52 protein-coding genes (2 of these 52 running past the window's edge) are annotated in these 55,971 nt (G+C 70.6%); 26 read left to right on the top strand and 26 right to left on the bottom strand.

The features are described 5' to 3' along the window. The 6 genes in view from ABZ833_RS05890 to ABZ833_RS05865 are tightly spaced (at most 56 nt apart) and all read right to left on the bottom strand, a layout consistent with a single transcriptional unit that may run on beyond the window. Positions 1-16 carry the start of a gamma-glutamyltransferase gene (locus ABZ833_RS05890; RefSeq protein ID WP_361041666.1) on the bottom strand. 1,841 nt of this gene lie to the left of the window's left edge, so the window shows 16 of its 1,857 coding nt (coding positions 1-16); it begins with the start codon at positions 14-16; its stop codon lies beyond the left edge, outside the window. Positions 17-27: 11 nt separating this feature from the next. Then, positions 28-1,086: an oligopeptide/dipeptide ABC transporter ATP-binding protein gene (locus tag ABZ833_RS05885; protein WP_361041664.1), complete on the bottom strand. Its 1,059-nt coding sequence runs from the start codon at positions 1,084-1,086 to the stop codon at positions 28-30. Further along, positions 1,083-2,108 carry an ABC transporter ATP-binding protein gene (locus tag ABZ833_RS05880; RefSeq protein WP_361041661.1) on the bottom strand — a complete coding sequence of 342 codons (1,026 nt, stop codon included), beginning with the start codon at positions 2,106-2,108 and terminating at the stop codon, positions 1,083-1,085. The genes ABZ833_RS05885 and ABZ833_RS05880 overlap by 4 nt, the downstream gene beginning before the upstream one ends. After that, on the bottom strand, positions 2,105-2,989 hold the full coding sequence (locus tag ABZ833_RS05875) for an ABC transporter permease (protein WP_361041659.1): 885 nt from the start codon (positions 2,987-2,989) through the stop codon (positions 2,105-2,107). Before ABZ833_RS05875 ends, ABZ833_RS05880 begins: the two co-directional genes overlap by 4 nt. Next, a complete protein-coding gene (locus ABZ833_RS05870) occupies positions 2,986-3,939 on the bottom strand; it encodes an ABC transporter permease (RefSeq protein WP_361043105.1) in 954 nt (317 codons plus the stop codon). The genes ABZ833_RS05875 and ABZ833_RS05870 overlap by 4 nt, the downstream gene beginning before the upstream one ends. Positions 3,940-3,995: 56 nt before the next feature. Next, positions 3,996-5,606 carry an ABC transporter substrate-binding protein gene (locus ABZ833_RS05865; RefSeq protein WP_361041656.1) on the bottom strand — a complete coding sequence of 537 codons (1,611 nt, stop codon included), beginning with the start codon at positions 5,604-5,606 and terminating at the stop codon, positions 3,996-3,998. A gap of 294 nt (positions 5,607-5,900) precedes the next feature. Here ABZ833_RS05865 and ABZ833_RS05860 point away from each other — a divergent pair, with 294 nt between their 5' ends. The 3 genes from ABZ833_RS05860 (at position 5,901) to ABZ833_RS05850 (ending at position 9,559) form a co-directional block, all read left to right on the top strand. After that, a complete protein-coding gene (locus ABZ833_RS05860; protein ID WP_361041653.1) occupies positions 5,901-6,314 on the top strand; it encodes a VOC family protein in 414 nt (137 codons plus the stop codon). Positions 6,315-6,499: 185 nt separating this feature from the next. After that, entirely contained in the window at positions 6,500-8,026 is a 1,527-nt protein-coding gene (locus tag ABZ833_RS05855; RefSeq protein ID WP_361041650.1) for an MFS transporter, read from the top strand. Positions 8,027-8,041: 15 nt separating this feature from the next. Then, positions 8,042-9,559, top strand: coding sequence for an MFS transporter (locus ABZ833_RS05850; RefSeq protein WP_361041647.1), 1,518 nt, complete (start codon positions 8,042-8,044; stop codon positions 9,557-9,559). Positions 9,560-9,601: 42 nt separating this feature from the next. On the opposite strand, the gene ABZ833_RS05845 is transcribed toward ABZ833_RS05850, so the two are convergent. Continuing rightward, a complete protein-coding gene (locus tag ABZ833_RS05845) occupies positions 9,602-10,081 on the bottom strand; it encodes a GNAT family N-acetyltransferase (protein ID WP_361041644.1) in 480 nt (159 codons plus the stop codon). 178 nt (positions 10,082-10,259) lie between these two features. Here ABZ833_RS05845 and hemC point away from each other — a divergent pair, with 178 nt between their 5' ends. After that, complete coding sequence (hemC, locus tag ABZ833_RS05840; protein ID WP_361041641.1) at positions 10,260-11,195, top strand: hydroxymethylbilane synthase; 936 nt, start codon at positions 10,260-10,262, stop codon at positions 11,193-11,195. 47 nt (positions 11,196-11,242) lie between these two features. Here hemC and ABZ833_RS05835 read toward each other — a convergent pair whose 3' ends face one another. Next, positions 11,243-12,001 (bottom strand): DeoR/GlpR family DNA-binding transcription regulator, encoded by a 759-nt coding sequence (locus tag ABZ833_RS05835; RefSeq protein ID WP_361041638.1) that lies wholly within the window; start codon positions 11,999-12,001, stop codon positions 11,243-11,245. Positions 12,002-12,271: 270 nt separating this feature from the next. On the opposite strand from ABZ833_RS05835, the gene ABZ833_RS05830 reads away from it, so the two are divergent. The 8 genes from ABZ833_RS05830 (at position 12,272) to ABZ833_RS05795 (ending at position 20,738) form a co-directional block, all read left to right on the top strand. Beyond that, positions 12,272-13,090, top strand: a complete 819-nt coding sequence (locus ABZ833_RS05830) for an endo alpha-1,4 polygalactosaminidase (protein ID WP_361041636.1) — start codon at positions 12,272-12,274, stop codon at positions 13,088-13,090. A 152-nt stretch (positions 13,091-13,242) separates the two neighbouring features. Continuing rightward, entirely contained in the window at positions 13,243-14,571 is a 1,329-nt protein-coding gene (locus ABZ833_RS05825; RefSeq protein ID WP_361041634.1) for an ABC transporter substrate-binding protein, read from the top strand. Between the two features lie 19 nt (positions 14,572-14,590). After that, complete coding sequence (locus ABZ833_RS05820; RefSeq protein WP_361041632.1) at positions 14,591-15,541, top strand: sugar ABC transporter permease; 951 nt, start codon at positions 14,591-14,593, stop codon at positions 15,539-15,541. Beyond that, positions 15,541-16,431: a carbohydrate ABC transporter permease gene (locus ABZ833_RS05815; RefSeq protein WP_361041630.1), complete on the top strand. Its 891-nt coding sequence runs from the start codon at positions 15,541-15,543 to the stop codon at positions 16,429-16,431. The genes ABZ833_RS05820 and ABZ833_RS05815 overlap by 1 nt, the downstream gene beginning before the upstream one ends. 58 nt (positions 16,432-16,489) lie before the next feature. Further along, positions 16,490-17,446, top strand: coding sequence for a carbohydrate kinase family protein (locus ABZ833_RS05810; protein WP_361041627.1), 957 nt, complete (start codon positions 16,490-16,492; stop codon positions 17,444-17,446). Beyond that, positions 17,443-18,753 carry an alpha-glucosidase/alpha-galactosidase gene (locus ABZ833_RS05805; RefSeq protein ID WP_361041624.1) on the top strand — a complete coding sequence of 437 codons (1,311 nt, stop codon included), beginning with the start codon at positions 17,443-17,445 and terminating at the stop codon, positions 18,751-18,753. The genes ABZ833_RS05810 and ABZ833_RS05805 overlap by 4 nt, the downstream gene beginning before the upstream one ends. Before the next feature lie 61 nt (positions 18,754-18,814). After that, on the top strand, positions 18,815-19,693 hold the full coding sequence (locus tag ABZ833_RS05800) for an SIS domain-containing protein (RefSeq protein ID WP_361041622.1): 879 nt from the start codon (positions 18,815-18,817) through the stop codon (positions 19,691-19,693). Positions 19,694-19,874: 181 nt separating this feature from the next. Continuing rightward, entirely contained in the window at positions 19,875-20,738 is an 864-nt protein-coding gene (locus ABZ833_RS05795; RefSeq protein WP_361041618.1) for an endo alpha-1,4 polygalactosaminidase, read from the top strand. A gap of 49 nt (positions 20,739-20,787) precedes the next feature. On the opposite strand, the gene ABZ833_RS05790 is transcribed toward ABZ833_RS05795, so the two are convergent. After that, positions 20,788-21,309 (bottom strand): ATP-binding protein, encoded by a 522-nt coding sequence (locus tag ABZ833_RS05790; RefSeq protein ID WP_361041616.1) that lies wholly within the window; start codon positions 21,307-21,309, stop codon positions 20,788-20,790. Positions 21,310-21,532: 223 nt separating this feature from the next. Between ABZ833_RS05790 and ABZ833_RS05785 the strand changes: the two genes are divergently transcribed. Together ABZ833_RS05785 and secD are read left to right on the top strand one after the other, a co-directional pair. Continuing rightward, a complete protein-coding gene (locus ABZ833_RS05785; protein ID WP_361041614.1) occupies positions 21,533-21,967 on the top strand; it encodes a hypothetical protein in 435 nt (144 codons plus the stop codon). Positions 21,968-22,033: 66 nt separating this feature from the next. Then, positions 22,034-24,391, top strand: a complete 2,358-nt coding sequence (secD, locus tag ABZ833_RS05780) for a protein translocase subunit SecD (RefSeq protein WP_361041611.1) — start codon at positions 22,034-22,036, stop codon at positions 24,389-24,391. A 7-nt stretch (positions 24,392-24,398) separates the two neighbouring features. On the opposite strand, the gene ABZ833_RS05775 is transcribed toward secD, so the two are convergent. Genes ABZ833_RS05775 through glyA form a run of 5 tightly spaced genes read right to left on the bottom strand, consistent with a single transcriptional unit; the run spans position 24,399 to position 30,853 of the window. Then, complete coding sequence (locus tag ABZ833_RS05775) at positions 24,399-25,046, bottom strand: sarcosine oxidase subunit gamma family protein (protein ID WP_361041608.1); 648 nt, start codon at positions 25,044-25,046, stop codon at positions 24,399-24,401. Beyond that, the gene (locus ABZ833_RS05770) at positions 25,039-27,936 is read right to left on the bottom strand and encodes a sarcosine oxidase subunit alpha family protein (RefSeq protein WP_361041605.1); all 2,898 of its coding nucleotides are present in this window, start codon (positions 27,934-27,936) and stop codon (positions 25,039-25,041) included. Before ABZ833_RS05770 ends, ABZ833_RS05775 begins: the two co-directional genes overlap by 8 nt. Then, on the bottom strand, positions 27,933-28,235 hold the full coding sequence (locus ABZ833_RS05765; protein ID WP_361041602.1) for a sarcosine oxidase subunit delta: 303 nt from the start codon (positions 28,233-28,235) through the stop codon (positions 27,933-27,935). Before ABZ833_RS05765 ends, ABZ833_RS05770 begins: the two co-directional genes overlap by 4 nt. 12 nt (positions 28,236-28,247) lie before the next feature. Next, positions 28,248-29,468 carry a sarcosine oxidase subunit beta family protein gene (locus ABZ833_RS05760; protein ID WP_361041599.1) on the bottom strand — a complete coding sequence of 407 codons (1,221 nt, stop codon included), beginning with the start codon at positions 29,466-29,468 and terminating at the stop codon, positions 28,248-28,250. After that, positions 29,465-30,853, bottom strand: a complete 1,389-nt coding sequence (glyA, locus tag ABZ833_RS05755) for a serine hydroxymethyltransferase (protein WP_361041596.1) — start codon at positions 30,851-30,853, stop codon at positions 29,465-29,467. The genes ABZ833_RS05760 and glyA overlap by 4 nt, the downstream gene beginning before the upstream one ends. A gap of 95 nt (positions 30,854-30,948) precedes the next feature. On the opposite strand from glyA, the gene ABZ833_RS05750 reads away from it, so the two are divergent. Further along, complete coding sequence (locus ABZ833_RS05750) at positions 30,949-31,614, top strand: GntR family transcriptional regulator (RefSeq protein WP_361041594.1); 666 nt, start codon at positions 30,949-30,951, stop codon at positions 31,612-31,614. Positions 31,615-31,630: 16 nt separating this feature from the next. Here the strand turns inward: ABZ833_RS05750 and ABZ833_RS05745 are convergent, their stop codons facing one another. Next, positions 31,631-32,341 (bottom strand): hypothetical protein, encoded by a 711-nt coding sequence (locus ABZ833_RS05745; RefSeq protein WP_361041592.1) that lies wholly within the window; start codon positions 32,339-32,341, stop codon positions 31,631-31,633. Between the two features lie 188 nt (positions 32,342-32,529). Here ABZ833_RS05745 and ABZ833_RS05740 point away from each other — a divergent pair, with 188 nt between their 5' ends. Together ABZ833_RS05740 and ABZ833_RS05735 are read left to right on the top strand one after the other, a co-directional pair. After that, on the top strand, positions 32,530-33,189 hold the full coding sequence (locus ABZ833_RS05740; protein ID WP_361041588.1) for a methyltransferase domain-containing protein: 660 nt from the start codon (positions 32,530-32,532) through the stop codon (positions 33,187-33,189). Positions 33,190-33,427: 238 nt separating this feature from the next. Beyond that, complete coding sequence (locus tag ABZ833_RS05735) at positions 33,428-33,976, top strand: DUF1062 domain-containing protein (protein ID WP_361041585.1); 549 nt, start codon at positions 33,428-33,430, stop codon at positions 33,974-33,976. Positions 33,977-34,072: 96 nt separating this feature from the next. Here the strand turns inward: ABZ833_RS05735 and ABZ833_RS05730 are convergent, their stop codons facing one another. Further along, the gene (locus tag ABZ833_RS05730; RefSeq protein WP_361041582.1) at positions 34,073-35,047 is read right to left on the bottom strand and encodes a WYL domain-containing protein; all 975 of its coding nucleotides are present in this window, start codon (positions 35,045-35,047) and stop codon (positions 34,073-34,075) included. 136 nt (positions 35,048-35,183) lie between these two features. On the opposite strand from ABZ833_RS05730, the gene ABZ833_RS05725 reads away from it, so the two are divergent. Both ABZ833_RS05725 and ABZ833_RS05720 read left to right on the top strand, forming a co-directional pair. Continuing rightward, complete coding sequence (locus ABZ833_RS05725) at positions 35,184-35,579, top strand: RidA family protein (RefSeq protein ID WP_361043103.1); 396 nt, start codon at positions 35,184-35,186, stop codon at positions 35,577-35,579. Between the two features lie 101 nt (positions 35,580-35,680). Next, complete coding sequence (locus tag ABZ833_RS05720) at positions 35,681-36,805, top strand: hypothetical protein (RefSeq protein WP_361041578.1); 1,125 nt, start codon at positions 35,681-35,683, stop codon at positions 36,803-36,805. A 60-nt stretch (positions 36,806-36,865) separates the two neighbouring features. Here ABZ833_RS05720 and ABZ833_RS05715 read toward each other — a convergent pair whose 3' ends face one another. The 3 genes from ABZ833_RS05715 to ABZ833_RS05705 all read right to left on the bottom strand — a co-directional run bounded on the left by ABZ833_RS05715 (position 36,866) and on the right by ABZ833_RS05705 (position 39,804). Then, entirely contained in the window at positions 36,866-37,699 is an 834-nt protein-coding gene (locus tag ABZ833_RS05715; RefSeq protein ID WP_361041575.1) for a PIG-L family deacetylase, read from the bottom strand. 352 nt (positions 37,700-38,051) lie between these two features. Continuing rightward, positions 38,052-38,993 (bottom strand): endo-beta-N-acetylglucosaminidase H, encoded by a 942-nt coding sequence (locus tag ABZ833_RS05710; RefSeq protein ID WP_361041572.1) that lies wholly within the window; start codon positions 38,991-38,993, stop codon positions 38,052-38,054. A gap of 136 nt (positions 38,994-39,129) precedes the next feature. Beyond that, positions 39,130-39,804 (bottom strand): TetR/AcrR family transcriptional regulator, encoded by a 675-nt coding sequence (locus ABZ833_RS05705; protein ID WP_361041569.1) that lies wholly within the window; start codon positions 39,802-39,804, stop codon positions 39,130-39,132. Positions 39,805-39,938: 134 nt separating this feature from the next. Here ABZ833_RS05705 and ABZ833_RS05700 point away from each other — a divergent pair, with 134 nt between their 5' ends. Both ABZ833_RS05700 and ABZ833_RS05695 read left to right on the top strand, forming a co-directional pair. Beyond that, positions 39,939-40,403 (top strand): Dabb family protein, encoded by a 465-nt coding sequence (locus ABZ833_RS05700; protein WP_361041566.1) that lies wholly within the window; start codon positions 39,939-39,941, stop codon positions 40,401-40,403. A gap of 57 nt (positions 40,404-40,460) precedes the next feature. Beyond that, the gene (locus ABZ833_RS05695; RefSeq protein ID WP_361041563.1) at positions 40,461-41,681 is read left to right on the top strand and encodes a metallophosphoesterase; all 1,221 of its coding nucleotides are present in this window, start codon (positions 40,461-40,463) and stop codon (positions 41,679-41,681) included. A gap of 124 nt (positions 41,682-41,805) precedes the next feature. Here ABZ833_RS05695 and ABZ833_RS05690 read toward each other — a convergent pair whose 3' ends face one another. From ABZ833_RS05690 to ABZ833_RS05680, 3 genes are all read right to left on the bottom strand, one after another. Further along, the gene (locus ABZ833_RS05690) at positions 41,806-42,177 is read right to left on the bottom strand and encodes a class I SAM-dependent methyltransferase (protein WP_361043100.1); all 372 of its coding nucleotides are present in this window, start codon (positions 42,175-42,177) and stop codon (positions 41,806-41,808) included. Between the two features lie 208 nt (positions 42,178-42,385). Then, entirely contained in the window at positions 42,386-42,811 is a 426-nt protein-coding gene (locus tag ABZ833_RS05685) for a DUF4267 domain-containing protein (protein ID WP_361043097.1), read from the bottom strand. 128 nt (positions 42,812-42,939) lie between these two features. Beyond that, positions 42,940-43,386, bottom strand: a complete 447-nt coding sequence (locus ABZ833_RS05680; RefSeq protein WP_361041554.1) for a DUF1772 domain-containing protein — start codon at positions 43,384-43,386, stop codon at positions 42,940-42,942. Positions 43,387-43,476: 90 nt separating this feature from the next. Here ABZ833_RS05680 and ABZ833_RS05675 point away from each other — a divergent pair, with 90 nt between their 5' ends. The 4 genes from ABZ833_RS05675 (at position 43,477) to ABZ833_RS05660 (ending at position 48,099) form a co-directional block, all read left to right on the top strand. Further along, the gene (locus ABZ833_RS05675) at positions 43,477-44,055 is read left to right on the top strand and encodes a TetR/AcrR family transcriptional regulator (RefSeq protein WP_361041551.1); all 579 of its coding nucleotides are present in this window, start codon (positions 43,477-43,479) and stop codon (positions 44,053-44,055) included. A gap of 182 nt (positions 44,056-44,237) precedes the next feature. After that, positions 44,238-45,848, top strand: a complete 1,611-nt coding sequence (locus ABZ833_RS05670) for a sensor domain-containing protein (RefSeq protein WP_361041548.1) — start codon at positions 44,238-44,240, stop codon at positions 45,846-45,848. 12 nt (positions 45,849-45,860) lie between these two features. Continuing rightward, complete coding sequence (locus ABZ833_RS05665) at positions 45,861-46,505, top strand: response regulator transcription factor (protein WP_361041546.1); 645 nt, start codon at positions 45,861-45,863, stop codon at positions 46,503-46,505. A 169-nt stretch (positions 46,506-46,674) separates the two neighbouring features. Continuing rightward, positions 46,675-48,099, top strand: coding sequence for a SpoIIE family protein phosphatase (locus tag ABZ833_RS05660; protein WP_361041544.1), 1,425 nt, complete (start codon positions 46,675-46,677; stop codon positions 48,097-48,099). A 91-nt stretch (positions 48,100-48,190) separates the two neighbouring features. Here ABZ833_RS05660 and ABZ833_RS05655 read toward each other — a convergent pair whose 3' ends face one another. Next, the gene (locus ABZ833_RS05655) at positions 48,191-49,690 is read right to left on the bottom strand and encodes a hypothetical protein (protein WP_361041541.1); all 1,500 of its coding nucleotides are present in this window, start codon (positions 49,688-49,690) and stop codon (positions 48,191-48,193) included. 234 nt (positions 49,691-49,924) lie between these two features. On the opposite strand from ABZ833_RS05655, the gene ABZ833_RS05650 reads away from it, so the two are divergent. Next, positions 49,925-51,064, top strand: a complete 1,140-nt coding sequence (locus ABZ833_RS05650; RefSeq protein ID WP_249591756.1) for an aminoglycoside phosphotransferase family protein — start codon at positions 49,925-49,927, stop codon at positions 51,062-51,064. Positions 51,065-51,142: 78 nt separating this feature from the next. Here the strand turns inward: ABZ833_RS05650 and ABZ833_RS05645 are convergent, their stop codons facing one another. The 3 genes in view from ABZ833_RS05645 to ABZ833_RS05635 are tightly spaced (at most 52 nt apart) and all read right to left on the bottom strand, a layout consistent with a single transcriptional unit that may run on beyond the window. Continuing rightward, positions 51,143-54,286 (bottom strand): ThuA domain-containing protein, encoded by a 3,144-nt coding sequence (locus tag ABZ833_RS05645; RefSeq protein WP_361041537.1) that lies wholly within the window; start codon positions 54,284-54,286, stop codon positions 51,143-51,145. Positions 54,287-54,338: 52 nt separating this feature from the next. Next, a complete protein-coding gene (locus ABZ833_RS05640) occupies positions 54,339-55,211 on the bottom strand; it encodes a sugar phosphate isomerase/epimerase family protein (protein ID WP_361041534.1) in 873 nt (290 codons plus the stop codon). Next, on the bottom strand, positions 55,208-55,971 hold the 3' portion of the coding sequence (locus ABZ833_RS05635) for a substrate-binding domain-containing protein (RefSeq protein WP_361041531.1). It continues 466 nt past the right edge of the window; 764 of the gene's 1,230 nt are visible here — the last part of the coding sequence; its start codon lies off the right edge, out of view; it ends in the stop codon at positions 55,208-55,210. The genes ABZ833_RS05640 and ABZ833_RS05635 overlap by 4 nt, the downstream gene beginning before the upstream one ends.

Here is a 55,971-nt window from a genome sequence, read left to right as displayed (position 1 = left end):
GCCGGGTGGTGAACAAGAGGGCTGCTCCTAGCGTGCGGTGCGGGTACTGGGGATCGTACGGAGGGTCTGGGCCGCGGCAGCGTCCGGAGCCGTTCCGTCGTCGGCGACGAGGTGGCAGGAGACCTCGCGTCCGCCGTCTCCGGGAAGCGTGCGCAGCTCGGGCACCTCGACACGGCAGCGGTCGACGGCCAGCGGGCAGCGCGTGTGGAAGCGGCAGCCCGGCGGCGGGGCGAGGGGGCTGGGCAGTTCGCCGCTGAGGACGATGCGCTCGCGGGTGCGCTGGAGCGCCGGGTCGGGCACGGGCGCGGCGGAAAGGAGCGCCTGCGTGTACGGGTGCTTCGGATCGGCGAACAGCTCCGCGGTCGGGGCCTGTTCGACGATCTGTCCGAGATACATGACCGCGATGCGGTCGGCGAGGAACTCCACGGCGGCCAGGTCGTGCGTGATGAACAGGCACCCGAAGCCGCGGTCGCGCTGCAGATCGGCCAGGAGGTTGAGGACCGACGCCTGGACGGAGACGTCGAGGGCGGACGTCGGTTCGTCGGCCACCAGGAGGTCCGGGTCGACGGAGAGCGCGCGGGCGATGGAGATGCGCTGGCGCTGCCCGCCGGAGAGCTCGTGCGGATGCCGGTCGGCGTGCTCGGGGCGCAGGCCGACCTGGGCGAGGAGTTCCGCCACGCGCGCGCGTGCGACGTCCCCCTTGGCGATGCCGTGCAGGCGCAGGGGCTCGGCGATGATCTGGCCGACGGTCATGCGCGGGTCGAGCGAGGAAGAGGGGTCCTGGAAGACGAGGTGGAAGTCCTTGCGCAGGGGACGCAGGGCGCGCCGCGAAAGGCGGGTCACGTCCGTGCCGTTGATGTGGATGGCGCCGCCGGTGGGTTCGTCGAGCCGCACGGCGCACCGCCCCACCGTCGACTTGCCGCTGCCCGACTCGCCGACGAGCCCCACGACTTCGCCCTTGCCGACGGTCAGCGTGACGCCGTCGGCGGCGCGTACGGTGCCGCCCGGCCCCGCGAAGTGCCGCTCCAGGTCCCGCAGTTCGAGCACCGGCGGCGCGTCGCTTTCGCGCGTCTGGGTGGGGGTCACTGTCCGGCCTCCTGGGTGGTGGGCGTGAGCACGGGGGTCTCCTGCGGGTGCCAGCAGGCCGCCCGGTGCGCGGCATCGGCTCCGGCGTCCAGGGAGACCGCCTTGAAGCCGGGCCTGCGCGTCGCGCACCGGTCGTCCGCGTGCGCACAGCGCGGGGCGAAGGTGCAGGCGTCCGGCTGTGCGTCGAGGCTCGGCACGAGTCCGGGGATCTCGGGCAGGCGGCGCTTGCCCGCACCGCCGGGGCGCAGGACGGCGCCCAGCAGGCCGCGGGTGTAGGGGTGGCGCGGTTCGGCGAACAGCTCGTGCACGGGGGCCTGTTCGACGGGGCGGCCCGCGTACATGACCAGGACCCGGTCGGCGGCGTCGGCCACCACGCCCAGGTCGTGGGTGATCAGGACGATCGCGGTGCCGAGCCGTTCGCGCAGGGACTGCAGGACTTCGAGGATGCCCGCCTGGACGGTGACGTCGAGCGCGGTGGTCGGCTCGTCGGCGATCAGGACGGACGGGTCGCAGGCGACGGCGATGGCGATCATGACGCGTTGCCGCATGCCGCCGCTGAGCTGGTGGGGGTACTCGTCGACGCGCTGGGCGGGGGCCGGGATGCCCACCAGGTCGAGGAGTTCGACGGCACGTGCGCGTGCCTCCTTCTTCGACAGGCCCTGGTGGCGCCTCAGCACCTCGCCTATCTGCCGGCCGATGGTCAGGACCGGGTTCAGCGAGGACATCGGCTCCTGGAAGATCATCGCGATGTCCTTGCCGCGGACCCGCCCGAGCTCCTTCTCGCTCGCTCCGGCGATCTCGGTCCCGCCGAGTCTGATCGACCCCTCGATGCGCGCGGTGGGTGGCAGGAGCCCCATCACGGCCATCGCCGTGACGGACTTGCCGCACCCCGACTCGCCGACCACCGCAAGCACTTCGCCCGGTGCGACGTCGTACGAGAGATGGTCGACGGCGTGCACGGTGCGGGTGTCGGAGCGGAAGGAGACCGACAGATCGCGCACGCTCAGTACTGGGTTCGTCATCGGGTGGCTCCTCGGGGGTCGAGGACGTCCCGCAGGCCGTCGCCGAGCAGATTGAACGCCAGGGTGGCCGCGACGACGGCGAGTCCGGGGAAGACCGCCATCCACGGCGCGGGCGCGAGGAAGGACTGGGCGCCGGAGAGCATCACGCCGAGCGACGCGTCCGGTGGCTGCACGCCGAGGCCCAGGAAGCTGAGCAGTGCCTCGCCGATGATCGCGGCGGGGATGCCGACGGTCGCCTGGACGGTCAGCGCGGAGGTGGCGTTGGGCAGGATGTGCCTCAAGAGCACAGTGGCGTCGCCGCCTCCGTTGGCGACGGCGGCGGCCACGTAGTCGACGTGCCGCAGCCGCAGTGTCTCCGCGCGGGTGATGCGGATGACGGCCGGGATCTGCGAGATCCCGATCGCGATGGTCGCGTTGGTGAGCGAGGGGCCGAGCACCGCGGCGAGCCCGACGGCGAGCACCAGGAAGGGGAAGGCGAGCATCGTGTCGGTGAGCCGCGAGACGACGCTGTCGGTGAACTTGCCGTAGTAGCCCGCGAGCAGCCCGAGCGGCACACCGACGACGAACGCGAGCGCCACCGCCAACACACCCACCTGCATGGACGCCCGCGCTCCGTACACGACGCGGGAGAGCTGGTCGCGGCCGAGGTCGTCGGTGCCGAGCCAGTGCGACCAGCCCGGCGCGGCAAGGGCGTTGGCGAAGTCGGGGCGCGCCGGATCGTAGGGCGCTACCAGGGGCGCGAAGAGCGCCACGAGGACGAACACGGCGGCGATGACGCCGCCGGTCATGGCGAGCCGGTTCTTGCGCAGGGTGCGCAGTTTGCCGCTGCGCGCGCTCGCGGAACGTATCCGTCCCAGCGTGGTGAGGACCGCTGTGGTCACCGGGCACCTCCGAGCCGGATGCGCGGGTCGATGACCGAATACGCCACGTCGACCAGCAGGTTGATGAGGATGTACGCGGCGGAGGTGCACAGCACCACGCCTTGCAGGGTCGCGTAGTCGCGGGTGAAGACGGCGTCGATGGTGAGCTTGCCGAAGCCGGGCAGGACGAAGATCTGCTCGGTGACGACGGCTCCCGAGATGAGGTGGCCGAGCTGGAGCCCGAGCACGGTCACGACCGTCACCAGGGAGTTGCGCAACGCGTGCCCGCCGATGACCTCGCGCCGGGACAGGCCCTTGGCCCGCGCGGTGCGTACGTAGTCGGCGGAGAGCGAGTCGAGCATCGCCGCCCGTGTCTGGCGCATCACCACGGCGGCGAGACCCGAGCCGAGGACGATCGCGGGCAGCACCATGCGGCGCAGGTTGTCGAGCGGGTCGACGGCGAACGGCACGTATCCGGATGCCGAGAAGACCGGCAGGGCGATGGCGAACCCGAGGACCAGGACGATGCCGAGCCAGAAGGTGGGGATGGAGAGCCCGAGGAGGGCGAGGGCGTTGGCCAGCCACTCCTCCGGCCTGCCGCGCCGCACGGCGGCGACGATGCCCGCGCCGATGCCGACCGTGACGGCCAACAGCAGGGAGAGGGCGGCCAGTTCGAGGGTGATGGGCAGGGCCGCGGTGATCGCGTCGGCGACGGGGAGGCCGGTGCGTGAGGAGGTCCCGAGGTCACCGGTGATCGCGTGTCCGATGAACCGCCCGTACTGGACGATGATGTTGTCGTCCAGGCCGTAGCTCTCTCGGACCGCGGCGAGCGCCTCGGGGCTGCGCTCCTCGCCTGCGAGGGCGAGCGCGGGGTCGCCGGGCAGGGCGCGGATGCCGGCGAAGACGACCATGCTCACGAGCACGAGGGTGATGCATGACTGCCGGAGCCGGGTGAGGATGTAGGCCGTCATGGGGCTCAGCCGCGGAGTGACCGAGCGGGCGGCGCCCAGGCGCAGAGGGTTCAGGCTCATCGCGCGTACCCCGCGTTCGTGACGCGGACCAGGCCGTCGCCGTAGACGCGGACGCCCGCGACGTCCTTGCCGGTGACGATGTAGTTCTTCTGCCGGTAGAGGTAGATGAGCCCGCGCTTCTCCTGCGCGCGGCGGGTCAACTCCTCGTAGATCTTGGCGCGTTCGTCCGGGTCGGCCTCGGTGCGGCCGCGCTCGACGAGGCGGTCGATGGCCGGGTCCGAGAGGCCGTAGGCGTTCATCGCGCCGCGTGTCTGCAGGAAGCTGGCGATGTTGCCGTCCGGGTCGAGCCGCCCGGACCAGCCGCTGGTGAAGGCGTCGTACTGCCCCGAGTCGGTCTCCTCGAGCATCGTGGCGTACTCGGTGGGGCGCAAGGTGACGGCGAACCCCGCTTCCTTGGTCATGGCCTGGACGACTTGTCCGAGGCGGCTGGACTCGGGCGTCGTGGACACCTTCAGCTCGATGCGGACCGGCGTCTTCACTCCGGCCTCGTCGAGGAGCCGCTTGGCCTTGGCGACGTCCCGCTCGGGGCAGGCGGACGCCTTGACGCCGGGCGCGATGGCGGACTCGGGCGAGACGGGGCCGCAGGCGGGCTCGAACATGCCCTGGAAGACGACCTTGTTGATCAGATCGCGGTCGATGGCGAGCTCGAACGCCTCACGGACCTTCGGCTCGCGCGCGAGGGGCGTGTCGATGCGACCGGGCTTCTGCCCGAGACCCTTCACGTTTCCCACGTTGAGGCCGATGCCCTGGTAGCCGAGCGAGGGCGAGTTGAAGAGCTGGAGACCGGGCTCGGTCAGTGCGCTGCGGACGTCGACGGGTGTCATCTGGTCGCCGACCTGGATGTCGCCGGAGCGCAGGTTGGCCAGGCGGACGTTGCCGTCGGGTATCGGCTTGTAGATCACCCTGTCGAGGTGGACCTGGTCGGCCGCGTAGTAGTTGGGGTCCTTGCCGAGCACGATGCGGTCGCCGCCGACGCGCTCCACGTACTTGAACGGGCCCACGCAGGAGGGGTGGTTGGTGAAGTTCTTGCCGTACTTCTTCAGCGCGGTCGGCGACATCACCATGCCCGAGCGGTCGGCCAGGACGGCGGTCAGCGGCACGTAGGCCTGCTTGAGCGTGAGCTTCACCGTGTACGGTCCGGTCGCCTTCGCCTCTGCCAGCGGGGCGAGTTCGGTTGCGCGCGCCGAGCCCGCGAGGTCGCGGTGGCGCAGCAGCGAGGTGACGGCGGCGTCCGCGTCCAGCTTCGTTCCGTCGCTGAACCTCAGGCCCTTGCGCAGGCCGAAGGTGACGGTGCGGCCGTCCTTCGACGTCTTGGGAAGGGCCGTGGCGAGCTGCGGGATCACGGTCCCGTGCTCGTCGATGTCGTAGAGCTTCTCGCACATCCCGGCGAAGACGGTGCGGCCCACGAGGGTCTGCGCGAGGGTCGGATCGAGCTTGTCCGGGTCGGCGTTGAGGGCGACGGTGAGGGTGCCGCCGTCGCGCACGGGACGGTCGTCGGTCATGCGCTCACCGCCGACCTCGGTGGCCGAGGACTGCAGGGAGCCGCAGCCCGCCGTCAGGGACATCACCAGGGCAACTGCCGCGAGGGCAACCGCTTTTCGGCGCACGGGTAGGTACCTCCGCCAGGGGTGGTTCCGGGCTGATCGTGGACGATCAAGGAATACGGCAGAACGTATTTCGCATACAGTCCGCACACAAGAGGCCTGTCCGGATGCCGGACCAGATTTGATGAAGATTGAATAACCGGGCGCGACATTCGGCGGCCTATCCGTCCATCAAGGGACGACGTGCCTTTCCGTGCCTCAAGGGACGACCTGCCGCATGCCGCCCGACGGGCCGTTGTCAGTGGGCCGCGCTAATCTCCGCGCAACTGACCGTTCACCCCGATCTGGGAGGTTTTCATGGCCTCGCGTCTCAACCCGTATCTGAGCTTCGGCGGCGATGCCCGCCAAGCCCTGGAGTTCTACAAGGAGGTCTTCGGCGGCGACCTGGCCCTGAACACCTTCGGCGAAGCGGGCCACCAGGGCACTCCGGAGGCCGACCAGATCATGCACGGCATGCTGGAGGCGCCGAACGGCTTCACCCTGATGGGCGCCGACACCCCGCCCGGCATGCAGCACAACCCCGGCAACAACTTCTCGGTGAGCCTCAGCGGAGACGACGACGCCGAGCTGCGCGGCTACTGGGAGAAGCTCTCCGCCGGCGCTTCGGTGGCCGTGCCGCTGGAGAAGCAGATGTGGGGCGATGTGTTCGGCATGTGCACGGACCGCTTCGGCGTCCCCTGGATGGTCAACATCAGCGAGCCGCAGAGCTGACCGCCCACCTGCGGTCCGCAGAGCTGACCGCCCACCCGCGGTCCGCACTGCTGACCGCCCGCCCGCGGAACCGAGCGGTTGTCCGTCCGGGGCCCGGCCCTGCCGTGCCCCGGTCGCGGCCCCTGACCAGCGCGCCTACGGTGTGACGGGGATGTCTTGTGTGGTGGGGGCGTCTGGAGGCACCGATGGACCGCTCGCCCGCGCCTGAGCCCTTCGAAGCGGTGCAGACCGCAGGTTCCTCGGCCTCCGCTCCACCGCATCCGAGCGGCGGGAGCCACGAGCACCGCTGGCTGATCCTCGGGATCGTCGGGATCGCCCAGCTGATGGTGGTCCTGGACGCGACGATCGTGAACATCGCACTGCCGTCGGCCCAGCAGGACCTCGGGTTCAGCGACGGCAACCGCCAGTGGATCGTCACCGCGTACGCGCTGGCCTTCGGCAGCCTGCTGCTCCTCGGCGGACGCATCGCCGACCTGGTGGGCCGCAAGGTGGTCTTCCTCGCCGGTCTCGGCGGCTTCGCCCTCGCATCGGCCCTCGGCGGCGCGGCGACCAGCTTCACCATGCTGGTGGTGGCCCGCGCCCTGCAGGGCGTCTTCGGCGCACTCCTCGCGCCCGCCGCGCTCTCCCTGCTCACCACGACGTTCACGGACCCCAAGGAGCGGGCGAAGGCGTTCGGCATCTACGGCGCCATCGCGGGCGCGGGCGGCGCGGTCGGCCTGCTCCTCGGCGGCGTCCTGACCGAGTATCTGGACTGGCGCTGGTGCCTGTACGTGAACCTCGTCTTCGCCGTGCTCGCCATGCTGGGCGGCGCCCGGCTGCTGCACGGGGGCAGGCCCGCGGACCGGCCGAAGCTGGACGTCCCCGGCACGCTGCTCGTCTCCGCGGGCCTGTTCTGCATCGTCTACGGCTTCTCGAACGCCGAGACGCACGCCTGGAGCGACGTCGACACCTGGGGATTCCTGGTCGTCGGCGCCGTCCTGGTGGCGGCTTTCGCCTGGTGGCAGACGCGGGCCGAACATCCGCTCCTTCCGCTGCGGGTGGTGCTCGACCGGGACCGCGGGGCGTCGTTCCTCGCCATGTTCATCTCGGGCGCCGGCATGTTCGGTGTCTTCCTGTTCCTGACGTACTACCTCCAGCAGATCCTCGGCTACACGCCCGTCAAGACGGGGCTCGCCTTCCTGCCGATGGTCGCCGTGATGGTGGTGATCTCAGTCGTCACGACCAACTCGCTCGTCCCGCGGTTCGGCGCGAAGCCGATCGTTCCGCTGGGCATGGGCCTCGCGGCGGCAGCGATGGCCTGGCTCACCGCCCTCGACGTGCACAGCGGGTACGCGGCCCACGTGCTGCCGCCCCTGCTCGTCGCCGGTCTCGGCCTGGGTCTGGTCTTCGCCCCGGCGATGAGCATGGCGACCGCGGGCGTCGCCGCGCACGACGCGGGTGTGGCGTCGGCGATGGTCAACACCAGCCAGCAGGTGGGCGGTTCTATCGGCACGGCCCTGCTCAACTCCCTGGCGACCAGCGCCGCGGCCGACTACCTCGTGGGCAAGCAGCCGACGCCGGAGGTCCAGGCCCAGTCCGCGATGGAGAGTTACTCGACCGCGTACACGTGGTCGGCGGTCTTCTTCGCACTCGGGCTCCTCGTTACGGTCGTGCTCTACCGCAGAGGAGCTCCGGTCCACTCGGACGCGGACGGCGGCGCGGTGCACATGTAGAGCGGCGGTGGGGCGATGGTTTCGACGCAGAAGGCTTCGGCGACGGACAGCGCCGACGGCGGCGTCGCGCTGAAGTCGGCGCGGGGCCGCTGGGTGCTCGCCTGCGCCGTCCTCGCGTCCGGCATGGCGATGCTGGACGGCACGGTGGTGAACGTCGCCCTGCCCACGCTCGGCCGCGACCTGGACACCTCGCTCGCGTCCCTGCAGTGGGTCGTCAACGCCTACATGCTCACGCTCTCGGCCCTGCTGCTGCTCGGCGGAGCGCTCGGCGACCGCATCGGCCGGCGGCGCACCCTGGTCATCGGTGTCGTGTGGTTCGCCCTCGCATCCGCCCTGTGCGGGCTCGCGCAGGACGCGGGGATGCTCATCGCGGCGCGGGCCCTGCAGGGCATCGGCGGCGCGCTGCTCACGCCGGGTTCGCTCGCCCTGGTGCGTACGTCGTTCCGGCCGCAGGACCAGGCGCGTGCGGTGGGCGCGTGGTCGGGGCTCGGCGGGGTCGCGGGCGCCATCGGTCCTTTCCTGGGCGGCTGGCTGATCGACGGTCCCGGCTGGCGGTGGATCTTCCTGATCAACGTGCCGCTGGCCGCGCTCGTGCTCTTCGCGGTCCGCCATGTGCCGGAGAGCCGGGCCGAGGGCGCCACGGACAAGCCGTTCGACGTGACGGGGGCGTGCCTTGCGGCGGTGTTCCTCGCGGGCATCAGCTTCGCGCTGATCGGCGCCTCGGGAGACTCCTCGAAGGCGGCCCTCCTGCCGGGTCTCGGCGGACTCGCGGCGGGCGTCGCCTTCGTCGTGGTCGAGCACCGCCGCCGCAACCCGATGCTGCCGCTCTCCCTCTTCCGCTCCCGCCTGTTCAGCGCGGCCAACGTCATGACGCTGTGCCTGTACGCGGCCATCGGCGGGCTCTTGTTCATGCTGCCGGTGCAGTTGCAGACGACGCTCGGCTACGACGCGCTGCAGGCGGGCACCGCGACGCTCCCGATCACGGTCCTGATGCTGCTGCTCTCGGCCGCGGCGGGCGATCTGTCGCGGCGGGTCGGCCCCACCCTGCCGCTGGTCGCCGGTCCGTTGATCGCGGGCGCCGGTGCGCTCCTGATGCTGCGGATCGAGCCGGGCGCCGCGTACGTCACGGAGGTCCTGCCCGCGGTCGTCGTACTCGGCCTGGGGATGAGCCTGTTCGTGGCTCCGCTGACGGCGACGGTCCTCGCCTCGGTCGACGCCGGGCGCGCGGGCCTGGCGAGCGGCGTGAACAACACCGCGGCGCGGGTGGCCCAGATGCTCGTCGTCGCCGCGCTGCCGCTTGCGGTGGGCCTTTCCGGGACGGCGTACGCGGATCCCGACGCGCTGAACACGGCGTTCGGCAAGGCGGCCGTGGGCTGCGCGGGCCTGTTCGTCCTCGCGGCGGCAGCGGCGGCGGTCTTCATCCGCCCGCGGCCCGCCTCCTGGCACGAGGACGCGGGGAACACGCCGCGCTGCAAGTCCCATCTGGGCGTCAACGCACCGCCGTTGGAGCCGGGAAAGGACTGTGCGGGATGACGCGAGTGTGCGGGATGACGGCCGTGCCCGAGGGACCGGCTGTCAGAGCGCCACCTCGGGAGCGTCGCGCACGAACAGCGTGACCGACACACTCTCCTTGAAGCCGTTGCGCCGCATCAGCGCGGCGGACGCCGTGTTGCGCGACTCGACATCGGTCACGACGGCCGTGGCACCGGCGGCGGTCAATGTCGCGCAGCAGGCCTGCACCAAGTGGCTGGCGACGCCCTGCCCCTGGTAGGCGGGGGCGCTGGCGATCCACTCCAGGTTCCCCCAGTCCGCACGCTGGTCGAATCCCATCGAGCCGAGGACGAACCCGGCGAGAGCGTCACCGTCGAGCGCCACCCAGCAGGAGGAGGCATCGGCGTCCATGTGCCCGGCGATCGCCGAAAGGGACCAGGACGTGTACGGCTTCACCGAGGTGTCGTACAGCTCGCGCCCCAGGGCGAGGACGTCGGCCAGATGGGTGGGGGCCATCCGTTCGAGGACGATCGGGGACCGCTGGTGAGCGGCGGCGGCTGACATGGGACCTCCCGGGTGACGGACGCCGGGGCCCGCACGGGGGCGGGGCTGTGACCGGCTGCTTCTCACGCTATGAGGGCCCGGGGAGTCGCGCACGCCAGGAACGGCGGCCACGGCGCCCCCCGGCTGAACCGAGGAGCCCTTTAGCAGACTGCTGTCGCGAGCGCCTATCGTGGTGCGCATGTCCGCTCCTGAGCTGATCCGCATCGTCTCCCGTTCCTCTCCCATGGCGCTGGCCCAGGTGGAGCGCGTACGCGCCGAACTCGCCGCGCTGCATCCCGGGATCCGCACCGAGGTCGTACCGGTCACGACCTCCGGCGACCGGTGGATGGGGGACCTCGCGAAGCTCGGCGGCAAGGGCGCGTTCACCAAGGAGGTCGACGCGGCGCTGCTCGCCGGCGAGGCGGACCTCGCGGTGCACTGCGTCAAGGACGTACCGGCGGACCGGCCGCTTCCGGCGGGCACCACCTTCGCCGCGTTCCTCAAGCGGGACGACATCCGCGACGCGCTCATCCACCCCGGCGGCCTCACCCTGGACGAGCTGCCCGCGGGAACCCGCATCGGCACCTCGTCGGTGCGGCGCATCGCTCAACTCGCTGCGTCACACCCGGAGTTGGAGTGCGTGCCGATGCGCGGGAACGCCGGGCGCCGGATGGAGAAGCTGGCCGCGGGCGACGCGGACGCGCTGCTGCTCGCGGTGTCCGGCCTTGAGCGCATCGACCGTATGGACGTGGTCACCGAGGTCCTGTCGGTGGAGACGATGTGCCCGCCGATCGGCGCGGGGATCCTGGCACTTCAGTGCCGCGAGGACGACACGGAGACCATCGACGCCGTGTCGGGCCTCGGCGACCCCGAGGCCTGGCGGGAGGCCACCGCCGAGCGCATGTTCCTGCACGTCCTTCAGGGGCACTGCAACTCCCCCATCGCCGGGTACGCGCGCTGCGAGCGGGGCGGCGAACTGTCGCTGCGCGCCCGCGTCTTCACCCCGGACGGCAAGACGGTCCTCAACGCCCACGAATGGGCGGGGCCGCTCGATCCGGCGACGCTCGGCACGTCCGTGGCAGTGACGCTGCTGCGCCAGGGCGCCCGCGAGCTGATCGACTCGATCGCGCACTGAAAGCACCGCCGGGGCTGCCGGTGCTGAACTGACGGCACCGACAGCGCTCATACGACGGTGACCTGCACGCCGACGGCGGCGATGGCGTCGAGTTCGTCCCCGGGCGCACCGGCGTCGGTGACCAGGGTGTGCACGCCGGCCGTCGGGCAGATCTTGGCGAACGTCGCCCTGCCGATCTTGGTGTGGTCGGCGACCACGACGGTGCGGCTGCTGTGGCCGGCGAAGGCGCGGTCGGTGGCCGCCTCCAACTGGTCGTGCGTGGTGCACCCGTGGACGGCGCTGATGCCGTCCACGCCGAGGAACGCGATGTCCGTGTGGTGGTCGGCGAGGGTCTTCTCGGCGATGGGGCCGACCAGTTCGTAGCTCTCGCTGCGGGCGGTGCCGCCGACCACGATCAGGGTGACGGTCGGGCGCAGGACGAGGGCGGCCGCGATGTTGACGGCGTTCGTGACGATCGTGACGGGCCCGCGGTCGGCGAGCAGACGGGCCACTTCCGTGGTGGTGCTGCCACCGGTGAGACCGACCACCGCACCGGCGGGGACCAGGTGGGCGGCGGCCCGCGCGATGGCCTGTTTCTGCGGGGAGCGCTGACCGACCCGGTGCCGCAGCGGCACCTCGATGCTCAGGCCGCCGAGGACCGCTCCCCCGTGCGTGCGCTCCAGGAGCCGCTGGTCGCTCAACTGCCGCAGGTCACGGCGCACGGTGGCCTGCGAGACCCGAAGGATCCGGGACAACTGCGCGACGTCCGCGCTGCCTTGGGCAGCGACATGCTCAAGTATCCGCGCCTGGCGGTCGCTTCTCAGCACTGGTCGAGCATAAGCCGGGACGACCGGCCCGAGCAGAGTCCCGCAGGATTGATGCGCGTTTTTGCTCAAGTGCGTCACGTGCTTCTCAGTCCTCTCCTCTTGACATGACTGAAACTGCTCGATTAACTCCCTGGCACGCCGATGCCGAGCACTCGGCGCAGAGGTACGCCCAGCCGGTAGTTGGCCTCGGCCATGAGCCCGGACTGAGTCGCCAGGACCCTTTTCCGTGTCCGAGGCGGGGACGTGCCCTCGGACATCTGGAGCTCCTCGATGAGCCTCAATCGTGTTCTGCGCAGGGGCATCGCCGCGTCCGCGGCGCTCACGGCCACCGCCGCCGCCTGCCTGCTCGCCCCGTCGACGGCGTCCGCGGGCGCAGCCGCCGCCGAACTGCCACCACCGCATGCCGGGTTCGACTACCAGATAGGCGGCGCGTACACGCCGCCCGCCGGGGTCGAGATCGTCAGCCGCGACCGAGCGGCCGCCCCCGCGCCCGGCCTGTACAACATCTGCTACCTCAACGCCTTCCAGGCCCAGCCCGGGGCCGAGGGGGACTGGGACCCCGACCTGCTGCTGCGGGACGCCGACGGCGACGTCGTGTACGACGGCGAGTGGGGCGAGGCCGTCCTGGACATCCGCACCGCGGGCAAGCGCGAGCGCATCGCCGCCAAGGTCGGCGGCTGGATCGACGGCTGTGCCGACAAAGGCTTCCAGGCCGTCGAGCCGGACAACTACGACACCTTCACGCGCTTCCCTGACCTGCTGACGGCCGATCAGGCCATGTCCTACGTCGCGCTGCTGTCCACGCACGCCCACGAACAGGGCCTGGCCGCCGCGCAGAAGAACACTCCCCAGCTGGCGGGCGAGCGCGAGCGGACCGGGCTCGACTTCGCCGTCGCCGAGGAGTGCGGCGCGTACGACGAGTGCGGGGAGTACACCTCCGCGTTCGGTGACGACGTCCTGGTCATCGAGTACACGGACAGCGGTCTGCGCAAGGCCTGTTCGGGCTGGGGCGAGCGGCTGAGCATCGTGCGCCGCGACGTCGCCGTGTCGCCCGCGGGCAGCAGCGGATACGTACGCCGGACCTGCTGAACCGCCGTCATCCGCGTAGCCGTGCCGCGCGGGCCTCCCCGGCGCGCAGATCGCCCCGGAACCGGGCGTCGCGCCCCACTCCCCCGCCATGGACGTTCCGTCGATGGACCCTTCGCGCCGCGGGCGCACCCCGATCCCCCCTGGAGGCAGTGATGACCGCAGGAACCCGAGCGCCGGGAAGACCCTCGCGGCGCAGTCTGCTGCGCGCGGGCGGCGCGGCGGCACTGGCGGCGGGCGGGGGCGCGCTGGCCGGCTGCGGCACGGGGCCCGCCGACGGGGTCGGCCCCGACGGGCGGGTGACCATTCAGCTGTGGCACGGGCAGACGGACACCGCGGCCAAGGTGCTCAAGGGCCTGGTCGCCCGCTTCCACGCCGCTCATCCGGACATCCGCGTCGACCTGGGCGGCGGTGTGCTCGCCGACGCGATGCTGCAGAAGGTCACCGCCGCGCTCGCCTCGGGCTCGTACCCCGATGTCGCCTACGTCTTCGGCTCCGACCTGGCCAGCGTCGCCCGGAGCCCCCAGGTCGTCGACCTGACCTCACATGTGCGCGAAGGGCCGACGCCGTGGCGCGACTTCTGGGCACCGGCCCGGCAGGCCGTCACCGTCAACGGCCGGGTCCGGGCGGTGCCCGCGGTCCTGGACTGCCTCGCCGTGGTCTGCAACAAGAAGCTGTTCGCTCAGGCCGGAATCGATCTGCCCGAGGCGGGCTGGACCTGGCGGGAGTTCACCGACACCGCGCGCCGCCTGACCGATGCCTCCAAGGGACGGTTCGGCACCGGCTGGCCCGGCACCGGCGACGAGGACACCGTGTGGCGGATGTGGCCGATGGTGTGGGACCTGGGCGGCGACGTGATCGCCGACGACGGGCACGGCATCGGCTTCGCGAAGGAGGGCGTACGCGCCCTTGAGGTCGTGCGGGACCTGGCGCGCGACAAGAGCGTCTACGTCGATCCCAAGCCCGGCAGCGAGCAGATGTACCAGGTCTTCCTGTCCGGGCGGATGGGCATGGTGCCCACAGGACCCTGGCAGCTTCCGGACATCACGCAGGCCGAGGTCGACTACCACGTGGTGCCCCTGCCCAGCTTCAGCCGCCGCCCCCTGACCATCTCGGGGCCCGACACGTGGACGGTCTTCGACAACGGCTCGGCCAGGACGGAGGCGGCCCGCACCTTCGTCACCTGGCTCAACCAGCCCGGCCAGGACAGCCGTTGGGCCGTCGAGGCGGGCAGCCTTCCGCTGAGCCGCCGCAGCCAGGACCGTCCGGCCTGGCGCGAGCACGCCGACCGGATGCCGGGCCTTCCGGTGTTCACCGAGGCGGTCGCATCGGCGCGGGTGCGTCCCGTGCACGCCGCCTACCCCCGCATCTCCCAGTCCCTCGGGCAGGCGGTCGTCTCCGTGCTGCTCGGCCGCAAAAGCCCCGCCGACGCGGTGCGCTCCTGCGCCGAAGAGGCCAACGCCGCCCTGCTGATCCCGCGTTGAGGACGTTGAGGACACCGCCATGCCGTCACTTCCCCGCCCCCTGACCCTGCCGCCCGACACCTCCGGCCGACGTGCCCTGCGCCGCCGGCGCCGCGGCGAGACCGCCACCGCCTGGGCCTTCGTCTCCCCCGCGGTGCTCGTCATCCTCGGCCTGAGCGTGCTGCCTGTCGTGTGGTCGCTGCTCCTGTCCTTCCAGGCCAACGACCTGGTCACGCCGAGCCGCTGGGTGGGCCTCGACAACTACCGTGCCCTGTCGCAGGACCCGCACTTCAGCCAGGCCGTGCGCAACACCCTGCTCTACACCTTGTTGTACGTGCCCTTGAGCATCGCCATCGGACTTGCCCTCGCCCTCGCGCTGAACCGGCGGATCCGCTTCGTCGGCCTGTACCGCACCTTGTTCTTCGTGCCGTTCGTCATCTCGGCCACCGCCCAGGGCGTGCTGTTCTCGTTCATCCTCGACCCCGACTTCGGCGCGGCCAACTCCGTCCTTCACCACCTGGGGATCTCGCCCCAGGGCTTCCTCACCGACTCGTCGCAGGCGCTGTTCGTGCTGGTCGCCATCACCCTGTGGAGCGGCACCGGACTGTGCACCGTCATCTACCTGGCCGCGCTGCAGGACGTGGACCAGTCTCTGATCGAGGCCGCCCGCCTGGACGGCGCGGGGCGCAGGCACCTGCTGCGGCACGTGACGCTGCCCGCACTCTCCCCGGTCAGCGTGTTTCTGCTGCTGTGGCAGACCATCCAGTCCCTTCAGGTCTTCGACCTCGTCTATGTGACCACCAAGGGCGGGCCCCTCGGCTCGACCACGGTGATCGTCTACTTCATCTGGGAGCAGGCCTTCAAGAACTTCACCGCCGGGTACGGCGCCGCGGCCGCCTACGTCCTGGCGCTCGCCCTGTTCGTCGTGGCCGCCGTGCTGCGCGTGGTCCGTGGCCGTGAGCGCACCCTTCGTACGAAAGCAGCCGCCTGATGACCGCGACCACCACCGCGCCCGGAACCACCGCACGCCGGGCTTCCGAGCCCGCCACTGTGCGCCAACGCCGCCTCCGGCTGCCCTTCAGCGCCTGGCACGTGCTGCTCGCCCCGCTGGCGCTGCTCTTCGCGGTGCCGCTGCTCTGGCTGCTCCTGAGCTCGGTGATGAGCAACGCGGAGATCAACCGCTTCCCGCCCGCGCTGTGGCCCTCGGGCATCGACCTGGGCGGCTACCGCTATGTCCTTGGCAACGCCATGTTCCCGCGCTGGCTGATGAACTCGGCGATCGTCTCCGCCGTCGCCGTCGCATCGAACCTCGTCTTCGGCGCGCTCGGCGGCTACGCGTTCGCGCGGATGCGCTTCCGCGGCTCGCGGGCACTGCTCGTGCTGATGCTCGCGACCATGGCGGTGCCCTTCCAACTGACGATGATCCCCACCTTCCTGGTGATGAAGAAGCTGGGCCTGATCGACACCCTGGGCGCGCTGATCGTGCCCTCCCTCGTCACGCCGTTCGCGGTGTTCCTGCTGCGGCAGTTCTTCCTCTCCCTGCCCAGGGAGCTGGAGGAGGCCGCCTGGATCGACGGCTGTTCGCGGCTGCGGGTCCTCTGGGCGATCGTGCTCCCGCTGGCGCGGCCCGCGCTTGCCACGGTGGCCGTGCTGACCTTCCTCACCACGTGGAACGACCTGACGTGGCCGCTGATCGCGATCAACCACGACACCCAGTACACGCTGCAGCTGGGTCTCACCACCTTCCAGGGGCAGCACCACACCCGCTGGTCCGCGGTGATGGCGGGCAACGTCATCACCGTCCTTCCGGTCCTGCTCGCGTTCCTCGTCGCGCAGAAGGCCTTCATCCGCTCGGTCACCTCCAGCGGCCTCAAGGGCTGACCTTCTCCGCCCCTCCCCCTCACCTCGCCCTCTCTCCCGCACGATCCGAAGGAACTCGATGCCCCACTCGTACGACCTGCTCGTCATCGGGGACGCCAACCCCGATGTGATCCTGGGCCCGCTGACCGGCCCGCTCGCCTTCGGCCAGCGCGAACAGCTCGTCGACGCCGGGGCACTGACCCTCGGCGGCTCGGCCGCGATCATGGCGTGCGGGGCCGCGCGCCTGGGCCTGAAGGTGGCCTTCGCCGGGCGTGTGGGCGACGACGACGCGGGCCGCTACCTGCGCGACGCGCTCGCCGCCCGCGGCGTCGACACCCGCGCCCTGCGTCTGGACGCCTCCCGGCCGACGCCGCTCACGGTCGTGCTCACCCAGGGCGAGGACCGCGCCATCCTCACCTCTCCGGGCACCCTGACCGCCGTCAGCGGCGACGACGTACCGTCCGAACTGCTCGCCGACGCCCGCCACGTCCACGCCGCCTCGTACTTCCTTCAGCCCCGCCTCGCCGCCGACCTGCCCCAGCTGCTGCGCACCGCGCGATGGCACGGCGCGAGCACATCCCTGGACACCCAGGACGACCCGTCGGGGCGGTGGGAGCCGGGGGCCCTCGAAACGGTCCTCGCCGAGACCGACATCCTGCTGCCCAACGCCCAAGAGGCCCTGCGGTTGGCCGGGCTGTCGTCCGGCACCCCGCAGCAGGCAGCCGAACTGCTCGCCGCGCGCGTCCCGTTGGCCGTCGTCAAGAACGGTGCCGAGGGTGCCTTGTGCCACAACGGCCACACTCTGCTCACCGCGCCGGGCCTCCCCATGGCCCCCGTCGACACCGTCGGCGCCGGAGACAGCTTCGACGCCGGGTTCATCGCCGCCCTCCTCGACGGACGGTCCCCGTACGAGGCACTGCGGTTCGCCGTCACCTGCGGATCCCTGTCCACCCGCGCTCACGGCGGCACCGCGGCCCAGCCCACGCGGGACGAAGTCCTCGCCCACACCACCCCGAGCGGAGCGCACGCCTCATGAACCACCCCAAGATCGCCTTCATCGGTGCGGGCAGCGTCGTCTTCACCCAAGGCCTGCTCGCCGACCTCTTCGCCTTCCCCGATCTGAAGGGCGCCCACATCGCCCTGCACGACATCGACCCCGAACGCCTGACCACCGCACAGGCCGCGGCCGACCACATCGCCGGACACCTCGGCGCGCACGCCACCGTCACCAGCCACGCCGACCGCCGCGCGGCCCTGGCAGGCGCGGACTTCGTCATCAACATCGTGCAGGTCGGCATGGGCGAGGCCACCCGCACCGACTTCGAGGTCCCCGCCCGCCACGGGGTGCGCCAGACCATCGGCGACACCCTCGGCATCGGCGGCATCTTCCGTGCGCTGCGGACCTTCCCGCTCCTGAAGGCACTCGGCGAGGACATCGCCGAACTGTGCCCCGATGCCTGGCTCCTGAACTACACCAACCCCATGGCCATGAACGTCCAGTACCTCACGCAGGCCACAGGGCTGACCCGGGTGGTGGGCCTGTGCCACTCCGTGTACTGGACCATGCGGGACCTGGCCGAGCTGGTGGACGTCCCGTACGAGGAGATCACCTACCTGGCGGCGGGCGTCAACCACCAGGCGTGGGTGCTGAGGTTCGAGCACCAGGGCAGCGACCTCTACCCCCGGCTGGACGAACTGATCGCCCAGGACGCGCAGTTGCGGCGCCGGGTCCGCGTCGACATGTACCGGCGGCTCGGCCACTACCCCACCGAGACCAGCGAGCACTCCTCCGAGTACGTGCCCTGGTACCTGCACCACGACAGCGAGATCGAGCGCCTGCGCCTGCCGATCGGCGCCTACCTCGGCATCGTCGACGAGAACGTCGCCGCCTACCACCACACGCGCGACGCCCTGGCCGCCGGTGAACCCCTCACCGTCGAGGGCACCATGGAGTACGCCCCTCAGATCATCCACAGCATCGTGACCGGCACCCCGCGCACCGTCTACGGCAACGTCCCCAACCACGGCCTGATCGACAACCTCCCGGACCACGGGGTGGTCGAAGTCCCCTGCCTCGTCGACGCCTCCGGCATCCAGCCCACCCGCGCGGGATCCCTGCCCCCGCAGCTGGCCGCGCTCAACCGCACCTACCTCAGCATGAACGACCTGGTCGTCCGGGCCGCCGTCGACGACGAGCCACGCCACATCCGGCACGCGGCGATGACCGACCCGGCCACCGCCGCGGCTCTTCCCGTGGAACAGATCTGGCGGCTGTGCGACGACATGGTCCGCGCCCACGGGGACCGGCTCCAGCCCTCCCTGCGCCGGCTCCTGGGCGACTGAGGAGCCAGTCATCGGCCCGGCAGCCCACCCCTCGCATCCCATGGACACAGAAGGCACCCCCATGTCACTCACCCATCAGGAAATCGACACACAGCCGCAGTGCTGGGAGTACGCCCTGAGGCAACTTCCCGAATACGCGCAGGCCTTGCCCGTCAAGGGCGAGCGCGTCGCCGTGATCGGCTGCGGTACGTCGCTGTTCATGGCCCAGGCCTACGCCCATCTGCGGGAGGACCTGGGGCACGGCCCCACCGACGCGTTCCCCGCATCAGCGGCCCGGCTGGACCGTCCCTACGACCGCATCCTGGCCCTCACTCGCTCCGGCACCACCACCGAGATCCTCACCGCCCTCGGGACGGCCCCCTCCTCCACACGGGTCACCACCGTCACGGCGGTCCCCAGGTCGCCTGCCGCGCGCGCCGCCGACGAGGTGATCATCCTCGACCACGCCGACGAGCGGTCCGTCGTGCAGACACGCTATCCGACCACGCAACTGGCGCTGCTGCTCGCCCACTTGGGCCACGACCTCGGCCAGGCGCTGGCCGACGTGCCCTTGGCCCTGAGCGCACCGCTGGATCCGCGGCTGCTCGCGGCGGAGCAGATCACCTTCCTCGGCGACGGCTGGCACGCCGGGCTCGCGCACGAGGCGGCGCTCAAGGTGCGGGAGGCAGCGGCGCATTGGACGGAGTCCTACCCGGTGATGGAGTACCGCCACGGCCCCATGGCGGTGGCCGGTCCCGGGCGGGCCGTGTGGAGCCTGTCCCCGCTGCCCGCTGATCTCGCCGCCGCCATCGAGGCCACCGGCGCGCATCTGCGCGGCCCGGAGTTCGATCCGCTCGCGGAGCTGGTCCTCGCCCAGCGCCTGGCCGTGCGGCTCGCCGAGAACGCGGGACGCGACCCGGACCGGCCGGCGCACCTGACCCGCTCGGTCGTCCTGGCCTGACGCCTGACGGTCGGCCTGGCCTCACCTTCATCTGCTGCTCCTGACCGTCGGGCCTGGCCTGGCCGTGGAGGTCTCGGCAGACGTACGTAAGATCGACATCGCGTCATATTTCGCCACGGTCTTCGTGACGCGTCGCTCCGGCGGCTCCCTCACCGGCTGCCGCCCTGAACGAAAGTCTTCGATGCACCGCCCGTACCACCCGTACCGCCTGTACCGCTCGCGCCCGGTCCGCCTGGCCGCCTGTGCCGCCGCCGCCCTGGTCCTGTCCGCCGCCTGCACCACCGCCGACGGCAAGGACACCCCGGCCACGGACGGGGCGGACTCCGTGCGCGCGCCGAAGGCCGACGCCGTCTTCGACTACCAGCTCGGCGGACCCTACGCCCCGGACGACGCCGTACGGGCGGTCTCCCGCGACCGCTCCGCCGAGCCGGCCAAGGGCCTGTACAACGTGTGCTACGTCAACGCCTTCCAGACCCAGCCGGGCGACGCCATCACCTGGTGGAAGAAGAAGCACCCCGACCTGCTCCTGAAGGACGACGACGGCTCCCTGGTGGTCGACGACGACTGGGAGGAGCCGCTCCTGGACATCTCCACGCCCGCCAAGCGCCGGGAGCTGATGGACGTCGTCGGGCCGTGGATCGACGGCTGCGCGAAGTCGGGCTTTGACGCCGTCGAGCCCGACAACCTGGACTCCTACGAGCGTTCCGACGACCTCCTCATGCCAGAACACGCCGCCGCCTTCGCCAAGTTGCTGGCCGAGCGGGCCCACAGCCGCGGCCTTGCCATCGCCCAGAAGAACACCACCGACCTCCTCCCCGAGCGCGGCAGGATCGGGTTCGACTTCGCCGTCGTCGAGGAGTGCGCGGCGTACAAGGAGTGCGGCGACTTCGCCGATGCCTACGACGACAAGGTCTTCGCCGTCGAGTACACGCGCAAGGACTACGGCAACGCATGCGACGCCTGGGGCCCTCGCCTGTCCATCACGCTGCGCGACCGCGACGTCAGCCCCAGGGGCGCGAAGGGATACGTCTTCGCGCAGTGCTGAGGGCCCGCTCCTGACGGTTTCACCCTCAGCCCTCAGTCACCCGCAGCCCTCAGCCCTTGACCGCTTCCGCGATCCGCAGGGCCGCCTGGGGCGGTGTGAGGTGTGTGGTGTCGATGACCTCGGCCTCCTCGTGCAGCCAGGTGCGGGCCGCCTCCGCGTAGGGCTCCAGGTAGTCGAGGCGGAACTGTGAGGGGCCCATGACCTCGTCCCCCTCGATGCGCCCGCGGAGGGTGTCCTGGTCGGCGTGGAGGACGAAGTGCTTTACCGGGATGGCGTGTTGGGCGAGGCCCGCGCTGATCTCACGCCAGTACTGCTCCACCAGGACGGTCATGGGCATCACGAGGGTGCCTCCCGTGTAGTCGAGCACGTGCCGGGCGGTCTCGACGACGAGCGGACGCCACGGCGGCCAGTGCTGGAAGTTGCCCGTCCACGGCAACACGGGCTTGATGTCCATCAGTGTCTCGCCGACCTTCTCGGCGTCGAACACCCGGGAATCCGGGAGGAGCTGCTGCACGAGCGCGCTCGTCGTCGTCTTGCCTGCGCCGTAAGTGCCGTTGAGCCATACGATCATGGGTCCCGACGCTAGTGGCGTCCGGGCCGCGGGCAGCGGTCGATCACGTCACAGATCTGGAACAGCGCGGGAGACGGGGCTGCGTGACCCCTCCCCGGCTCCGCCGCCGGTTGCTTAGGCTGGTGGAGGCAGCGCCCCGGCCGTCCGTCGTCAAGGGCCCTGCTCGCCGAAGTACCGATCCCCGAACCGGGACCGGGTCCACCGCACGAGCAGGGAGGCAACCGTGCCGCAGCGCGCCACGCCCCTCCCCGCTGCCCGGGACTCGCGGGCCTCGTGGGCCATCGCGCTCGCCTCCGCGGCGTTGCTCTCGCTCGTCACGCTGTTCGTCCCCTCGGCGTCGCTCTCCTCCCTGACGCCGCAGCCCCAGGCCCCGTCGGCCGCCGCCGAATGGTGTGGCCATCCGCAGGGCCAGCCCGCGCCGCACGCCGCCCTCCTGAACACACCCGCGGTCCGCGGTACGCCTCCCGACGCGTCCCCCTTCCCCCACCCCGGGCTGATCACGGCGACGGCGACCGATCCGGCGTCACACCGCAGCCTCGGCGGACCGGACCAGGCACGCGCGCAGGCCCCGTCCGTCACCCGGCGTTCCGACGGACCGGCCGCGCCCCGTGGCCCTCCGAGTGCTCCGCGCAGCGACATCACCCTCGTCAGCGCCTGACCCGTCCGCGCACCGCGTGCGAGGCGGTCGGGCAGCTGCCCCTTCGTCCTGCCGTGGAGCACTTTCATGTCTCAGACCACATCCCGCGCGCCCTTGTGGCGTGCGCTGTTCGCACTCGCGGTGATCGCCGCGTCCCTGGCCATCGCCCTCACCCAATCCGCCCGCCTGGGTCTCGACCTGCGGGGCGGCACCCAGATCGTCCTGGAGACCAAGGACTCCCCCGACCGGAAGATCAAGGCAGGTCCACAGGCCACCGACCGCGCCCTGGAGGTGCTGCGCCAGCGCGTGGACGCGCTCGGCGTGTCCGAGCCGAGCCTGTCCCGCTCGGGCGACCACCGCATCATCGTCGAGCTGCCGGGAGTCCAGGACCCCCGCGAGGCGGCCGCCGTGATCGGCCGTACCGCTCAGTTGACGGTCCATCCCGTCTCCGGCGTCACCGACCGCGCCCCGGCGGGCGACGGCCGCACCGCCGACGACGGGTCGCGCACGCTCCCCGACCCCGACCAGAAGGGCACCTACCTGCGGCTCGGGGCGACCGCGTTGACGGGTGACGGCGTGAAGGACGCCGATGCCGCCTTCGACCAGCAAGGGATGGCCGGCTGGACCGTCGGCCTGACCTTCAGGGAGGACGCGAGCGGCGACTGGGCGCGCATCACCGGTGCCGCCGCCTGCGCCGCCCAGGGTTCGCCCGAGCGGCGCGTGGCCATCGTCCTCGACGACAAGGTCATCTCCGCACCGGGCATGAACCCCGAAGTGCCGTGCGACACCGGCATCACCGGCGGGGACACGCGTATCACCGGCGGGTTCTCCCACGAGCAGGCCAGGGACCTGGCCGCGCTGGTGAAGGGCGGCGCCCTGCCGGTGCCCGTCGACGTCGTCGAACAGCGGACGGTCGGCGCGACGCTCGGTGCCGACGCCATCGCCGCGTCGACACAGGCGGCGCTCATCGGCCTCGCGCTGACCGCGCTGTTCATCACGGTCGTCTACCGGCTCCTCGGAGCGCTCGCCACCCTCGCGCTCGCGCTGTACGGACTCATCTCGTACGCGGCTCTCGTCGCCCTGGGGGCCACGCTCACGCTGCCGGGTCTCGCCGGCTTCGTCCTGGCGATCGGCATGGCGGTCGACGCGAACGTGCTCGTCTTCGAACGGGCCCGTGAGGAGTATCTCGGCGCACGGACGAAGTCGCTCGACAAGCCACTGGCCTGCGGATTCCGCAAGGCGTGGAGTGCGGTCGTCGACTCCAACATCACCACGCTGCTCGCCGCTGGCCTGCTGTTCTTCTTCGCCACCGGACCCGTCAAGGGGTTCGGTGTGACGCTGTCCATCGGTGTCGTCGCGTCGATGGTGTCGGCGCTCGTCGTCACCCGTGTGCTCGCCGAATTCGCCGTACGGCGACGCTCGGTGCGCAAGCGGCCCGGCATCACCGGCATCACCTCGACGGGGCGTGTGCGCGCGTGGCTGGCGCGGCGAGACCCGCAGATCGTGCGGCACCGCAGGCGCTGGCTCGGCGTCAGCGTGCTGCTCGTGGTGGTCGCGATCGCGGGGATCGCCCTGCGCGGTCTCGCCTTCGGCGTGGAGTTCACGGGCGGGCGGCTCGTCGAGTACTCCACGAGCCGGCCGGTCGACGTGGACACGGCCCGGACCGTCGTGGCCGACGCCGGTTTCCCCCGTGCCGTGGTCCAGGAGTCCGGCGACGGTGACATCTCCGTACGCACGGGTGAACTCTCCGACGACGAACAGCACACCATCAAGCGCGCGCTGGAGAGGCCGGGGGGCGACGTCGGTGTCGAGCGCGACGAGATGATCGGCCCGAGCCTCGGTGACGAGCTACGGGTGAAGGCGTTGATCGCGCTGGGGATCGCCGTCGCCGCGCAGCTCATCTATCTGAGCGTGCGGTTCCGGTGGACGTTCGCCGCGGCGGCCGTGAGCGCGATGGTGCACGACGTACTGGTCGTGGTGGGCCTGTTCGCCTGGCTCGGCAAGCCGGTGGACAGCGTCTTCCTCGCCGCGCTGCTCACCGTCATCGGCTACTCGGTCAATGACACCGTCGTCGTCTTCGACCGCGTGCGGGAGGCGCGGCGCCGCGATCCCCGCATGGACCTGGAGCGCACCGCGAACAGGGCCGTCCTCCAGACCCTGCCGCGCACCGTCAACACCGGCATGGGGGCGCTCTTCATCCTCGCCGCGCTGACCGTGCTCGGCGGGGACTCGCTCGGCGACTTCTCGCTGGCGCTGATCGCGGGCGTGGTGATCGGCACGGTGTCCACCGTGTTCACCGCGGTGCCGACGGCGGTGACGCTGGAGCGGCGCCGTCCTCCGCGGGAGCCGCGCCGTGATCGCGGGCGGTCTGCCGGGGGCGGGAAGGGGCAGAGTCCCCTCGATGCGCGGCGCGCGGCACGGGAGGACACCGGCGCCGTCGTCTGAGCGATGTTCAGCGGAGTGGTTGCGGGCCTCCGTACTCGCTCATCGCGTCGATGAGCCAGCGCGCGAGGTAGTCGGCGAAGGAGGCCCGCGGGAGCAGGCGGTACGTCGGCGCGTCGTCGGTCTGCCAGAGCAGTGCCGCGACGGGGCCCACCGTGGTCGACACCGCTCGGCCAGGGCCGAAGGCTCGTGGATGCAGGTCCAGCGGGCAGCCCTTCTCCAGCACCTGCCGGGCGGCCAGGCCGGTCAGCTCCAGCGTGGTGCGGTTCGCCGAGACGTCCACCACGGAGCCCGGGTCACCGCCCAGGGCCTCCCTCAACTCCGCTGCCACGACGGCACCTTCGGCCTGGGAGAGGACGAGCCACTCGTCCGGGCCGAGCCACAGGACCGTGTGTGCTTCGGATGCGCTGGTGCGACCGCACTCGCGCGGGAGCGGCGCCCCCAGGACCTCCCCGATGCGGCCGGCCGCTTCGGTGGCGGGGGCGACCGCATCGGTGGCGGGGTCGACGCGCAGATTCACCATGGTGACGTACGGCCGCTCGGTCAGCCGCACGCCGCGGGCGCCCGTGACCGTGGCGGTGCGCATCCGCTCTGCCAGATGTGCCAGCGGGCTGCGGCGCAGGCCCGTCAGGCCGGTGGCATCGGTCGGCTCAGCCATCTCGCTTGGTCCCTTCGGGGTCGTAGAGCACGGAGTCGGCCACCAGGACGGGCACCAGGTCATCGCCCACCGGGGCGATGAGGGTCTCGCCGATCCTTGCCCGTCCGTCGGCGACGAGGGCGAGGGCGAAGGGGCGGCCGAGGGCCGGGCTGTGGTAACTGGACGTGACGTGGCCGAGCATCGGCACCGGCCCGGACTCGGGGGTCAAGGGCACGCCCTGAGCAATGAGTTGAGAGCCTTCGGGGAGGCGGGTGCTGCGGTCGCTCGGCAGCAGACCGACCAGCTGCTTGCGGTCGGTGCGGGCCGTGTCCGCGCGCGTGTAGGACCGGTTTCCGACGAAGTCCTTCCGCCGCGAGACCACCCAGGACATGCCCGCGTCCTGTGGTGTGACGGTGCCGTCGGTGTCCTGCCCGACGATGATGAAGCCCTTCTCGGCCCGGAGGACGTGCATGGTCTCGGTGCCGTACGGCGTGATGTCGTACGGCTGCCCGGCCTCGTGCACCTGCTCCCAGACCGCGAGGCCGTACCACGCGGAGACGTTGATCTCGTAGGCGAGTTCGCCGGAGAAGGAGATGCGGCAGACGCGGGCCGGAACGCCGGACGCGAGGGTGGTCTCGCGGAAGGCCATGAACGGGAAGGCGTCGTTCGACAGGTCGATGGCGGGCGCGAGTTCGGCGACGACCTGGCGCGACCGGGGGCCCACGACGGCGATCGTCGACCACTGTTCGGTCACCGAGGTGCAGTGGACGTCGAGTTCGGGCCACTCGGTCTGCAGCCACTCCTCCAGCCAGTCCAGGACATGCGCGGCGCCACCGGTCGTGGTGGTCATGAAGTAGCGGCCCTCGTCGAGACGCAGCGTCACACCGTCGTCGAAGATCATCCCGTCGGGCTTGCACATGACGCCGTACCGGGCCATGCCGGGCTTGAGCTTCTTGAAGGCGTTGGTGTAGATGCGGTTGAGGAACTCCCCCGCGTCCGCGCCCCAGATCTCGATCTTGCCGAGGGTGGAGGCGTCCATGAACGCCACCCCTTCGCGTGCCGCACGGCATTCGCGGGCCACTGCCGTGTCCATGTCCTCACCCGGTGCGGGGTAGTACCACGGGCGCTTCCACTGCCCGACGTCTTCGAACAGCGCCCCGTGGGCCACATGCCAGGGGTGGATCGAGGTCGTGCGCTCCGGATCGAACAGCTCGCCGCGCTCGCGCCCGGCCAGGGCGGCGAAGGCCACCGGCGTGTAGGGCGCGCGGTAGGAGGTGGTGCCGATCTCCCCGGGGGACGCGCCCGCGCCGAGTGCCTCGGCGATCACGCCGATCGCGTTGACGCCGGACGTCTTGCCCTGGTCGTTGGCCGTTCCCAGCGAGGTGAAGCGCTTGACGTGCTCGACACCGCGCATGCCGGCGCCGGTGGACCGCCACACGTCGGCGACGGTGACATCGCGCTGGAGGTCCACGAAGTGGGTGTCCCAGGTGGCGGGGTCCTGGGCGCCGCCGGGAGCGGGGACCAGCCACAGGGCGCGGGTGGCGGGGCGTGCTTCCTCGGAGAGGGCCGCGGGCACCGGGAGGGGGAAACCGGCGTCCGTCGCTGCCAGCGCACCGGCCCGCCTTCCTTCGGCCAGCGCGGCGTCAAGGCCGTACGTCCCGCGGGCCGCACCGACGACATGCTGGTCGCGCACGGTGCCGTCGGGCACGAAGGCGACCAGGTCCTCGTCCCAGCGCAGGCGGCCCTGGCGCTGGCTGTGCAGGTGCACCACCGGGCTCCAGCCGCCCGAGACGGCGAGCAGGTCGCAGGCGAACGACTCCGGTACGCCGGTGAGTTGACCGTCCGCGTCGAGGGCCTGGACGGTGACCCCGGAGAGCCGGGCCTCGCCCGCGGTGTCGATCACGGCGCTGCCCCGCAGCACCCGCACGCCCGTCACGGCGGCGATCTCGGCGGCACGGCGGGAGAGGCTGGGGCGGGCGTCGACGACGGCGGCGATGTCGATCCCGGCGGCATGCAGGTCGGCGACCGTGTCGTAGGCGCTGTCGTTGGTCGTGCTCACCACGGCCCGCGAACCGGGGGCCACGGCATACCGGTTGAGGTACGAGCGCACGGCCGCGGCCAGCATCACTCCGGGCCGGTCGTTGCCCGCGAAGACCAGCGGACGCTCGTGCGCGCCGGTCGCCAGGACCACCTGGCGGGCCCTGATGTGCCACAGCCGTTGGCGCGAGACGCCTTCGGAGGGCTCGGGGGCGTCGGCGCCCAGGTGGTCGGTGCGCCGTTGCAGGGCGAGCAGGTAGTTGTCGTCGTAGCTGCCGAACGCGGTGGTGCGCGGCAGGAGGACGACCTCAGGGGCCGCTTCGAGCGCTGTGCGGACGTCGGCGACCCAGTCGAGGGCGGGCTGCCCGGCGACCGTTTCGGTACGTCCCGAGAGCAGTGAACCGCCGGGCTCGGGCTGGTCGTCGACGAGGATCACGCGGGCGCCGGAGTCGGCGGCAGCGGCGGCTGCCGCGAGCCCGGCCGGTCCCGCGCCGACGACCAGGACGTCGGTGTGCACGTACTTCTTGTCGTAGACGGCGGGGTCGGGGGTCGGGTCGAGCCGTCCCATCCCGGAGAGCGTCGTGGCGGACAGGCCGTCGTACAGCTCCACGGTCGTCGCGGGCAGCATGCCTTCGGAACATGAACCCCCTAGCTGTACAAGGGCGTTGGGCTCCTCCACTCCCGCGGCGACGATGCCACGCGGGCGGCCGCGGTAGAGCGACGGTGCGGCCTGGACGACGCCGTTCGCCAGCATCGCCGATGCGAGGGTGTCGCCGGGGTGGCCGGTCAGCTCCCGTCCGTCGACGGTGAAGTGCAGGACGGTGCCACGGTCGAGGCGGCCCCCGTCCCCGAGCCGGAACTGCTGGTCGGTCATCGTTCTCCTCCGGCGGCCGGTGCGGCGAGGTCGGGACGCGGCTCGTCGGGCCGGTAGGTGGCGAGCACCTCGTAAGTGGCCGTGTCCCGCAGGGCGTTGAACCAGCGGCGGCAGCCGTGGCCGTGCATCCAGCGTTCGGCGAAGGGGCCCTTGGGGTTGTCGCGGTAGAAGACGTACTCGGCCCACTGCCGGTCGTCGAGATCCGCGGTGTTCTCCGGGTAGGGGACGTGGGCCTGTCCCCCGTAGTGGTACTCGGTCTCGTCGCGCGGACCGCACCACGGGCAGGTGATCAGCAGCATCGGATCCTCCTCTCAGTGGGCCACGGCGGCGGCGCCGTGTTCGTCGATCAGTGCGCCCGTGGTGAAGCGTTCGAGGGCGAAGGGGGCGTTGAGAGGGTGCGGTTCGCCGGTGGCGATGGTGTGGGCGAAGGTCCAGCCGGCCGCCGGGGTGGCCTTGAAACCGCCGGTTCCCCAGCCGCAGTTGACGTAGAGGTTCTCGACGGGCGTGGCGCCGATGATCGGCGACGCGTCGGGGGTGACGTCGACGATGCCGCCCCAGGTCCGCAGCACGTGCGCGCGGGCGAAGACGGGGAACAGCTCGACGGCGGCTGCCATCTGATGCTCGATCACATGGAAGGAGCCTCGCTGCCCGTAGCCGTTGTACGTGTCGACGCCCGCGCCCATCACCAGCTCGCCCTTGTGCGCCTGGGAGACGTAGACGTGCACGTGGTTCGACATCACCACGGTGGGGTGGACCGGTTCGTGCAGTTCGGAGACCAGCGCCTGGAGAGGATGGGACTGCACGGGCAGCCGTACGCCCGCCTTCTCGGCCAGGACGCTGCTGTGCCCGGCGGCCGCGAGCCCGACCCTCCCCGCGCGGATGCGGCCACGGTTGGTCTCGACGCCCACGACCCGGTCGCCGTCCTTGAGGAAGCCGGTGACCTCGCACCCCTGGATGAGGTCCACGCCCATCTCGTCGGCCCTGCGGGCCAGCGCCCAGGCGACGTGGTCGTGCTTGGCTATGCCGGCCCGCGGCTGGAAGGTGCCGCCGAGCACCGGATAGCGGGTGTCGGGCGAGACGTTGAGGATGGGGCAGACCTTGGCGACCTCGTCGGGGTCGAGCCAGTCCGCGTCGACGCCGTTGAGACGGTTGGCGTTGACGCGGCGCACGCTCTCGCGCACGTCCTGGAGCGTGTGCGCGAGGTTGAGCACGCCGCGCTGGCTGAACAGGAAGTCGTAGTCCAGCTCTTCGGGGAGTCGCTCCCACAGTCCGAGGGCGTGTTCGTAGATCGCCGCGCTCTCGTCCAGGAGGTAGTTGGAGCGGATGATCGTGGTGTTGCGGGCCATGTTGCCGCCGGCCAGCCAGCCCTTCTCCAGGACGGCGACGTTCGTGATGCCGTGGTTCTTGGCGAGGTAGTAGGCGGTGGCCAGGCCGTGGCCTCCCGCGCCGACGATGACGACGTCGTACGACGGGCGGGGGTCGGGGTTGCGCCAGAGGAAGTCGGGGTGCTCCGGCAGCGGCTCGGTGGTCATGCCGCGTCTCCGTTCGGGTCGTTCAGGCCGTGCGGGGCGTGCGGGGCGTGCGGGGCGTGCGGGGCGTGCGGGGCGTGCGGGTCACTCAAGTGGGGATAGAGGGGGAACGCGCCTGCGAGCTTCTCGACCCGGTCGCGCAGCAGGCCCGCGCGCTCGTCGCCGAACCGCTCGTCCTTCAGCGCCTCGGCGATGACGTCGGCGACCTCACGGAACTCCGTCTCGCCGAAGCCGCGGGTGGCCAGGGCCGGGGTACCGATCCGCAGGCCCGACGAGACCATCGGGGGTCGCGGGTCGAAGGGCACCGCGTTGCGGTTGACGGTGATGCCGACGCGGTGGAGGCGGTCCTCCGCCTGCTGCCCGTCCAGGGCGGAGTTGCGCAGGTCGACGAGGACCAGATGGACTTCGGTGCCACCGGTGAGGACCGTGATCCCGGCCTCGGCGACATCGTCGGCGAGCAGCCGCCCGGCGAGGATGCGGGCTCCGTCCAGGGTGCGCCGCTGTCGCTCCCTGAACTCCTCCCCCGCCGCCGCCTTGAAGGCGACCGCCTTGGCCGCGATGACATGTTCCAGGGGGCCGCCCTGCTGGCCGGGGAAGACCGCGGAGTTGATCTTCTTGGCCAGGCCTGCCCTGCTGAGGATCACCCCGCCGCGCGGCCCTCCGAGGGTCTTGTGCGTGGTGGTCGTCACGACATCGGCGTACGGCACCGGGCTGGGGTGGAGGCCCGCGGCAACGAGCCCGGCGAAGTGCGCCATGTCGACCATCAGGTACGCGCCGACCTCGTCGGCGATACGCCGGAACGCGGCGAAGTCGAGACGGCGGGAGTAGGCCGACCACCCGGCGACGATCAGCTTCGGCCGGTGTGTCCGGGCGAGCTCCGCCACCTCGTCCATGTCGACCCGCAGGTCGGCGGCGCGCACGTGGTACGGGACCACGTTGTAGAGCTTGCCGGAGTAGTTGATGCGCATGCCGTGGGTGAGGTGCCCGCCGTGCGCCAGGTCGAGGCCGAGGATCGTGTCACCGGGGTCGAGCAGCGCGAACATCGCGGCAGCGTTGGCCTGGGCGCCCGAGTGGGGCTGCACGTTGGCGGCCTCGGCGCCGAACAGTTCCTTCACCCGGTCGATGGCCAACTGCTCGATGACGTCGACGTGTTCACAGCCGCCGTAGTAGCGGCGGCCCGGATATCCCTCGGCGTACTTGTTGGTCAGCACGGAGCCCTGGGCCTCCATCACGGCGGCCGGGGTGAAGTTCTCCGAGGCGATCATCTCGAGGGTGGACTGCTGACGGTGCAGCTCGGCCCCGACGGCAGCGGCGACCTCCGGGTCGAAGGCGCCGAGCGGGAGCGAGAGGGACGAGGCGACTGTGGTGATCGACGGGTTCGTTGCCATCTGTGCACCATCCTGAGAGCCAGGTAATGGACAACTGATATATCAGCCTGTGCGGTAAGGTATGGGAGCTCGTGCGACAGGTCAAGGGGGCTTTCATGCAGCAGCTGGGCACCGCGCCGAGAGGTGAGGAGCTGTCCCTTGCCGAACGCGCCTACCGCGCGATTCGCGACTGGCTCGTGATGCTGGAGATCCGCCCCGGAGCGCCGATCAACGAGGACCAGCTTGCGCAGTCCCTCGGCGTCGGACGGACCCCGGTGCGCGAAGCGCTCAAGCGGCTCCAGTACGAGCGCCTGATCACGACGTACCCCCGGCGCGGCACCTTCGCCACCGACGTCAACATCACCGACCTGGCCCACATCTCAGAGGTGCGCCAGGAGTTGGAGCCCCTGGCCGCGGCCCAGGCCGCACGGCGCGCCACGACCGCGGACCGGGCGGCCCTGACGGCACTCCGCGAGGAGCTGGACGGCGTGGACTCCGGTGCGCACGACCCGGCCGAGCTGATGCGCCTGGACCTCCAGGTCCACCGCGCCATCTACGCGGCCACACACAACCCGTACCTGGAAGACACCCTGGTCCGGCACGACAACCTGGCCACCCGCATCTGGTGCCTGTTCATCGACCGACTGCCCGGCATGACCGGCCACGTCCAGGAGCACGGCCCCCTGCTGCAGGCGATCGTCGCCGGCGACCCCGACAAGGCGGCACAGCTCACCCGCGACCACGTCGAGGGCTTCGAGCGGGCCATCCGCGAAGCCATCTGAGGCGCTCCGTCCGACCTCACCTCGGGTCCATGAGGCCGGTGCGCCGCGCATAGTCCTCGAGAGGCTCTGCCGATGCCCACCACGACCGGTAGTAGTCCCGGAAGGAATTCACGGCCTCAGCCGTCTCCAGGCTGTGCCCGCTCATGAAGGATCCGTCGGCGGTCAGCAGCAACAGGACCGCGGTGTCGTCGATGATCGCCATGTTGACCGCGTCCACACCGCTGTTGGTGGTCACGACGCGGGCGTGGTAGTTGGCGAGACCGCGCATCTCTTCGCAGTGCTCGCGCAGCCACAAGCGCATGGCGCTCCTGCCTGGTTCCTGGGCGGGAACACCGATGATGCGGTTGAACGAAGCGCCGGGATTGCGCCGGGTCCAGTCTGCCGCTGCCCTGAAGTACTCCTGTGCGGCGGGGGATTGGAAGCTCGGCGGTGCCGTGTTGCGCACGTAGCTCGTGTAGACATGACGCTCGGCCGTGCGCACCAGACGGACGAACGACAGGAAGAATTCGTCACTGGTGCGGTAGTGCGTGGAGGGCGCGGGAGCCTGTCGGTCACGGATCTCTATGGCGATCGACAGCAGGACGTACAGGACCGCGTAGATGAGCGGGATCTGCCACTTCACGTCCCACGCGAAGAGGTTCGCGACGATCGACCCGCCCATCACGAACAGGAGAGCGAGCAGCAGCAGCTTCTGCTCGACGGACTGCAAGGTGACCACCCGTCGCATCAGCCCCGCCCCCGCCCTCGCCCCCGTCGCGCCCTGCGCACCACCCCCGCCGCCAAGCGGGTTGGCACGCGCTTCGTGTCTACCCTTCAAGCCGGGTGGGAATGCGACTCCGAAGCAGCTCGAACCACACCCTGAGCCCCTTTCCTGCCTTTCCGGCCGACGGCCGGTTCCTGGGATAGCCTCCGGGCGTGAGCACCGGACAGGACGGCCCAGAGGCCGAGAAGTGGCTGGCGGACACCCGGGCGTCCTACGACGCCGACGCCACCAGCTACGCGGACGAGACGCGAAACCTCCTGGCCGAACTGCCGCCCGAGCAGGACGTCATGGCGCTGTTCGCCGAGCGGGTGCGGGCACACGGCGGCGGGCCCGTCGCGGACGTGGGGTGCGGACCCGGGCGGATCACCGCCCACCTGAGGGACCTCGGCGTGGACGCCTTCGGCATCGATCTGTCGCCCCGGATGATCGAGGTGGCGCGGCGTGAGCATCCCGGCGTGCGGTTCGAGGAGGGGTCGATGACTCAACTCGACTTCGCGGACGGCACGTTGGCCGCTCTGGTCGCCTGGTACTCGATCATCCACGTCCCCGATGAAGCGATCGGCGCGGTCCTCGCCGGCTTCCGTCGGGTGCTGCGGCCCGGTGGTCCGCTACTGGTGGGTTTCCACGTCGGCGACCCCTCACCGCCCGAGCCGCAGGAGAACGGCGAGCGCTGGCCGGAGTCCTACGTCCGTCGTCGCGAGCCGAGTCAAGTGGCTGCCTGGATCGAGGAGGCCGGCTTCACCCTCGAGGCGCACCCCACGCTCACGTCGGCCGCGCGCAAGCTCGGCGGCGTGCTGCTGGCGCACCGCTAGGCCGTCGCCCAGCCGCCGGCGGAAGCCTGCGGCAGTCGGTGAGTACCTCGGCTTCGGGGGAAAACCAGTGGAACAGCGCCCCGGTGCGCCACTACGGTGCTGCCCGACCAAGTCGTCTGGGCAAGGACGTGCCGTTGTACACCCTGTGAGACCTCCCGAGTGCTGATTCGTCGCGCGTCGCGCATGTGCGCCGCGCTGCTTTTTGCTGCGGACTTCTCACTGAAACCGGTGTACTTCTGTGCTCAACGACTGGGTGGTCATGCCCACCTGCCTTCCGACCGTTCTCCGGCGCTGCCACGCGTGCGCGTCCCAGCGCTTTGGGGCCGACGGAAAATTTCGCGTCAACGCACACCACAAGCTCATCGACGCCTGGCTCCTCGTACTCTGTGCCGCGTGCGGGGAAACCGCGAAGCTCACGGTCCTGGAGCGGATGAATGTGCGCTCCGTACGACCTGAGCTGCTGGACCGGCTGCACGACAACGACCCCGCCCTGGCAGCTGAGCTGCTCCAGGATCCGGTCATGCGGCGCCGCAATCGCATCGCCCTCGACTGGGACGGCGCGTGGCGCCTCGACACCGGCGGATCGGACCATCTGGACCGCGAGGTGATCGACGTGTCGGTCCGCTTCGCGGCGCGGATCCCTGTCCGGCCGGTGCGTGTCATCGCTGAAGGCTGCGGTCTTTCGCGCTCCGAGGTCGAGCGGTTGATCACGGAGGGGAAGGTCGTCTCGGCCGTCCGGCTGAGCGGCAAGCTCTCCGGCGACTTCACCTTCACGCTCAAGCGCTGAGCCCTCTCGGTGACCAGGGCCTGTCCGGCAGTACTCGCCGGACAGGCCCTGGTCCGTGCAGCGGGTCAACGGGCGGCCCGCCGCAGGCGACCGCTCTCAGAGCGGCTCGCCGTAGCGGGCGGCGAACGCGGCGGCGCGGTCGCGCAGGGAGGTGCGCAGCGACTGCGGGGCCAGGGCTTCCGCGTCCGTGCCGAGCTGCCACAGCGCCCATTCGGCGTGACGTGAATCCTGGTAGGTCACCTCAAGGCGCAGCCATCCGTCTGCGTCGGGGTCTTCCGCGCGAACTGCCAGCGCGGTGTCCAGCAGGTCCTCGCGCCGCGCCGGGTTCACCCGCACCAGCACGGTGACGTGGTCGCCGCCGGAGAGGAACCGCGCGGAGCGTTCCCGCCAGATCCGGTCCAGATCGACCCGGTTGGGCCGCTGTGCCGTTTCGGGGAGTTCCTCGGCGGCCAGCACCCGCGACAGCCGGTAGGTGCGGTCGGCGCCGGCTCTCGTGGCCAGCAGGTAGCCCCGGTCGCGTACGGTGACCAGGCCGATCGGGTCCACCGTGCGCCACTGTGGCGCCTGGCCCGTGGCCGCGTAGTGGATGCGCAGCTTGTGTCCGGCGAGCACCGCACGCCGGACCTCGAACATGGTGGTGTCGGGCACCTCCTCGGTCACCTGCCGACGTGAGAGCAGGTCGGTCTCCGGGTCGACGAGGAACCGCTGGACCGCGTCGCTCGCGGTCGCGCGGTGGCTTTCGGGCAGCGCGTCGAGCACCTTGCGCATGGCCGAGGCGAGCGCCGAGCCGAGGCCGAACACCTGCTCTCCGCGCCCCGATCCGGCGGCCAGCAGGGCAAGGGCCTCGTCGTGGTTCAGTCCGGTGAGCTCGGTCCGGAAACCGGGGGACAACGCGAACCCGCCGTGCCGCCCGCGTTCGGCGTAGACCGGGACGCCGGCCGAGGACAGCGCCTCGATGTCGCGCAGCACAGTGCGGGTGGATACCTCCAGCTCGCGGGCCAGCGTGTCCGCGGTCAGCAGACCGCGCTGACGGAGCAGGAGCACCAACGAGACCAACCGGTCGGCGCGCATGCGGGAACTTTATCGAAATACATGACCAAGGATGTCGTGATTCGCTGCGAGGCTCGTCGACACGACATCGAGGCCGGCGGCCGCCGAGCCGATGGACGTACGAACTCCCCATGAATCGAATGGAGCTGACGTGGCGATCGAACGAACGGCGATCAACCCGGTGACGTGGTCCGCGGAGATGGGATTCAACCAGGGCGAGGTCGTCTCCGGGCAGACCCGGACCCTGTACATCTCGGGCCAGACCGCGATGAGCGGCGACGGCAAGCCCCAGCATGACGGTGACATGGCGGCGCAGTTGGCGCTGAGCATCGACAACCTGGAGGCCGTGCTCGGCGAGGCAGGCATGTCTCTCGCGAACCTCGTCCGCCTCAACGTCCACACGACCGACGTCGATGTGCTCTTCCAGCACTACGGCGTGCTGGCGGCGCGGTTGGGCGCCGCCGGGGTGGCGCCGACCACCACGATGCTCGGGGTGACGCGGCTGGCGATCCCCACCCTGATGGTCGAACTCGAGGGAACCGCCGTCGCGTGATGCGAGCGTGACGCATTGACCCCACAGCACCCTCACGGTTGCATGCATGTGGCCCTCCAGTGGGGAACTGGAGGACAGACCGAGTCCTACGTGGGGGGAAAATGAGGAGAAACGCGAACCGGAGCACCACCAGACGTGTGCGGGCCGCCCTGAGCGCGGCGGTCGCGGCCTGCGCGGTCACGGTGGCGCTGCCCGCGCCCGCCTCGGCCGGGACCACGGCCGAGGCGGGCGCCGCGGGGGCCCGCGGAGCCGGTGTCGAGAGGATCAGTGTCGCCGCCGACGGCACGCAGGCCGACGACAACTCCGGCGGTGCCTCGATCACGCACGACGGCCGCCGCATCGTCTTCTCGTCGTCGGCGAAGAACCTCACGCCCGACGCCACGACGGGAGGCGAGAGGGTGTTCCTCCGCGACCAGCGGACGAGGCAGAACGAGCGGATGGGGAACCTCGCCCCGCTCCAGCCCCCGGTGATCAGCGGGGACGGGGCATACCTCGGCTATGCGCACCAGTGGATGGACAACGTACGGATTCGCCAGTATCAGGTGAGCACAGGACGCACCGCGTCCCTCGACTGCTCGGCCTACACCTGCGACCAGCCGTCGCTGAGCGCGGACGGCCGCTACACCGCGCATGTCATCCGCTCCATCAGGCAACCGTCGTTCGGCCAGCGCATCGAGGTGCAGGACTGGAACAACGGCAGCAGGAACGAGACCGTCGCCGTCCTCGACCACACCCAGCCGTCCCGGCCGTCCATCAGCGGCGACGGCCGCCATGTCGCCTACCAGGACGGCAGGACGAAGGACGTCCTGGTCTGGGACCGGAGCGACGGGACCACCTCCGACCCGATCGAGGGCCCGTCCAAGGAGGCGACAGTCGTCCAGCTCAGCGACGACGGCAGAAAGGTCGTCTACCTCTCGGGCTCCGACACCTACGTCCACGACATGAGCTCGGGCACCGCCCAACTGGTGCCGAACGTGCGGGGCGTGGCCATCGATCCCACCGGCCGCCATCTCCTGTACGCCCCGCACGACACGAACGGACCCTCGCTCATCCTGCGCGACCTGCAAGCGGGCACCGACGAGACCGTCTCGAACCAGCCCGCCTCTGCCGGGACCGACGCGGTCAGCGCCGAGGGGCGTGACGTGGTCTTCCAGTCGACCGCCGACGACATCGTGCCCGGCGACACCAACGGCAAGTCGGACGTCTTCGTCCGCAGCTTCTACTGATCGCCCCCGCCCATCAGGACGAGGGGTCGGTTCGACGGCTTCTGTGATCGGAGGGGAGGATCAGCGCAGTCCGGCGAAGAGGTCGTTCTCGGGCAGGGGCGCGCCGGTGGCGTCCTTGACCCGTACGAAGGTCTCCATGCCCATCAACTCGCCGAACCTCTCCTTGCCCATCTTGAGGAAGAAGATGTTCTCGCCCTGACTGGCGTGCGCGGCCAGCGAATCGAACTTCTGCCCGCTGAACGCGATGGTGTCCACCCACGTGGTGATCTCGTCGTCAGGGAGGCCGATCTCGGCCATCGCGGCGGCCTCGGCGGGATCCGGCTCCGGCATGTCCGGGTGGAACTCGCGCATGATCTCCCCGAACCGCTGCATCCCCGAGCGGGGCATCGTCGTCCAGTACACCTTCGGCGTCAGCGAGGTCATCTCCAGCGCCGCCATCGTGATGCGGTGGGCCTGGATGTGGTCGGGGTGGCCGTAGAAGCCGTTCTCGTCATACGTGACGACCACGTCGGGACGGTAGTGCCGCATGAGTTCCGCGAGCCGGGTGGCGCCCTCCTCCACCGGGGTCTGCCAGAAGGACCCAGGGGCGTCGTTGCTCGGCCAGCCCATCATCCCGGAGTCGGCATAGTCCAGCATCTCCAGATCGCTGATCTTCAGGACGTCACAGCTCTCCTGAAGTTCCCGACGGCGCATCGAGGCGACCGCCGCCGGATCGTGCCCGGGATCGCCCGGCTTGACGCCTCCCGGTCCATCACCGCAACCGCCGTCGGTACAGGTCACGAGAACCGTGCGGATTCCTTCCGCCGCGTACCGCGCGAGGACGCCTCCCGTTCCGGTGGCCTCGTCGTCGGGGTGCGCGTGTACTGCCATGAGCGTCAAGGGCCGGTCAGTCATGAAAAACAGTCCTCCTGCGGAAATACGTCGTGCTTCGAGTGCGCGGCGGGCGTACCGCGCACTTGGGGCCCGAATCCCGGCAGGGGGGCGACCTCGCGGCCTCCGTGTTCCCCGCCGTGCGGCGCCGGTCCCTCGCTCGATGCAACAGCGCCGACCGGACCAGCTGTTCCCGACTCGGCCCCCGGCCTTCCAGGCATCGACGCTTCAGCGCGAACGAGGGTGCGTCGCAAGGCTCGGTCCGCCCACACCGCGCCTCCGACATCGTTGTCGAAGGCGCGGCCTGCGCGGATCTCGGCCCTACGGGATGCGGCAGGTCCCGAGGGAGCGCCGCGCACTGGGGCGTGCGGTCGCCTTACGGCTTGTAGACGGCGTCACTGCCGTACAGCTCCCTGGTGAAGGCGGAGACATCGGCGCTGCGGTCGGAGCCGTCGAGGTTGTACGTCAGATAGACGCCGTACCCCTCACTGACGGTGCGGCGGGCCAGGTCGGCGACCGTGCTCTGCGAGGTCCCGCCGATCTCGACGGCCGCCGGCGACAGCTTCGACTTGGGCAGTGCGATGCCGGGGACCTGCCAGGAGCCGTAGTACGGGTTCCAGGCGTAGTCGAACTTGGACGAGACGTCGACCCCGCCGTAGGAGAGACGCGACGCGGCCGGGCCGATGTTGTAGAGACTGATGATCTTGTCCGGCATGTTCGCGCGCAGCGCCGTCACCAGGTGCACGAACGAGCTGGCGTTGGGCTGGCCGGTGCCGTTGTTCCCGTACTCGGCGTACTCGTCGTCGAAGTCGATGCCGTCGAGACCGTACTTGGTCACGGTGTCCGACATCTGCTTCGCGAACCCCGAAGCCGCCTGCTGGGACGGGAAGTTGGCGAAGCCCGCGCCCTGGTGGTTGCCGAGCACCGAGAGGACGACCTTGATGCCCTTCTCCTGCAACGGCCGTATCTGTGTGTCGGCGTTGTCGAGGACTCGCTGCACGTTCTCGTTGAAGTGCAGATACGCCTCCTTCTTGCCCGTGTCGTAGTTGATGTTCGCCGCGAAGATCACGGCGACGTCGAAGACGTTGTCACCGCCGTTGGCGAGGCTGTACTTGCCGACGTTCAGCATGCTGTTGTTGTTCACCTCGACGTACGCCACCGAGGTCGGCCCCTGTTTCGCGGGAGCGGGAGCAGGGGCGGGAGCGGGGGCGGGGGCCGCTGCCGCGCCGGCCGTGGCGGTCGTGCCGAAGGCGAGGGCAGCGACGGCCGAGAGCGCGAGCGCGGCCGTCCGTGCCCTGCTCCGTACCAGAGTGAACATCGTTGATCGGTCTCCCATCACATGGGTCGGCGCCCGACCTGTTCGAAAGCGCCGAGTGAGCCTCCGAGTTTTCCTCTCCCGTGACCGAATCCCAAGAATTATGCGCAAACTCTTTACGACTCCTGCGCACGTCGCGTCACAGGCCGGCCGGTGTCGGGCCCTGGCCCTCGACCCCGTACGCCCGCACGAAGGTCTCGACGGCCGCCCGCGCGACCTCCCGCGTCTCGGCCGCGCCGACCTTCCGTGTACCGAGCCGTGAGCGCGCCTCCATCGGCCCGGTGAGCAGCGCGAGGAACTGCTCTGCGGCGCGCGCCGGGTGCTCCGTGCGCAGCCGCCCGGCGAGTGCCAGCTGCGCGAACCGGTCCGCCAGCGCGTCCCCGAGCCGCCCGGACGTCCGTCCCTGCACGACCTCGGCGAGATCGGGGAACGCGGCGAGCTGTGCGTACGTCAACGCCCGCAGTGCGCTTGCCCGTTGACCGCAGCACGTCTTCAACAGCCGGTTCCCGATGTCCTCCAGGGCGGCCCGCAGATCGTCACCGGGGTCGCGCAGCCGCTCGACGACGGCCAGATTCTCGGCCATGACGCGATCGGCGGCGTCCGCCATCGCGTGCCGGAACAGGTTTTCCTTGTCGCTGAGGTGGTTGTAGACGGTCGGTTTGGCGACCCCGGCCTCCTCGGCGATCTCAGCCACGCAGGCCTGCGCGTACCCGCGCCGCGCGAACACGGCGAACGCGGCGTCCAGGATGGCCTGCCGCTTGTCGATACGCCCCCGGAGAGCGGGCCGTCCGGCGGCCGTCTTGGCTGGTGTCACGGGCGCAGACTACCCGGCCCCCAGGGCGTGTTGAACCCATGGGTTCATTTTCCCGAACCGCTGCGGAGTTACCGGTCGGACCATTAACTTGAACTCACTGGTTCAAGTTGCCGAGCGCCCGGGAGGAACACCGCATGATCGTCAACACGCTGCGATTCAGCTTCAAGGACGGCACGTCGGAGGAGGACGAGCAGGCGGTGCTCGCCGCGATGCGCCGGACGGCGAGCACCGAGCCGGTCGCGTTCTCCACGGTCGGCCGGTACATGGGCGATCCGGCCGATGGCTTCACGCACGTGTACTGCGCGGGCGTCGCCGACCTGACCGCACTGGAGCGCTACATGTACGAAAAAGTGCACCTCGACGGGGACTGGCTGATCATCCCGCAGCTGGAACGGCTCTCCGCCTTCCGCTTCTCGGACGACCCCGACCCCGACCTGGACGCCAAGATCCTCGCCCTGCACGCCCGCAAGGTCGAGATGTACCCGGAGTGGGGCCGCCTCCTGGACGCGATCCCGGGCGCGCGGGGCTCCTTCGGCGACGGCACCGGGGGAGCTCGACTCCCCATGGTCGGCAAGACGTCTCCTGGGGCAACCGGATAGATTGCGCGCGTCGACAGTCTGCTCAGTCGGCAGTCCGGCTACTTGTAGAGGCGAGGCGTGACCGACACCAGCGAGGCCCGATCCGCGGACGGTTCGGCGCATGCGACCCAGCAGAGCCGACTGCGCCGCATCATGCGCTACATCCCTTTGGTCGCTCCCGTCCTGCTGTGGACCGTCCCGTGCTGGGTGCTGCTGCACGCGGGCCAGCACTGGCCGCTCCCCGTGGCGCTGGGCGGCACCATCCTGTTCGCCCTCGGTCTGATCGGTATGCCGCTCGCGATGATGCGCGGCCACGGCAGACGCCAGCAGGACCGGGCGGCGATCGTCGGGGACACCCTCCTTGGGGTCAGCTGGGTGCTGTTCACCTGGTCCGTCCTGCTCGGCGTCCTGCTGCGCCTCGCCCTGACCGTGGCCGGCGCAGGCGACGGGCAGTACCGGGCCCGGACCGTCACCTGGGCGGTCCTCGCCACGGCCGCCGTCCTGCTCGCCTGGGGGTACGCCGAGGCCCGCCGGGTGCCACGGGTGCGCCGGCTCGACGTACAACTCCCGCGTCTGGGAGCCGGATTGGACGGCACCCGCGTCGCCCTCATCACCGACACCCACTACGGACCGCTCGACCGCGCCCACTGGTCGGAGCGGGTCTGCGCGACGGTCAACACCCTGGAGGCCGATCTGGTCTGCCACACCGGCGACATCGCCGACGGCACGGCCGCACGCCGCCGCGCCCAGGCCGCGCCGCTCGGCACCGTGCGCGCCACCCGGGCCCGGGTCTACGTCACCGGAAACCACGAGTACTACAGCGAAGCCCAGGGCTGGGTCGACCTGATGGACGAGCTGGGCTGGGAGCCGCTGCGCAACCGTCACCTGCTGCTCGAACGCGGCGGCGACACCCTCGTGGTCGCCGGTGTGGATGACGTCACCGCCGAGTCCTCGGGCCTGGCCGGCCACCGCGCCCACCTCGCCGGAGCCCTGGACGGCGCCGACCCCGACCTGCCGGTCCTGCTCCTGGCCCACCAGCCCAAGTTCGTCGACCGGGCCGCGGCAGGCGGCGTCGACCTCCAGCTCTCCGGCCACACCCACGGCGGCCAGATCTGGCCCTTCCACCACCTCGTCGGCATCGACCAGCCCGCCCTCGCCGGCCTCAGCCGCCACGGCACCCGCACCCTCCTCTACACCAGCCGCGGCACCGGCTTCTGGGGCCCGCCGTTCCGCGTCTTCGCCCCCAGCGAGATCACCCTGCTCGTACTCCGCTCCCCGCAGCAGCCGCTCACGCCGTAAGAGGGAACGGGCCGACAACCCCGTACGGACCGGCTCGCCGAGCGGTGTCGCCGGCGCTCATCCGATGAGATCGGTACGGCCTCGCAGTTCCGTGTCCTGCCCTGGGAGAAGGCCAGCGGCCTGATCACCCAGGCACCCGAGCCCAGGGCGCGGCGCAGGGAGGTGTCGAAGTCCTGGCGGGCGAGGTCGCCGATGAAGCTCCAGGCCGAACAGGCTTGGCGGACGGCGTCGCGGTTCCGCCGGCGTATTCGTAGAGCCAGAAGTCGCGTACGCGTGCGGGGTCACAGGTCAGTACGGCGACGGGGCCGCGGGTGACCCGGCGCATCTCGCGCAGCCCGGCTTCGACGTCGGACCACTGGTGGACGCTGAAGAGGGTCATCGCGGCGTCGAACTGCCCGTCGGCGAAGGGGAGGTCTTCAGCTACGGCGTCGATGGCAGTGGCGAGTTGAGCAGGGTGCTGGGCGCGCATCGCCAAGGAGGGTTCGACCGCGGTGATCGCGTGCGCCGCGATCTCGTACGATCCGGTGCCCGCACCGACGTTGAGGAGGGTGCGCGCGCCGCCGAGAGCTTGGGCGATGACGTGGGCGATGCGCTCGTCGGGGCGGCGGAAGGCGGTGTGCCGGGCGCAGGCCGTTGGCCACTCAGTCTGTGCGAGCTGGAGGTCCTGACCCTCCGGCGCATACCGGCACGCACCAAGGGTGGCGTCAGGCGGGCAGCGGGGCGGGTGCTGCCGGAGCAGCCGCGACCTTGCGGGTCTCGCGCAATATCAGCAGGCCGTTGACCACCATCAGCGTCGCGGTCAAGGCGTGGACGCCGAGCGCGGTGGCCACGGAGCCGTCGTGGGCCAGCACGGTGGCCATGTCGCCGTACGCGGCGAAGGCCTCGACCACCAACACCCAGCCCAGCGCCCGGCGGTGGCCCGTCACCAGCAGGACGCCCAGGCCCAGGGCCATCACGACGTCGCGGATTCCCTTGACGATCAGGAAGCCGCCGCCGTCGCCGGACGGCCAACTCGGCAGGCCGAAGCCCGGCGCCGTCGTCTCCGGGCTCAGGATGAACTCCGTCCCGAACCAGAGGATGAAGAGGATGAAGGTGGCGGCAAGAACGGTGTTGATCTTCTTCAGCGACATGTTCTTCTCCTTGCGAGTCTTCGTGGATGTCGGGATCTCGGTTGACCAACTGCCGCCCGAGTAGCGGGGATTGAGCGCCACCGGGGCGCGGGGATTGCGCGCCACCGGGGCATCGTCGGCCCGCGGGCTCAGGCGAGGGCGGCCACCAGCAGGGCGAAGGCGGCGATGATGACGGCGACACGGACGTAGTGCCAGCGGTCCCAGCGGTTCATCTGCTCCTTCCAGTCCTCGGGCCGGTTCTCGGGGGTCCACGTCTTGCCCCGGTTGTTGATCGGGACGAGCAGCAGGAGCGACATGACCACGCTGAGGATGAGCAGCGCGCCTGCGGTGACGACCAGGCCGGCGCCGTCGTGGTGCCATCCGGCGACGGCCCACACCGCGACGAGGACGAGCGAGCCGATGTACCAGACCGGCATGACGGCGCCGAGCATCCGGCCGCCGTGGGCGCGGGCGAGCTGGCCACTGTCCTCGGGGAGGGCGTTGAAGATCCGGTTCATGACGAAGGCGACGGAGAACTCCACCCCCACCATCACGCCGACGATCACGGTGGTGACGATCTCAAGTGCGTTGAGCATGACGACCTCTCAGGAATCTAGCGCCGCTAGGTGATGTCGCAACGCTAGTACTACTGCCGCTCGCTTGTCTAGCGGTGCTAGGGTCGAATCATGTCGGTAAAGGAACGCAAGGAGCGTGAACGGGCGGCCCGCGAGCGCCTCATCGTGGCGACGGCCCGCGAACTCGCCGAGCAGCAGGGCTGGGACGCGGTCACCACCCGCAAGCTCGCCGAGCGCATCGAATACAGCCAGCCCGTCCTCTACAGCCACTTCCGCGGCAAACGGGAGATCATCGGCGCCGTCGCCCTGGAGGGCGCCGCCGAGTTGGCCGTGGCGGTGCGCGCCGCGACCGGCGCCGCCAAGGGCCCGCGCGAGCGGGTCACCGCGCTTGCCCGCACCTACCTCGACTTCGCCGCACGCAACCCAGCGGTCTACGACGCCATCTTCCAGCTCGACGGCGGCCTCCCCTACGCGCAGGAGGACACCCCGGAACCTCTCAAGGACGCCTTCGCCGCGCTGCTGGAGAGCCTCGGCGAGGTCGCCGGGGACGGCGTCCACCCGGGACTGTTCACCGAGGTGTTCTGGGCGTCCCTGCACGGGGTGGCGACCCTGACCAGGTCAGGACGACTGCCACCGGAGGACACCGGGCCGAGGGTGGAACTACTGGTGGACCGGCTCGCCGTGGTCTGAAGTACACCGCTGCGCAGAGCACCGTCGGCGGAGTTCTGGCCGGACGGGCGGGGCTTGGTGCGCACCCCGGGGCCTGGGGGAAAACCCCCAGGCCAGACGGAGGAAATCCACGTTCCGACGTGCCCTGGCGGAGATCTAACGTGAGGTTGTCCGACCCCACCAGGTCTGCGGCAGGAGACGTCATGATCGAGACCCAAGGTCTCACCAAGCGGTATGGACCCACCGTCGCCGTCGACGCGTTGAGCTTGCTCTCGCCCTCGGCGCGGGATGGCGCACGCTCGCCCGCCGTGACGCCTGACAGGACACTGGACAGCATGCACGTCACACGCCCGAAGGCTGCCGCCTCCACCGGCACCACCCCCACTGGCACAGCCCTCACCGGCACCGCCACCACCCCCGGCACGCCGGTGCGCCCCGGGACGGCGAGCGGTACACGAGGGGCGCGCGCGCTCGTGCGAGCCGTGGGGCGCGCCCCGCTGACCCGGCGGGCGTGGGCCGAGGCCGCGTACTGCCTGATCGGGTTCCCGCTGGGCCTGGTGGGCGGCGTGCTGCTCGCGGTGGCGCTGGCACTGGGCGCGGGCTTCACCGTGTCGGTGGTGTTCGCCGTGCTGGGCGCGCTTCTGTTCATCACGGGGCTCCAGCTGGCGCGCGCGCTGGGCGGCGTCCACCGCCGCCTCGCCGCCCTGTTCCTCGGGGACCGGACGCCCGCGCCGGAGCCGCTTCGTCCGAGCGGCCGCCTGGTCAGCCGCCTCGATGCCCGGCTGTGGGACGGGACCGGCTGGCGGTCGGCGGCCTATGTGCTGGCGAAACTGCCGGTCGGCCTCCTGGGGGCGTACGCCGTCCTCTGGTGGCTGACGGGTCTCGTCAACCTCACCGCACCGCTGCGGTGGGCGGTGTTCGGGCAGCACCCCGAACCCGGTTCCCCCGAGGGCATGATGGTGCTCACGCCGATTCCCTTCGGCGGCAGCCCGGAGGCGGACACCTTCGCCGGCACGTTCCTCGCGGTGGCCATCGGTGCGGTCACCGTGCTGTGCGCGCCCTGGGTGACCCGGCTTGTGACCGAGGCCGACCGCTGGCTCATCGGTACCCTGCTGGGCCCCGGACAACTGGCCGATCGCGTACGCGACTTGGAGGAGACTCGGGCGCTCGCCGTGGATGACTCGGTGGCGCTGCTCCGGCGCGTCGAGCGCGATCTGCACGACGGAGCCCAGGTCCGCCTCGTCGCGGTCGCGATGAGCCTCGACATGATCAGACAGCGGCTCAACGAACACGAGGGTGAGGGCGCGGGCAAAGGCGAGGGCGCGAGCGGCGGGCCACTGGATGTCGCGCGTCTGCGTCAACTCGTCGACGGGGCGCACCACAACGCCACCGAGGCCCTGACCGAACTGCGCGATCTGGCCCGCGGCATCCATCCCCCGGTCCTCGACGACGGTCTGCCGGACGCGCTCGCCACGCTCACCGCACGCAGCAGCGTCCCTGTCGACCTGGTGACGGACATACCGGAGCGTCCGACCCCGGCGATCGAGACCATCGCGTACTTCTGCGCGGCCGAACTGCTGGCGAACGTCATCAAGCACAGCGGGGCCGGGCGGGCAGCCATCACGGTGGCGCAGTTGGACGGAAGGCTTTTCCTTCAGGTCGGTGACGACGGGCACGGTGGCGCGGACGCCGGCGCGGGGAGCGGCCTGACGGGACTCATGCAGCGCGTACGTACGGTCGATGGGCGGATGAATGTCGAAAGTCCTGAAGGCGGGCCGACGACGGTCACCGTCGAGCTGCCGCTGCACGCGTGAGAGCATGCCGCCATGCGCGTCGTGATCGCTGAGGATGCCGCGGTACTGCGGGAGTTGCTGGGCCAGATGCTCGCGGAGCACGGGCATGAGGTCTGTGCGTCGGTGAGCGACGCGAGCGCCTTGCGCGCCGCGGTCGCCGAGCACCGCCCGGACGTCACGGTGACCGACATCCGGATGCCGCCGACGCACACGGACGAAGGGCTTCGTGCGGCCATCGACATCCGGCGGGACCACCCCGGCACGGGAGTGCTCCTCTTCTCCCAGTACGTGGAGACGAAGTACGCCACGCGGCTGCTCGCCGCGGGTTCGGCGGGCGTCGGCTATCTGCTCAAGGACCGCGTCGCGAACATCGCGGAGTTCACCGATGCCCTGGAGCGGGTGGCCGCGGGCGGGACGGCGCTGGATCCCGAGGTCGTCACGCAGTTGGCCGGGGCCGGCCGCCGGGCGGAGGAGCTCGCGCCCCTCACCGAGCGCGAGCGCGAGGTTCTCTCGCTGATGGCCGAGGGCCGGTCCAACGCGGCGATCGCGCAGAGCCTGGTCGTCTCCGCGGGCACCGTCGAGAAGCACGTGGCTGCCGTCTTCGACAAGCTCGGACTGCCCGCGTCACATGACCACAACCGCCGCGTTCTGGCTGTGATCCGCTACTTGCGCGGGTGATCGGCGCTGTGCCGCCGGAATGCGCTGTTCCGAAGGACATAGACATATGCCAGAGACATGACCGCGTCGTGTGTTGCCAAATCCCTTACGGGGCACCCCCGGCTGTGCGAAAGTCATTAGCGGTCCATCCCGCCCGTTTGGTCGCACCGCATCCTCAACGGAGCACCTCATGCCGTCCCATGTCTTCGCGGACCGCCCTTCCGCCCAGCCGCCCGAGCGCGGCTCGGTCGAAGCGCTGATCACGCAGACGCGTCGGCTCCGCGGCGAAGTCGACGCCGTGCGCCGTGACACCGGGGCCGACGAGGGCGACCCGCAGGATCGCTGGCAGCGCGCCCTGTGCGACCTGGCGGTCCATCAGCTCAACGATCTGGACGACCACCTCGCTCAGTTGAGGGACGGACCCGTGCCGTCGGCCGCGGCACCCGCCGCCCCGGCCGTGCCCGCTCCCCTCGAACCGCAGCGCGGTTCACTGCTCAGCCGGGTCGGCAGCGCGGAGTGGAACCTCCTGAACGACGAGGCGAGTTGGTCGGGCGAGCTCTACCAGATCCTCGGGCGGGACCCGCAGGCTCCCCCGCTCTCCCTCGACGAGCTGCCCTCCCTGGTGCACGTCGACGACCAGCCGATGCTGACGGCCATGGTCACGGACTGCCTGATCGACGGCAAGCCGATCGACGGCGAGTTCCGTATCGTGCGGCCCGACGGCGGCGTACGACAGGTGCACATGATGGGCGAGCCCGTGCTCGCCGCTGATGGCAGCACCGCCTCGATGTGGGCGGTCTTGCGGGACGTCAGCGAACTGCGCCGCAGCCAGCGAGTGGTGCGCGAGACCCGTGACTCGTTGCAGCGCCAGCGGCACATCGCGCAGACAGAGCACCGGCTCGCGGTCGAACTGCAGGAAGCTGTGCTGCCGCCGTGGCGCGGCTCCCTGCGGTTCCCGCACGGCGGACCCGCGGCGCTCGACCTCGCTGCCCACTACCTCCCGTCCTCGACGAGCTCACTGATCGGCGGTGACTGGTACGACGCGATGGAGCTGCCCGACGGCCAGTTCCTGCTCAGTATCGGCGACCTCACGGGGCACGGCGTCACCGTCACGTCCGGCATGGCGATGCTGCTCGGCGCCGTACGCGGCATGGCGGTCGCCGGGGTGCGGCCGGGCCAACTCATGGGCTGGCTCAACCAGTTACTGGACACCACCACGCAACCCGCACTCGGCAGCGCCGTCTGCTGTCAGTACACCCCCACGACCCACACCCTCACCTGGGCGCAGGCAGGCCACCCCGCCCCGCTGCTGTTCCGCGACGGGACGGGGCGCGCGCTGACGCCACCGGGCGGAGTGATCCTCGGGGCGACCTCCGGAGCCACGTACGAGCAGGCCGAAGTTCAACTCGAGCCCGGCGACCTGTTGTTGCTGCACACCGATGGCCTTGTCCCCCGGCGCTCCAGGGACGCGGCCACGAGCCGGCTGCTCGCGCTCGCGCCACGCTTCACGGAGACGCGGGGTGCGCAGGACTGTGTACGGACGGTCGTCGAAGAGTTCGGCGTGGCCCCGCGTGAGGACGACGCCTGTCTGTTGATCGCACGGATCAATTCCTGACCCTCGCCCGAGTGACACGCGGCGCGGCACGCTGCCTGCCTGAGTGACACGCGGTCCGAGTGATCCGCGCCCGAGCGAGCCGTGCCGGGTCCTATGCGCGGACCCGGCTGCCACCTCCGGACTTGGCCGTCGCCTTGGGCAGGGCCAGCTTGATCTCCTCACGCAGGTCCTGGATCTTCGGGTAGCCCGAGTACTGAGCGGTCAGGCGGTACATTTCCCGCAGGCGGTCCCACGTGCGGTGCGAGGAGTTCGACCCCATCGATACCAGCGCCAACCGTGCGTACCGATCGGCCTGTTCGGGGTCGTCGGCGATGAAGCAGGCCGACGCCAGTGAGATGTAGTCGAAGATCTGCGAACGATCACGGCCCTTGGACCGCAGGTCGATCGCCTCCTTGGCATGACGCTGGGCGGTGTTGGCGGCGGACGAGTCGTGATCGGCGAGGGTGCGGAAGGCCAGGGCCTGCATGCCGTGCATGTCCGCCTCGTCGAACATCTGCATCCAACTGGGCGGCGGCACATCCCCCTTGTCGGAGACGAACAGGTCCTCCGCGATGCCGAGCGTGCGGCGCATCGCCTGGCCCTTGCCCATCGACGCCTGTGCCCAGGCCTCGATGGTGTAGAGCATGGCCTGCGTGCGCGGCAGCATCTCCTCGCCCGATCCCGACTGGGCGAGCTTCATGAGGTCCAGGGCGTCGTCGGGCCTCCCGAGATGCACCATCTGGCGCGCGGCCCGGGACAGGGCCTCACCGGCACGCGGCCGGTCGCCCCCCTCGCGAGCCGCGTGCGCGGCGATCACGAAGTACTTCTGAGCCGTGGGCTCCAGGCCGACGTCGTGCGACATCCAGCCCGCGAGGACGGCGAGATTGGCAGCGACGCCCCACAGGCGCCGCTGGAGATGGTCGGGGTGTCGGTAGGCGAGCATGCCGCCCACTTCGTTGAGCTGTCCCACCACAGCCTTGCGCTGCAGCCCGCCACCGCGGGCCGCGTCCCAGGCCCGGAACACCTCGACGGAGGTCTCCAGTTCCTCGATCTCCTGCGACCCGATGGGGGCGGCCTCATAGCGGTCGAACCCAGCGGGGTCGGCGTGCAGGGGATGGTCGGTACGAGGAGCGTCGGCAACGAGGGCCGGATCAGTGTGCAGCCAGTCGTGCATGGCGCTGCTGAGTGCGGAGCCGGCGGCGAGCGCGGCACCCGCGCCCACCAAGCCGCGTCGGTTGAGCATGAGGTCCATTCCCGTGAATTCGGTGAGGACCGCGGCTGTCCGTTCGGGCGCCCACGGCATGCCGTCGGGGTGCTCCACACCACCGTCGCCACGCCGTTTCCCCACGCGCCCGTGCCGGACCAGACCAAGATCCTCAATGGTCACGACACGGCCGAGACGCTCGGTGAACAGAGCCGCCAGCACCCGGGGCACGGGATCGCGGGGGATTTCTCCCATGTCGATCCAACGCCGTACCCGCGAGGTGTCGGTGGCCAGTTGCGGATGGCCCATGGCCGCCGCCTGCCGGTTCACCAGTCTCGCGAGTTCCCCTTTTGACCAGCCTGCCAGGCCGAACAGGTCCGACAGTCGGGTGTTGGGTTGTCCGTTCACGTCAAGCCCCCAGGTTCTCGGCTGAGTTGACAGTAACCCTCTGTCAGTTGCTGAGCGACTATTCGCCACGGTTCGCCAGGGTGCGCCACATGGTGTGCCAGGGGACGCCGGGTGTCAGGTAGGAATGCGCCACCCCGACCCGGCCCGCCGCGGGACATTCCCCAGGGTGCTCCCAAGGGGGCCGGGGCGGGAGGCGCAGCAATTCGCAGGCACACGAAGGGATCTGTATCGCCCATGTACACAGCATCGTCCTCCGTGTCCGCCCCGCCCCGGCCACTGCACAGCCGACAGCCCGGCAGCGGTCCGTATCTGGAGCCCGCGCGCCCCGCGGCCGGGTCGCTCGGCGCCGGCCGAACGCGACGCGTTCCGGGGCCCGGCACGCAACCGCTCAGCGGGAGACTCGACTTGTCAGGCCCCCAGGGGGCGCAACTGCGCACCGCGATCGCCTCGGTGCACCGCATCTGTCCCGAGTTCAATCCGGTGCAGGTGCTCCGCCGCAGCGGACGCACCGTGCTGCTCGTGGGGACAACAGGACGCAGCACCGCGATCGCCAAGTGTTTACTCGATCACTCGCCGGTGTGGGCCGAGCGGATCCGGCATGAGATAGCTGCCTACCGCTCGTTCGTCCGGCACCGTCCTCCGGTCCGGGCCCCGCGGCTGATCGCCGCGGACCCCGAGGACTGCACGCTGGTGATCGAGCGGATGCAGGGACGCGTCGCCGCGCTGTCCCGCCATCCCGTGGAGCCGCCGCCGCGCGCGGACGTGCGTCTTGCACTCAACGCGATCCGTCACCTCAACCGGTGGCGCCCGCCGCAGGAGTTGTTCGGCAGGCCCATGGACTACGGCAAGCGGATCTCCCGCTTCCATGACCTTGGCCTGCTCACCGACCGGGACATGGGCGACCTGCAGAAGCTTCTGCACGGCATCGCGCACTCGGCCGGGCAGCACGGCACCTGGCAGTTCTGCCACGGGGACGCGCTGCTCTCGAACATCCTGCTGTCCCCCGCGGGCCCGGTGTTCGTGGACTGGGAGCACGCGGGCTGGTATCTGCCGGGCTATGACCTGGCGACGCTGTGGTCGGTGCTCGGTGACGCACCGGTGGCGCGGCGCGAGATCAGCCAGCTGGCGCAGGAGCAGGGACCGGCGGCGCGTGACGCGTTCCTGGTCAACCTGATGCTGGTCCTGACCCGTGAGATCCGTACGTACGAGATGGCCGTGCAGCGATCGATGCACGACGCGGCCCCGGCGGCACCGGGCCCGGCCCATCCCGGTGCTGCGCCGTCCGGTGAGGAACAGCGGCTGCTGCTGAGGCGGTTGCACGACGACTGCCAGCTGGCCCGTCGGGCCGTGCGCGCGGCGGTCGGTACTCGCTGACGGGGATGACGGTCCGCAGTGCGCCTTGGACAGCGGCGCACTGCGGACCTTCGTATGCCCCCGGCTACTTCCGCGGGACTATGACGTGGTGAACTGCACCGCGTCCAGGTCGAAGGAATTGTTCTGTGGCGACTTGAAGACCACGTACAGCTTGTGCGTGCCAGCCAGCGCTTCGACCGGCACGTCGGGTGTGGCCTGATAGGTGTCCCAGCCCCCGGTGTTGGGGACGGGTGTCGTGGCGAGCAGCTTGCCGTCGGGGGCATCCGCGCGCAGTTCGATCGAGCCGACGCCGTAGGGCGAGGACAGCTTGTAGCTGACCTTGCCAGCGCCTTCGACGCTCATCGGGCTGTACGCGATCCAGTCGCCGTCGCTGATGTCGCCGATGCGTTTGCCGTTCTCGGCGCCCTCCTGGGAGACGATGCGGGTTCCCGACTGGTCGTCGTGGTACTCGGCCTGCTTGTGCTTGGGGTGCATGACCGAGCGGCCGTAGCCGGTGAGGGCGCTGACGCCGTCGCCGCCCTTGTCGGTGTACTTCGCGTTGAGGACGTACGTGAGGTCGGCGCCCTCGGGGTGTCCGCCGAGGTCACCGGTGTCCACGGTGCCTTCGCAGCCGGGGATGTCGGTGGTGGGGTGCTCGTGGTCGTCGTGGCCGAGGGCCGGGTTGACGGTGACCTTGGAGCAGTCGATCGTGCCGTCCTCGGGGTCGGTGACCGTGACCTTGTAGGGGATCTTGTCGCCGAACTCGATGAGCTTGCCGTCGACCGGGGTCTCGACCTTCACCTTGGGTGCCGTGTTGCCCGCGGTGACGGGCACGTTGGCGTAGCCGGACTTTCCGGTGGAGTCGGTGACCTTCAGCTGGGCGTTGAAGTCCCCCTTGGCGTCGTACGTGTGGGAGGGACTGGCCTCGGTGGAGTCGGACGTGCCGTCCCCGTCGAAGTCCCAGGAGAAGGTGAGCGGATCGCCGTCCGGGTCCTTGCTGCCCTCGCTGGAGAAGTCGACCTTCAGCGGGACCGGTCCGTTCGTGGCGGACGCCTTGGCCTGGGCGAGCGGGGTGCGCTGGCCCTGGGCGTAGTCGATGCGGTAGAGCCCCGAGTCGTTGTTGCCGCCGCCGAACTCGCTGCCCCACTCCAGGACGTACAGCGAGCCGTCGGGTCCGAAGGTCATGTCCATGGGCTTGGCGAACTTGGCCGACTTCAGGAAGTCGTTGATCTTCAGGAGCTTGCCGTCCTTGTCGAAGCGGATCTCCTTGACCGAGTCGCGGGCCCACTCGTAGAAGAAGCTCGCCTTGTCGAAGTAGGCGGGGAACTTCGTCTTGGAGGGGTTCTTGGCGTCGTAGTGGTAGACGGGTCCGCTCATCGGAGCCGAGCCGCCCGCGCCCATCTCCGGGAACTCCTTGGACTCGCCGTAGCCGTACCAGATCTCGGGCTGCTGGATCGTCGGCAGGTCCCCCAGGCCGGTGTTGTTCGGCGAGGGGTTGGTGGGCTTGGTGCAGTCGAACTTGGCGCCGACTTCCTGGGTGTCGGGGTTGTAGGGGGCGTACGCCTGGTTGTTGCCGTGGCAGAAGGGCCAGCCGAAGTTGCCCGCCTTCTTGATGACGTTGTACTCGACGAGGCCTTCCGGACCGCGGTTGGTCTCGGGCGCGCCGCGGTCGGGGCCGTAGTCGGAGGCGTGGACGTAGCCCGTCTTGGGGTCGACGGTGAAGCGGAAGGGGTTGCGGAAGCCCATGGCGTAGATCTCGGGGCGGGTCTTCGCGGTGCCCTTGGCGAAGAGGTTGCCCTGGGGGATGGTGTAACCGCCGCTGTCCTTGGGCTTGATGCGCAGGATCTTGCCGCGCAGGTCGTTGGTGTTGCCGGCGGTGCGGGCGGCGTCGAGGCGCTCCTTGCCGGGGCGCCAGTCGATCGGGGCGTAGCCCTGCCAGTTGGGGTCGAGGTTGGGCGGGACGTCGTCGCCGACGCCGAGGTAGAGCGTGCCGTTCGGGCCGAACTCGACGGCGCCGCCCGTGTGTCCGGGCTCGGGGAAGGTGCGGTCGCGGTAGGCGGGGACGTCCAGGAGCTTCTTCTCGCTGGCCAGGTCGAGGGTGTTGTCCTTCTTGACCGTGAAGCGGGAGAGGCGGTTGACGTCGTCCGTCGCCGATGAGGGGGCGTAGTAGAGGTAGATCCACCGGTTGGTGGCGAACTTCGGGTCCAGTTCCATGCCGACGAGGCCGTCCTCGCCGCCGGTGTAGACGTCGAGCTTGCCGGCCGTGGAGGTGGAGTGGCTCTTCGGGTCGAAGATCTTCACCTCGCCGCTGCGCTGGACGTAGAAGACCTTGCCGTCCTTGGCGACGTCCAGTTCCATCGGGTCGGCGGTGTTGTCGTCGAGCGCGGTCTTCTCGTAGCCGGACCAGACCGTGCCGCCGCAGTCGCCGGGCTTGTTGCCCGCGGCCCACTGGATGCCGCCGAGCACGTGCTCGCGGAAGGCGGGCTCGGTGTACGACGCCTTGTCGTGGCCCATGGCGGTGGCCCAGACCTTGCCGCCCTCGGCGTTGCGGCACCAGGAGATGGGGTGGTCGGCGCCCATCTTGGAGCCGCCCGGGTCGTACGTGGTCTCGTCGGCGGTGACCAGGACGTGCACGTCACCGCGGGGGTTCTTGTCGAAGTTGTACCACTCCTCCGGGCGCTCCCAGCGCTCGGGAAGACCCTTGGTGGAGGGGTGCGCGCGGTCGGCGACCTTGGCGGTGCCCTTCAGGACGCCCGGTGAGTGGGCGGGCATGTGGGCGCCGGCGTTGATGAGGTCGTCCCACCAGGGGAAGGAGTCCTCGACGCCCATGTCCAGGGTGTTGTGCAGGGCGACGACGCCCTTGCCGCTCTTCACGTACGTCTTCATGGCGTCGCGCTGGGCCTCGGTGTCCCAGACCATGCCGGAGTTCTGCAGCATGATGATGACGTCGAAGTCCTTGAGCTTCGCGTCGTCGAAGACCGTCGCGTCGGCGGTCTCGACGACCTCGAAGTTGTTCGCCGCCGCCTGCTCCTTGACCATCTGGACGCCGGCCGGGATGGAGTCGTGGACGTAGCCGACGGCCTTGGTGAAGAGCAGTGCGCGGAAGGCGGGTGCCTTGTCGGCGGCGCTCGACGTGGCGGGCAGGAACCCGACCGCGAGCAGCAGCGCCGCGACGAAGGCGATCACCGTTCTTCGTAGGCCTTTCGCGTCACGCGGTCTCCTGTCACGCACATGACAGTCCATGGGTGGTCCTCTCTGCTGGGAAGGACGGACGGACGTGCGGGATTGCCGGATGTCAGAGGGCGGCCACGGTGCGGCGCAGAAAGCCGAGCCCGTCGGTCGCGAGCGCGTCCTGGGTGGGCGCGAGGGGCCGCCAGACGGAGGCGGCGACGGCGATGGCGTCGTTGTGGGCCGTGAACGACTCGATGCAGAGCGCACCGCGGTAGCCGGACTCGCCCAGGGCGCGCAGGAAGCCGGGCCAGTCGAGGTGGTCGGCGCCCGGGGCGCCGCGGTCGTTGGCGCACACCTGGACATGGGCGATGCGGTCCGCCGCCGTGCGGACGGCTTGCGGCAGGGAGTGTTCCTCGATGTTCTGGTGGTAGGTGTCCAGGGCGACGCCGATCGACGCCTCGGGGAGGCCTGCCAGGCCCTCCAGCGTCTGGGCGACCGTGTTGAACAGGCTGGTCTCGTAGCGGTTGAGGGGCTCGACGGCGATACGGACACCGGCGCGTGCCGCGTACTCGACGACCGGCGCGATGTGCTCGCGCCACTCCTCGTACGCCGCCGCGCGCGCGGCCCGGTCCATGCGCCAGGTGCGGCCGACCGCCGCGTAGACGGGGCCCGCGACGACGGGGGCGCCGATCGCGTGGGCCGCGTCGACGCAGCGGCGCAGATAGTCCTGGGTGGCGCGCAGCGTGCCCTGGTCGGCGCGGACCAGGTCGCGCCCGTCGGGCATGACGGCGACGACGGCCGCGGGCGTCAGGCCCGTGGCGTCCAGGAGCTTGGCCGCCGCGGCGGGCTCCCAGTCGTCGGGCTGCTCCAGGGGCAGCTCCACGGCGCCGAACCCCCATCCCGCGAGGCGGGGCAGCGTCTCGCCGAGCGCCTCGGTGGTGACCGGCGAGTGCCAGATCCAGGGGTTGGCGCCCAACTGCCATGCGGTGTACGTCACTTCTTGCCTCCCCACTCCTTGGGGAAGCCCGGCATGTCCTGGCAGCCGCACATCGCGTAGTGCAGCGGCGGCATGCCCTCCTGGAGGTACTCGTCCAGGTTGGCCTGCGTGACCGTGGGCTGCGGGAGCTTCCACTCCTTGGGGACCTGCTTGCCGTCGAGGACGCGCAGGGCCGCGATGACCGGCGTGCGCCACTGGAAGGTCGGGTAGGTGGGGGCGATCGCGGTGAGGTCCTTGTCCTTCCATGCCTGGAGGAAGTCCTGCTGGTCCTCGCCGGTGATCGGCGGCACGTCGACGCCCGCGTCCTCGAAGGCCTCGACGGCGGCGACGGCCGTGGCGCCGGAGTCCATCCAGACGCCGTCGATGGAGCCGTGCCGGGAGATCGCGTCGGAGACGATCGACTTGGTCTTGGCGGGGTCGCCGTCGGTGAACTTGGCGTCCACGACGTCGAGTTCGCTCTTGTCGAAGGCCAGCTTCGCCGCCGACCAGCGGGTCTCCAGGACGTCCACGCCGGGCGAGATGCGCAGGGCGAGGATCTTGCCCTTGGGCTTGACCTTGTCGACGAGGAAGTCGGCGGCGACCGCGCCGTAGCCGTACCCGCCGATGGGGTTGACGAAGGTGACCGCGCAGTCGGTCTCCACGCCGCGGTCGAAGACGATCACGGGGAGCTTGCCGCAGGCCTCCTTCACGGCGGGGGTGAGGGTGGCGGTGGTGTTCGGCGAGACGATGAGCGCGTCGCAGTCCTTGTTGCCCGCGAGCT

It is taken from the genome of Streptomyces sp. NPDC047525 (assembly GCF_040643025.1).
GTDB lineage: Bacteria > Actinomycetota > Actinomycetes > Streptomycetales > Streptomycetaceae > Streptomyces > Streptomyces durmitorensis.
This window is presented reverse-complemented; position numbering and strand designations above follow the sequence as displayed.

What these genes read in the sequence shown, in the direction of transcription:
- ABZ833_RS05820 (WP_361041632.1), top strand. Translation starts at nt 14,591, where the DNA reads ATGCCGTCACTTCCCCGCCCCCTGACCCTGCCGCCCGACACCTCCGGC.
- ABZ833_RS05790 (WP_361041616.1), bottom strand. Translation starts at nt 21,309, where the DNA reads ATGATCGTATGGCTCAACGGCACTTACGGCGCAGGCAAGACGACGACG.
- ABZ833_RS05770 (WP_361041605.1), bottom strand. Translation starts at nt 27,936, where the DNA reads ATGACCGACCAGCAGTTCCGGCTCGGGGACGGGGGCCGCCTCGACCGT.
- ABZ833_RS05670 (WP_361041548.1), top strand. Translation starts at nt 44,238, where the DNA reads ATGATCGAGACCCAAGGTCTCACCAAGCGGTATGGACCCACCGTCGCC.
- ABZ833_RS05805 (WP_361041624.1), top strand. Translation starts at nt 17,443, where the DNA reads ATGAACCACCCCAAGATCGCCTTCATCGGTGCGGGCAGCGTCGTCTTC.
- ABZ833_RS05660 (WP_361041544.1), top strand. Translation starts at nt 46,675, where the DNA reads ATGCCGTCCCATGTCTTCGCGGACCGCCCTTCCGCCCAGCCGCCCGAG.
- ABZ833_RS05825 (WP_361041634.1), top strand. Translation starts at nt 13,243, where the DNA reads ATGACCGCAGGAACCCGAGCGCCGGGAAGACCCTCGCGGCGCAGTCTG.
- ABZ833_RS05880 (WP_361041661.1), bottom strand. Translation starts at nt 2,108, where the DNA reads ATGACGAACCCAGTACTGAGCGTGCGCGATCTGTCGGTCTCCTTCCGC.
- ABZ833_RS05700 (WP_361041566.1), top strand. Translation starts at nt 39,939, where the DNA reads ATGATCGTCAACACGCTGCGATTCAGCTTCAAGGACGGCACGTCGGAG.
- ABZ833_RS05665 (WP_361041546.1), top strand. Translation starts at nt 45,861, where the DNA reads ATGCGCGTCGTGATCGCTGAGGATGCCGCGGTACTGCGGGAGTTGCTG.
- ABZ833_RS05800 (WP_361041622.1), top strand. Translation starts at nt 18,815, where the DNA reads ATGTCACTCACCCATCAGGAAATCGACACACAGCCGCAGTGCTGGGAG.
- ABZ833_RS05795 (WP_361041618.1), top strand. Translation starts at nt 19,875, where the DNA reads ATGCACCGCCCGTACCACCCGTACCGCCTGTACCGCTCGCGCCCGGTC.
- ABZ833_RS05830 (WP_361041636.1), top strand. Translation starts at nt 12,272, where the DNA reads ATGAGCCTCAATCGTGTTCTGCGCAGGGGCATCGCCGCGTCCGCGGCG.
- ABZ833_RS05860 (WP_361041653.1), top strand. Translation starts at nt 5,901, where the DNA reads ATGGCCTCGCGTCTCAACCCGTATCTGAGCTTCGGCGGCGATGCCCGC.
- ABZ833_RS05760 (WP_361041599.1), bottom strand. Translation starts at nt 29,468, where the DNA reads ATGACCACCGAGCCGCTGCCGGAGCACCCCGACTTCCTCTGGCGCAAC.
- ABZ833_RS05650 (WP_249591756.1), top strand. Translation starts at nt 49,925, where the DNA reads ATGTACACAGCATCGTCCTCCGTGTCCGCCCCGCCCCGGCCACTGCAC.
- ABZ833_RS05775 (WP_361041608.1), bottom strand. Translation starts at nt 25,046, where the DNA reads ATGGCTGAGCCGACCGATGCCACCGGCCTGACGGGCCTGCGCCGCAGC.
- ABZ833_RS05675 (WP_361041551.1), top strand. Translation starts at nt 43,477, where the DNA reads ATGTCGGTAAAGGAACGCAAGGAGCGTGAACGGGCGGCCCGCGAGCGC.
- ABZ833_RS05810 (WP_361041627.1), top strand. Translation starts at nt 16,490, where the DNA reads ATGCCCCACTCGTACGACCTGCTCGTCATCGGGGACGCCAACCCCGAT.
- ABZ833_RS05815 (WP_361041630.1), top strand. Translation starts at nt 15,541, where the DNA reads ATGACCGCGACCACCACCGCGCCCGGAACCACCGCACGCCGGGCTTCC.
- ABZ833_RS05685 (WP_361043097.1), bottom strand. Translation starts at nt 42,811, where the DNA reads ATGTCGCTGAAGAAGATCAACACCGTTCTTGCCGCCACCTTCATCCTC.
- secD (WP_361041611.1), top strand. Translation starts at nt 22,034, where the DNA reads ATGTCTCAGACCACATCCCGCGCGCCCTTGTGGCGTGCGCTGTTCGCA.
- ABZ833_RS05645 (WP_361041537.1), bottom strand. Translation starts at nt 54,286, where the DNA reads ATGGACTGTCATGTGCGTGACAGGAGACCGCGTGACGCGAAAGGCCTA.
- ABZ833_RS05745 (WP_361041592.1), bottom strand. Translation starts at nt 32,341, where the DNA reads ATGCGACGGGTGGTCACCTTGCAGTCCGTCGAGCAGAAGCTGCTGCTG.
- ABZ833_RS05730 (WP_361041582.1), bottom strand. Translation starts at nt 35,047, where the DNA reads ATGCGCGCCGACCGGTTGGTCTCGTTGGTGCTCCTGCTCCGTCAGCGC.
- ABZ833_RS05750 (WP_361041594.1), top strand. Translation starts at nt 30,949, where the DNA reads ATGCAGCAGCTGGGCACCGCGCCGAGAGGTGAGGAGCTGTCCCTTGCC.
- ABZ833_RS05850 (WP_361041647.1), top strand. Translation starts at nt 8,042, where the DNA reads ATGGTTTCGACGCAGAAGGCTTCGGCGACGGACAGCGCCGACGGCGGC.
- ABZ833_RS05855 (WP_361041650.1), top strand. Translation starts at nt 6,500, where the DNA reads ATGGACCGCTCGCCCGCGCCTGAGCCCTTCGAAGCGGTGCAGACCGCA.
- glyA (WP_361041596.1), bottom strand. Translation starts at nt 30,853, where the DNA reads ATGGCAACGAACCCGTCGATCACCACAGTCGCCTCGTCCCTCTCGCTC.
- ABZ833_RS05765 (WP_361041602.1), bottom strand. Translation starts at nt 28,235, where the DNA reads ATGCTGCTGATCACCTGCCCGTGGTGCGGTCCGCGCGACGAGACCGAG.
- ABZ833_RS05680 (WP_361041554.1), bottom strand. Translation starts at nt 43,386, where the DNA reads ATGCTCAACGCACTTGAGATCGTCACCACCGTGATCGTCGGCGTGATG.
- ABZ833_RS05870 (WP_361043105.1), bottom strand. Translation starts at nt 3,939, where the DNA reads ATGACGGCCTACATCCTCACCCGGCTCCGGCAGTCATGCATCACCCTC.
- ABZ833_RS05710 (WP_361041572.1), bottom strand. Translation starts at nt 38,993, where the DNA reads ATGTTCACTCTGGTACGGAGCAGGGCACGGACGGCCGCGCTCGCGCTC.
- ABZ833_RS05720 (WP_361041578.1), top strand. Translation starts at nt 35,681, where the DNA reads ATGAGGAGAAACGCGAACCGGAGCACCACCAGACGTGTGCGGGCCGCC.
- hemC (WP_361041641.1), top strand. Translation starts at nt 10,260, where the DNA reads ATGTCCGCTCCTGAGCTGATCCGCATCGTCTCCCGTTCCTCTCCCATG.
- ABZ833_RS05845 (WP_361041644.1), bottom strand. Translation starts at nt 10,081, where the DNA reads ATGTCAGCCGCCGCCGCTCACCAGCGGTCCCCGATCGTCCTCGAACGG.
- ABZ833_RS05715 (WP_361041575.1), bottom strand. Translation starts at nt 37,699, where the DNA reads ATGACTGACCGGCCCTTGACGCTCATGGCAGTACACGCGCACCCCGAC.